The 54,127-nt window shown below is 59.0% G+C and carries 59 protein-coding genes (2 of these 59 only partly in view); 33 read left to right on the top strand and 26 right to left on the bottom strand.

Translation table 11 applies throughout. The features are described 5' to 3' along the window. From ACR0J4_RS02265 to ACR0J4_RS02240, 6 genes are all read right to left on the bottom strand, one after another. Nucleotides 1-202, bottom strand: the 5' end (the start) of a protein-coding gene (locus tag ACR0J4_RS02265; protein ID WP_170641956.1) for a MerR family transcriptional regulator. The gene continues 359 nt to the left of window position 1, outside the view; 202 of the gene's 561 nt are visible here — the first part of the coding sequence; the start codon lies at nt 200-202; its stop codon lies beyond the left edge, outside the window. An 18-nt stretch (nt 203-220) separates the two neighbouring features. Further along, a complete protein-coding gene (gene ihfA / locus ACR0J4_RS02260; protein ID WP_037316145.1) occupies nt 221-523 on the bottom strand; it encodes an integration host factor subunit alpha in 303 nt (100 codons plus the stop codon). A 96-nt stretch (nt 524-619) separates the two neighbouring features. Next, on the bottom strand, nt 620-1,591 hold the full coding sequence (locus ACR0J4_RS02255) for a beta-ketoacyl-ACP synthase III (RefSeq protein WP_170641955.1): 972 nt from the start codon (nt 1,589-1,591) through the stop codon (nt 620-622). 22 nt (nt 1,592-1,613) lie between these two features. Continuing rightward, the gene (plsX, locus tag ACR0J4_RS02250; RefSeq protein WP_170548168.1) at nt 1,614-2,702 is read right to left on the bottom strand and encodes a phosphate acyltransferase PlsX; all 1,089 of its coding nucleotides are present in this window, start codon (nt 2,700-2,702) and stop codon (nt 1,614-1,616) included. Between the two features lie 24 nt (nt 2,703-2,726). After that, nucleotides 2,727-2,933: a 50S ribosomal protein L32 gene (gene rpmF / locus ACR0J4_RS02245; protein WP_008756996.1), complete on the bottom strand. Its 207-nt coding sequence runs from the start codon at nt 2,931-2,933 to the stop codon at nt 2,727-2,729. A gap of 204 nt (nt 2,934-3,137) precedes the next feature. Further along, nucleotides 3,138-3,674 (bottom strand): DUF177 domain-containing protein, encoded by a 537-nt coding sequence (locus tag ACR0J4_RS02240; RefSeq protein WP_170548171.1) that lies wholly within the window; start codon nt 3,672-3,674, stop codon nt 3,138-3,140. 84 nt (nt 3,675-3,758) lie between these two features. Here ACR0J4_RS02240 and ACR0J4_RS02235 point away from each other — a divergent pair, with 84 nt between their 5' ends. The 3 genes from ACR0J4_RS02235 to ACR0J4_RS02225 all read left to right on the top strand — a co-directional run bounded on the left by ACR0J4_RS02235 (nt 3,759) and on the right by ACR0J4_RS02225 (nt 6,947). Beyond that, complete coding sequence (locus ACR0J4_RS02235) at nt 3,759-4,235, top strand: outer membrane protein assembly factor BamE domain-containing protein (protein ID WP_170641953.1); 477 nt, start codon at nt 3,759-3,761, stop codon at nt 4,233-4,235. A 100-nt stretch (nt 4,236-4,335) separates the two neighbouring features. Beyond that, nucleotides 4,336-5,070 (top strand): GNAT family N-acyltransferase, encoded by a 735-nt coding sequence (locus ACR0J4_RS02230; RefSeq protein WP_170641951.1) that lies wholly within the window; start codon nt 4,336-4,338, stop codon nt 5,068-5,070. 68 nt (nt 5,071-5,138) lie between these two features. Beyond that, nucleotides 5,139-6,947, top strand: a complete 1,809-nt coding sequence (locus ACR0J4_RS02225; RefSeq protein ID WP_480668280.1) for an ABC-F family ATP-binding cassette domain-containing protein — start codon at nt 5,139-5,141, stop codon at nt 6,945-6,947. 43 nt (nt 6,948-6,990) lie between these two features. Here ACR0J4_RS02225 and ACR0J4_RS02220 read toward each other — a convergent pair whose 3' ends face one another. Beyond that, nucleotides 6,991-7,545 carry a sugar O-acetyltransferase gene (locus ACR0J4_RS02220; RefSeq protein WP_170373938.1) on the bottom strand — a complete coding sequence of 185 codons (555 nt, stop codon included), beginning with the start codon at nt 7,543-7,545 and terminating at the stop codon, nt 6,991-6,993. A 10-nt stretch (nt 7,546-7,555) separates the two neighbouring features. Continuing rightward, nucleotides 7,556-8,311 (bottom strand): 3-hydroxyacyl-CoA dehydrogenase, encoded by a 756-nt coding sequence (locus ACR0J4_RS02215; protein ID WP_170747413.1) that lies wholly within the window; start codon nt 8,309-8,311, stop codon nt 7,556-7,558. Nucleotides 8,312-8,510: 199 nt separating this feature from the next. On the opposite strand from ACR0J4_RS02215, the gene ACR0J4_RS02210 reads away from it, so the two are divergent. Beyond that, nucleotides 8,511-9,269, top strand: a complete 759-nt coding sequence (locus ACR0J4_RS02210) for a hypothetical protein (protein WP_170747412.1) — start codon at nt 8,511-8,513, stop codon at nt 9,267-9,269. A gap of 100 nt (nt 9,270-9,369) precedes the next feature. Here the strand turns inward: ACR0J4_RS02210 and ACR0J4_RS02205 are convergent, their stop codons facing one another. Beyond that, nucleotides 9,370-10,131 carry a DNA/RNA non-specific endonuclease gene (locus ACR0J4_RS02205; RefSeq protein ID WP_170641946.1) on the bottom strand — a complete coding sequence of 254 codons (762 nt, stop codon included), beginning with the start codon at nt 10,129-10,131 and terminating at the stop codon, nt 9,370-9,372. Nucleotides 10,132-10,240: 109 nt separating this feature from the next. Continuing rightward, a complete protein-coding gene (gene tyrS / locus ACR0J4_RS02200) occupies nt 10,241-11,491 on the bottom strand; it encodes a tyrosine--tRNA ligase (protein ID WP_170641944.1) in 1,251 nt (416 codons plus the stop codon). Between the two features lie 263 nt (nt 11,492-11,754). Here tyrS and ACR0J4_RS02195 point away from each other — a divergent pair, with 263 nt between their 5' ends. The 10 genes from ACR0J4_RS02195 to ACR0J4_RS02150 all read left to right on the top strand — a co-directional run bounded on the left by ACR0J4_RS02195 (nt 11,755) and on the right by ACR0J4_RS02150 (nt 23,532). Beyond that, nucleotides 11,755-12,858, top strand: a complete 1,104-nt coding sequence (locus ACR0J4_RS02195) for an anhydro-N-acetylmuramic acid kinase (protein ID WP_170641997.1) — start codon at nt 11,755-11,757, stop codon at nt 12,856-12,858. 84 nt (nt 12,859-12,942) lie between these two features. Beyond that, nucleotides 12,943-13,224 (top strand): hypothetical protein, encoded by a 282-nt coding sequence (locus ACR0J4_RS02190; RefSeq protein ID WP_170641942.1) that lies wholly within the window; start codon nt 12,943-12,945, stop codon nt 13,222-13,224. A gap of 10 nt (nt 13,225-13,234) precedes the next feature. Next, nucleotides 13,235-13,696, top strand: coding sequence for a hypothetical protein (locus ACR0J4_RS02185; protein ID WP_170641940.1), 462 nt, complete (start codon nt 13,235-13,237; stop codon nt 13,694-13,696). Between the two features lie 341 nt (nt 13,697-14,037). After that, the gene (locus ACR0J4_RS02180) at nt 14,038-15,330 is read left to right on the top strand and encodes an amidohydrolase family protein (protein WP_170641938.1); all 1,293 of its coding nucleotides are present in this window, start codon (nt 14,038-14,040) and stop codon (nt 15,328-15,330) included. 48 nt (nt 15,331-15,378) lie between these two features. Next, nucleotides 15,379-16,362: a BMP family protein gene (locus ACR0J4_RS02175; protein WP_170641936.1), complete on the top strand. Its 984-nt coding sequence runs from the start codon at nt 15,379-15,381 to the stop codon at nt 16,360-16,362. Continuing rightward, on the top strand, nt 16,343-17,737 hold the full coding sequence (locus ACR0J4_RS02170) for an amidase (RefSeq protein WP_170747411.1): 1,395 nt from the start codon (nt 16,343-16,345) through the stop codon (nt 17,735-17,737). The genes ACR0J4_RS02175 and ACR0J4_RS02170 overlap by 20 nt, the downstream gene beginning before the upstream one ends. Next, complete coding sequence (locus tag ACR0J4_RS02165; RefSeq protein WP_170641932.1) at nt 17,734-19,254, top strand: ABC transporter ATP-binding protein; 1,521 nt, start codon at nt 17,734-17,736, stop codon at nt 19,252-19,254. Before ACR0J4_RS02170 ends, ACR0J4_RS02165 begins: the two co-directional genes overlap by 4 nt. Next, nucleotides 19,244-20,287 (top strand): ABC transporter permease, encoded by a 1,044-nt coding sequence (locus ACR0J4_RS02160; RefSeq protein ID WP_170548209.1) that lies wholly within the window; start codon nt 19,244-19,246, stop codon nt 20,285-20,287. The genes ACR0J4_RS02165 and ACR0J4_RS02160 overlap by 11 nt, the downstream gene beginning before the upstream one ends. After that, nucleotides 20,284-21,225 (top strand): ABC transporter permease, encoded by a 942-nt coding sequence (locus ACR0J4_RS02155; RefSeq protein WP_170548212.1) that lies wholly within the window; start codon nt 20,284-20,286, stop codon nt 21,223-21,225. Before ACR0J4_RS02160 ends, ACR0J4_RS02155 begins: the two co-directional genes overlap by 4 nt. Before the next feature lie 765 nt (nt 21,226-21,990). Then, on the top strand, nt 21,991-23,532 hold the full coding sequence (locus tag ACR0J4_RS02150; protein ID WP_170641930.1) for a phospholipase D family protein: 1,542 nt from the start codon (nt 21,991-21,993) through the stop codon (nt 23,530-23,532). A 59-nt stretch (nt 23,533-23,591) separates the two neighbouring features. Here the strand turns inward: ACR0J4_RS02150 and ACR0J4_RS02145 are convergent, their stop codons facing one another. The 3 genes from ACR0J4_RS02145 to ACR0J4_RS02135 form a co-directional block, all read right to left on the bottom strand. Continuing rightward, the gene (locus tag ACR0J4_RS02145; RefSeq protein WP_170664979.1) at nt 23,592-23,945 is read right to left on the bottom strand and encodes a hypothetical protein; all 354 of its coding nucleotides are present in this window, start codon (nt 23,943-23,945) and stop codon (nt 23,592-23,594) included. A 42-nt stretch (nt 23,946-23,987) separates the two neighbouring features. Then, nucleotides 23,988-24,260 carry a hypothetical protein gene (locus ACR0J4_RS02140; RefSeq protein WP_170548221.1) on the bottom strand — a complete coding sequence of 91 codons (273 nt, stop codon included), beginning with the start codon at nt 24,258-24,260 and terminating at the stop codon, nt 23,988-23,990. Nucleotides 24,261-24,376: 116 nt separating this feature from the next. Next, the gene (locus tag ACR0J4_RS02135; RefSeq protein ID WP_170641926.1) at nt 24,377-24,799 is read right to left on the bottom strand and encodes a cupin domain-containing protein; all 423 of its coding nucleotides are present in this window, start codon (nt 24,797-24,799) and stop codon (nt 24,377-24,379) included. Nucleotides 24,800-24,887: 88 nt separating this feature from the next. Between ACR0J4_RS02135 and ACR0J4_RS02130 the strand changes: the two genes are divergently transcribed. Further along, nucleotides 24,888-26,306 (top strand): protein adenylyltransferase SelO, encoded by a 1,419-nt coding sequence (locus ACR0J4_RS02130; RefSeq protein WP_170641924.1) that lies wholly within the window; start codon nt 24,888-24,890, stop codon nt 26,304-26,306. On the opposite strand, the gene ACR0J4_RS02125 is transcribed toward ACR0J4_RS02130, so the two are convergent. Further along, the gene (locus tag ACR0J4_RS02125) at nt 26,282-27,199 is read right to left on the bottom strand and encodes an adenylate/guanylate cyclase domain-containing protein (protein WP_170548229.1); all 918 of its coding nucleotides are present in this window, start codon (nt 27,197-27,199) and stop codon (nt 26,282-26,284) included. The genes ACR0J4_RS02130 and ACR0J4_RS02125 overlap by 25 nt on opposite strands. 157 nt (nt 27,200-27,356) lie before the next feature. Between ACR0J4_RS02125 and ACR0J4_RS02120 the strand changes: the two genes are divergently transcribed. The 5 genes from ACR0J4_RS02120 to ACR0J4_RS02100 all read left to right on the top strand — a co-directional run bounded on the left by ACR0J4_RS02120 (nt 27,357) and on the right by ACR0J4_RS02100 (nt 31,388). After that, on the top strand, nt 27,357-28,061 hold the full coding sequence (locus ACR0J4_RS02120; RefSeq protein WP_170548232.1) for an endonuclease/exonuclease/phosphatase family protein: 705 nt from the start codon (nt 27,357-27,359) through the stop codon (nt 28,059-28,061). 83 nt (nt 28,062-28,144) lie between these two features. After that, nucleotides 28,145-28,558 (top strand): Fur family transcriptional regulator, encoded by a 414-nt coding sequence (locus ACR0J4_RS02115; RefSeq protein ID WP_170373928.1) that lies wholly within the window; start codon nt 28,145-28,147, stop codon nt 28,556-28,558. A 140-nt stretch (nt 28,559-28,698) separates the two neighbouring features. After that, nucleotides 28,699-29,583, top strand: a complete 885-nt coding sequence (locus ACR0J4_RS02110; RefSeq protein ID WP_170641922.1) for a DMT family transporter — start codon at nt 28,699-28,701, stop codon at nt 29,581-29,583. 136 nt (nt 29,584-29,719) lie between these two features. After that, the gene (gene eno / locus ACR0J4_RS02105) at nt 29,720-30,997 is read left to right on the top strand and encodes a phosphopyruvate hydratase (protein WP_170548237.1); all 1,278 of its coding nucleotides are present in this window, start codon (nt 29,720-29,722) and stop codon (nt 30,995-30,997) included. Between the two features lie 220 nt (nt 30,998-31,217). Then, on the top strand, nt 31,218-31,388 hold the full coding sequence (locus ACR0J4_RS02100; RefSeq protein WP_170373925.1) for a hypothetical protein: 171 nt from the start codon (nt 31,218-31,220) through the stop codon (nt 31,386-31,388). Here the strand turns inward: ACR0J4_RS02100 and ACR0J4_RS02095 are convergent. The 3 genes from ACR0J4_RS02095 to mazG form a co-directional block, all read right to left on the bottom strand. Continuing rightward, nucleotides 31,385-31,834 carry a GNAT family N-acetyltransferase gene (locus tag ACR0J4_RS02095; RefSeq protein ID WP_170548240.1) on the bottom strand — a complete coding sequence of 150 codons (450 nt, stop codon included), beginning with the start codon at nt 31,832-31,834 and terminating at the stop codon, nt 31,385-31,387. The genes ACR0J4_RS02100 and ACR0J4_RS02095 overlap by 4 nt on opposite strands. Beyond that, entirely contained in the window at nt 31,831-32,769 is a 939-nt protein-coding gene (locus ACR0J4_RS02090; RefSeq protein WP_170641920.1) for a nucleoside hydrolase, read from the bottom strand. Before ACR0J4_RS02090 ends, ACR0J4_RS02095 begins: the two co-directional genes overlap by 4 nt. Before the next feature lie 63 nt (nt 32,770-32,832). Beyond that, the gene (mazG, locus tag ACR0J4_RS02085) at nt 32,833-33,678 is read right to left on the bottom strand and encodes a nucleoside triphosphate pyrophosphohydrolase (protein WP_170641918.1); all 846 of its coding nucleotides are present in this window, start codon (nt 33,676-33,678) and stop codon (nt 32,833-32,835) included. A gap of 66 nt (nt 33,679-33,744) precedes the next feature. Here mazG and ACR0J4_RS02080 point away from each other — a divergent pair, with 66 nt between their 5' ends. The 4 genes from ACR0J4_RS02080 to ACR0J4_RS02065 all read left to right on the top strand — a co-directional run bounded on the left by ACR0J4_RS02080 (nt 33,745) and on the right by ACR0J4_RS02065 (nt 37,398). After that, nucleotides 33,745-34,908, top strand: a complete 1,164-nt coding sequence (locus tag ACR0J4_RS02080) for a M20 aminoacylase family protein (RefSeq protein ID WP_170641916.1) — start codon at nt 33,745-33,747, stop codon at nt 34,906-34,908. An 11-nt stretch (nt 34,909-34,919) separates the two neighbouring features. Further along, nucleotides 34,920-35,894 carry an agmatinase gene (speB, locus tag ACR0J4_RS02075; RefSeq protein WP_170641914.1) on the top strand — a complete coding sequence of 325 codons (975 nt, stop codon included), beginning with the start codon at nt 34,920-34,922 and terminating at the stop codon, nt 35,892-35,894. An 89-nt stretch (nt 35,895-35,983) separates the two neighbouring features. Then, entirely contained in the window at nt 35,984-36,931 is a 948-nt protein-coding gene (gene speB / locus ACR0J4_RS02070) for an agmatinase (RefSeq protein WP_170641912.1), read from the top strand. A 65-nt stretch (nt 36,932-36,996) separates the two neighbouring features. Further along, entirely contained in the window at nt 36,997-37,398 is a 402-nt protein-coding gene (locus ACR0J4_RS02065) for a DUF1499 domain-containing protein (RefSeq protein ID WP_170641910.1), read from the top strand. Nucleotides 37,399-37,402: 4 nt separating this feature from the next. Here the strand turns inward: ACR0J4_RS02065 and ACR0J4_RS02060 are convergent, their stop codons facing one another. After that, a complete protein-coding gene (locus tag ACR0J4_RS02060) occupies nt 37,403-37,684 on the bottom strand; it encodes a hypothetical protein (RefSeq protein WP_170373917.1) in 282 nt (93 codons plus the stop codon). Nucleotides 37,685-37,747: 63 nt separating this feature from the next. Here ACR0J4_RS02060 and prfA point away from each other — a divergent pair, with 63 nt between their 5' ends. The 3 genes from prfA (at nt 37,748) to ACR0J4_RS02045 (ending at nt 40,468) form a co-directional block, all read left to right on the top strand. After that, on the top strand, nt 37,748-38,803 hold the full coding sequence (gene prfA, locus ACR0J4_RS02055; protein ID WP_170373916.1) for a peptide chain release factor 1: 1,056 nt from the start codon (nt 37,748-37,750) through the stop codon (nt 38,801-38,803). Beyond that, a complete protein-coding gene (gene prmC / locus ACR0J4_RS02050; protein WP_170641908.1) occupies nt 38,800-39,645 on the top strand; it encodes a peptide chain release factor N(5)-glutamine methyltransferase in 846 nt (281 codons plus the stop codon). The genes prfA and prmC overlap by 4 nt, the downstream gene beginning before the upstream one ends. Nucleotides 39,646-39,886: 241 nt before the next feature. Then, a complete protein-coding gene (locus ACR0J4_RS02045) occupies nt 39,887-40,468 on the top strand; it encodes a DUF4167 domain-containing protein (RefSeq protein ID WP_170548268.1) in 582 nt (193 codons plus the stop codon). Nucleotides 40,469-40,523: 55 nt separating this feature from the next. On the opposite strand, the gene rsmA is transcribed toward ACR0J4_RS02045, so the two are convergent. From rsmA to lptG, 5 genes are all read right to left on the bottom strand, one after another. Next, nucleotides 40,524-41,366, bottom strand: a complete 843-nt coding sequence (gene rsmA, locus ACR0J4_RS02040) for a 16S rRNA (adenine(1518)-N(6)/adenine(1519)-N(6))-dimethyltransferase RsmA (RefSeq protein WP_170548271.1) — start codon at nt 41,364-41,366, stop codon at nt 40,524-40,526. 84 nt (nt 41,367-41,450) lie between these two features. Continuing rightward, a complete protein-coding gene (gene pdxA / locus ACR0J4_RS02035; RefSeq protein WP_170641906.1) occupies nt 41,451-42,416 on the bottom strand; it encodes a 4-hydroxythreonine-4-phosphate dehydrogenase PdxA in 966 nt (321 codons plus the stop codon). Continuing rightward, nucleotides 42,413-43,666 carry a peptidylprolyl isomerase gene (locus ACR0J4_RS02030; RefSeq protein ID WP_170466536.1) on the bottom strand — a complete coding sequence of 418 codons (1,254 nt, stop codon included), beginning with the start codon at nt 43,664-43,666 and terminating at the stop codon, nt 42,413-42,415. The genes pdxA and ACR0J4_RS02030 overlap by 4 nt, the downstream gene beginning before the upstream one ends. After that, on the bottom strand, nt 43,657-45,819 hold the full coding sequence (locus ACR0J4_RS02025) for an LPS assembly protein LptD (RefSeq protein ID WP_170548277.1): 2,163 nt from the start codon (nt 45,817-45,819) through the stop codon (nt 43,657-43,659). Before ACR0J4_RS02025 ends, ACR0J4_RS02030 begins: the two co-directional genes overlap by 10 nt. Continuing rightward, nucleotides 45,819-46,919 carry an LPS export ABC transporter permease LptG gene (lptG, locus tag ACR0J4_RS02020; RefSeq protein ID WP_170641904.1) on the bottom strand — a complete coding sequence of 367 codons (1,101 nt, stop codon included), beginning with the start codon at nt 46,917-46,919 and terminating at the stop codon, nt 45,819-45,821. The genes ACR0J4_RS02025 and lptG overlap by 1 nt, the downstream gene beginning before the upstream one ends. A gap of 229 nt (nt 46,920-47,148) precedes the next feature. Between lptG and ACR0J4_RS02015 the strand changes: the two genes are divergently transcribed. From ACR0J4_RS02015 to ACR0J4_RS02005, 3 genes are read left to right on the top strand one after another with little or no spacing between them, the layout of a single operon-like run. Continuing rightward, on the top strand, nt 47,149-48,615 hold the full coding sequence (locus tag ACR0J4_RS02015) for a leucyl aminopeptidase (RefSeq protein ID WP_170548280.1): 1,467 nt from the start codon (nt 47,149-47,151) through the stop codon (nt 48,613-48,615). 4 nt (nt 48,616-48,619) lie between these two features. Beyond that, nucleotides 48,620-49,078, top strand: a complete 459-nt coding sequence (locus tag ACR0J4_RS02010; protein WP_170548283.1) for a DNA polymerase III subunit chi — start codon at nt 48,620-48,622, stop codon at nt 49,076-49,078. Nucleotides 49,079-49,112: 34 nt separating this feature from the next. After that, nucleotides 49,113-50,159 (top strand): aldo/keto reductase, encoded by a 1,047-nt coding sequence (locus ACR0J4_RS02005; RefSeq protein ID WP_170641902.1) that lies wholly within the window; start codon nt 49,113-49,115, stop codon nt 50,157-50,159. Between the two features lie 175 nt (nt 50,160-50,334). On the opposite strand, the gene ACR0J4_RS02000 is transcribed toward ACR0J4_RS02005, so the two are convergent. The 3 genes from ACR0J4_RS02000 to ACR0J4_RS01990 all read right to left on the bottom strand — a co-directional run bounded on the left by ACR0J4_RS02000 (nt 50,335) and on the right by ACR0J4_RS01990 (nt 52,735). Continuing rightward, nucleotides 50,335-51,315, bottom strand: a complete 981-nt coding sequence (locus tag ACR0J4_RS02000; RefSeq protein WP_170548287.1) for a GlxA family transcriptional regulator — start codon at nt 51,313-51,315, stop codon at nt 50,335-50,337. A gap of 290 nt (nt 51,316-51,605) precedes the next feature. Then, nucleotides 51,606-51,788 carry a hypothetical protein gene (locus tag ACR0J4_RS01995; RefSeq protein ID WP_170373905.1) on the bottom strand — a complete coding sequence of 61 codons (183 nt, stop codon included), beginning with the start codon at nt 51,786-51,788 and terminating at the stop codon, nt 51,606-51,608. A gap of 80 nt (nt 51,789-51,868) precedes the next feature. After that, the gene (locus ACR0J4_RS01990) at nt 51,869-52,735 is read right to left on the bottom strand and encodes a helix-turn-helix domain-containing protein (RefSeq protein ID WP_170641900.1); all 867 of its coding nucleotides are present in this window, start codon (nt 52,733-52,735) and stop codon (nt 51,869-51,871) included. Between the two features lie 109 nt (nt 52,736-52,844). Here ACR0J4_RS01990 and ACR0J4_RS01985 point away from each other — a divergent pair, with 109 nt between their 5' ends. The 3 genes in view from ACR0J4_RS01985 to ACR0J4_RS01975 are tightly spaced (at most 21 nt apart) and all read left to right on the top strand, a layout consistent with a single transcriptional unit that may run on beyond the window. Further along, nucleotides 52,845-53,054: a DUF2061 domain-containing protein gene (locus ACR0J4_RS01985; RefSeq protein ID WP_170373903.1), complete on the top strand. Its 210-nt coding sequence runs from the start codon at nt 52,845-52,847 to the stop codon at nt 53,052-53,054. Beyond that, complete coding sequence (locus ACR0J4_RS01980) at nt 53,041-53,934, top strand: fatty acid desaturase (RefSeq protein ID WP_170641898.1); 894 nt, start codon at nt 53,041-53,043, stop codon at nt 53,932-53,934. Before ACR0J4_RS01985 ends, ACR0J4_RS01980 begins: the two co-directional genes overlap by 14 nt. 21 nt (nt 53,935-53,955) lie before the next feature. Then, nucleotides 53,956-54,127, top strand: partial view of an EamA family transporter gene (locus ACR0J4_RS01975; protein WP_170747410.1) — the beginning only. The gene runs 731 nt beyond the window's last position; the window shows 172 of its 903 coding nt (coding positions 1-172); the start codon lies at nt 53,956-53,958; the stop codon falls past the right edge of the window.

Genomic DNA, 54,127 nt, shown 5'->3' with positions numbered 1-54,127 from the left:
TGATCCCATCCTCATGCAGCAGCTTTTTGATACCACCCAGAAGACGCATATCGTTGGGGCGATAGTACCGGCGCCCTCCGGCCCGTTTCACGGGCTTGACCTGAGTAAACCGGCTTTCCCAAAATCGCAGGACATGGGCCTGTACTCCGAGCCAATCCGCAACTTCACTTATGGTGCGAAATGCGTCGGGAGATTTACTCATGTCCGCGAGGTCCTAGGATTACTTGCGATTCCCGGCGGCGACGCGATCCTTCATCAGGTGCGACGGACGGAAAGTCAGCACGCGGCGGGGTTGAATGGGAACCTCCTCGCCAGTTTTGGGGTTGCGACCGATACGAGCGGTTTTGTCCCGAACGCTGAACGTGCCGAATGAGGAAATCTTAACCTGTTCACCGCGCACCAGCGCGTCGGACATGTGGTTCAGAACGCTTTCCACCAGCTGCGCGCTTTCGTTGCGTGATAGGCCAACTTCACGAAAGACGGCTTCGCTTAGATCCATTCGGGTCAGTGTTTTGTCGCTCATACCTTTTCCCCTGTTGATGTCAAAGCATAGGGCGGGGGCAAATTCACTGTCAATATCAATGAATTGCAGGTGGGGGCGTAAGCTGAATTGCGCCGGTTACCAGCGCAGAACAACCGCGCCCCAAGCTAGCCCGCCGCCAATGGCTTCGGTTACGATCAGATCGCCTTGCTTGATTTGCCCACGCTGTTTGCCAACCGACAGGGCCAGAGGGATCGACGCGGCCGAGGTATTGCCGTGATCCTGCACGGTGACCACAACATTCTCCATCGGCAGGCCCATCTTCTTGGCTGTGCCTTGAATGATGCGGATATTGGCCTGATGCGGCACGATCCAATCCACGTCCGAGGCCGTCAGCCCGGCGCGATCGAGTGCTGTGTTGGCGGTTTTGGCAAGCTTTTCAACGGCATGACGGAAGACCTGGTTGCCTTGCATCCGCAAATGACCGGTCGATTGCGTTGACACGCCACCATCCACATAAAGCAGGTCCTGATACCGCCCGTCCGAGTTTAGATCGGTTGCCAGAACGCCCCGGTCGTCCGACGTGCCGGTGCTTTCCTGTTCCTCAAGGATCAGGGCACCTGCGCCGTCGCCGAACAACACGCAGGTCGAGCGGTCGGTCCAATCCATGATTCGGGAAAACGTCTCGGCCCCGATGACCAGAACGCGTTTGGCCTGACCCGAGAGGATCAGCGCGTTTGCATTGCTCAGCGCGAAAACGAATCCGGCGCAGACGGCCTGCACATCGAAGGCAAAACCGCGCGTCATGCCAAGGCGGGCCTGAACCATGGTCGCCGCTGACGGAAAGGTCAGATCAGCGGTTGAGGTCGCAAGGACGATGGCGTCAATGTTGTCGGCTTCCAGCCCCGCATCTGCAAGGGCGGCTTGTGCGGCATTGGTCGCCAGATCTGAGGTGGTTTCACCTTCGGCAGCAAAGTGGCGGCGTTCGATCCCCGACCGGGTTCGGATCCATTCATCCGTCGTATCCAAAGTCTGTTCAAACTCGGAATTCGGGACAACACGTTCGGGCAAATAATGTCCGACACCTACAACGACTGAACGGCCTGCCATGTTTGAGGTACTGCCTTCTTTGTTATTTTTCCGCCTGCGGCGCGGCATGCGCGGCATCTTGTGCAAGCTGGGCCGTTGATGCAACCCGTGCTGCCAATTTTTCGGCAAAACCTGATTGGGCCAGCGTGAAGGCCAGCTTGACTGCGGCTGACACTCCGGTCGCGTCCGCGCCGCCGTGGGATTTCACCACAGTTCCGTTCAGCCCCAGGAAAACGCCTCCGTTCACCCGACGCGGATCGATGCGTTTTTTCAGGCGATTCAGCGAGGTGATCGCCAACACCGACGCAAGTCGAGAGAGGGGTGTGTATTTGAATGCTTCGCGCAGAAGATCGCCGATCAGGCTGGCCGTGCCTTCGCCGGTTTTGATCGCGACATTGCCGGTAAACCCATCGGTCACAATGACATCTGCCTTGTCGCCGGGAATATCGCTGCCTTCGACAAAGCCCACGAAATCAAAATTCGCGGATTCGGCGAAGTCGGTGATCATGGCATGCGCTTCTTTCAGCTCTGCCCGACCTTTGTGTTCCTCGGTACCGACATTCAAAAGCCCGATCCGAGGGCGTTGCAGCGCCATGCCGTTGCGCGCGTAGGAGGCGCCCATCAGCGCGTATTGCAGCAGATCCTTGGCGTCGGCGCGCACATCGGCGCCTACATCCAACATCACGTTGAACCCCTGAGGGTTGCGCGAGGGCCACAGAATCGCAATCGCCGGGCGGCTAACTCCAGGCAGTTTGCGCAGACGCATCATCGACAATGCCATCAGCGCGCCTGTGTTGCCACAGGATACCGCGCCATGGGCATCACCCTGACGCACGGCCTCAAGCGTGGACCACATCGAGGTCTGTTTGCCGTTGCGCACAACCTGGCTGGGCTTGTCCTCCATCGTGACGACGTCGGGACAATCACGAAAATCGACGCGCCCATCTAGGACGCGCCGTTTCGCTACGAGCTTGCGCAGCTTGTCTTCCGGACCGTGCAGCAGAAACCCGATATCGGGGTTCTTCTTCGCCGATTGCGCCAAACCTGCAACAACAGCTACGGGACCATCGTCCCCCCCCATAGCATCAACGGAAATGATGATCCGTCCGGCGTGCGTGGGTTGTTCCGTCATGCGAAGGCTTGCGCTCGATCAGGCTTAGGCTGCGTCTTCGTCCAGGTCGATTTCGTCGGCCTGAGCGACGACTTCACGGTCGTCATAGTGGCCGCAGGATGCGCAAACGTGGTGCGGGCGCTTCAGCTCGCCGCAGTTCGGGCATTCGTTCGGGTTTGCAGCAACCAGAGCGTCGTGTGCGCGGCGGTTGTTGCGACGCGACTTGGAAACTTTGTTCTGTTGGACGGCCATGGTCTCAACCTTTGTCTACTGAGGGTCAGCAGAATCGCCGCCGACCGGGTTTCATATTTCGTTTATCGTGGTTTGACGCGCGTTTAGGGTACATGCCCCACGTTGTCCAACCCTAAGTCCGATGAGCGCGCGAAAATACTGCGATTCTCGACATGTTCAAGCGATTTTTCTGACCGCTTGCTATGACAGGAAATCTCTGCCCTGTCACTCGTCTTTTTTCAGCGCATCGCGCAAACCTGCCAGTCCGGCGAAGGGTTTTGCATCTTCGTCCGTCATCGCCTGTTTACCCGGCTCTGTATAGTCGGCCTGCTCCAGTTCCGCACCCTCTTTGCGAGGATAAAGGGGGAGGGCCAGTGACAGCGCCTCGATCATCACCTGAGTGGGGTCAATTTCGGCGCCCAGAGCCTCGGTTTCGTCGCCTTCGGGGATTTCGAACTCTTCATCCTCGGGGTCTGCCCAGTCGGCCAGAAAGGTACGAGTGACGGGGACGTCGATACGTGTGGTCACCGGTTCCAGCGTCACGACGCAGGGTTGCACGACAGTTGCGCCCAGTTTGGCGGTGAGGACCCAGTCCTTCTTTCCTTCGGCCTCAACTTGGCCGACAAAGCTGAGCTTGCGAAGGCCCAGCAGGTCAAGCTCGGCTTTGATGTTGTCCAATTCTGTCGCGTTTGGGCGCAATTCGAAGGATGTTGGTGTGTTTTGGGGCAGGTCGGCCACCCGCAGAGATGTCGTGTTGCTCATTCGTGACCCTTTCCTGTGTTGAACCGGGGCATCGGTTTCTGTAAGCGGATAGGGGCCGTTACGGATCAAGGCAAGAGGGTGTATATGGTGATGGGTGTAAACAAGGTGAAACGAGCAGCGAAATCGCTCGTCTTTATTGCCTGTCTGGCTGCGATTGCGGCCTGTACGCCAACCTTCAAGAATCACGGCTATATTCCGCCTGCCGAAGATCTGGCCGAGATCAAAGTGGGTGTCGATACCCGCGACACCGTGGCCGAAGCCATCGGGGCGCCCGGCATTTCCGGCGTTGTGCAAGATTCGGGCTATTACTACGTCGCCTCTCGTGTGCGCTTCTATGGCCCCAAACGGCCCGAGGTCGTCTCGCGCGAATTGGTTGCCATCAGCTTTGACCAGCGCGGCGTCGTCCGCAATATCGAGAGGTTCGGTCTGGAGGACGGAGTCGTCGTGACCCTTGAACGGCGCGTGACCGAATCCAGCATCCAGAACAACGGCTTCCTGCGTCAGCTGCTGGGCAATATCGGCAACTTCAACCCAGCTAACATTCCGGGCGCCACCAACTAAGTCACAGGACTGTCGTGTCGTCTTCACAAGGCGGTCACATCTGCCGTGATAGCAGAGCCATAAGGTTGAAATCCGGTCGGCAAGGGCGGAGGATGCGGTCATGGCTGTGTTGTTGAGCAAAGGGCGTTTTCGGGCGCGTCTGGCGCAGAGTGACGAAGATCTAGCGGCGGCGCAGGCGCTCCGAACGCGGGCGTTTTGCACCGGCGCATTGGATGCTGACGCGTTCGATCCGGTTTGCGCCCATGTTCTGGTCGAAGACCTGCAGGACGGGGGCGCTCTGGTCTGTTGTTTCCGTATGCTGACCATGGATAGCGGGGCTGAGATCGGGCGCAGCTACTCGGCGCAGTTTTACGATCTGTCCAGCCTCGAAGGATTCTCGGGCCGTATGGTCGAGATGGGGCGGTTCTGTATCCACCCCGACCGGACAGACCCGGACATCCTACGTGTCGCGTGGGGCGCGATGACGGCCTATGTGGACCGGAACGGAATCCAGATGCTGTTTGGGTGCTCCTCATTCGCAGGCACCGAGACGGCCGAGTATCTGGACGCGTTTGCGATGCTCAAACACCGTCATCTGGCGCCGAAACGCTGGCTGCCGCGGGTGAAAGCGCCGGATGTGTTTCGGTTTGCGTCCAAGCTGCGGCGCAGGCCGGACGTCAAAAAGGCGATGCTGCGAATGCCGCCATTGCTGCGTACCTATCTGATGATGGGCGGTTGGGTCAGCGATCACGCGGTGGTGGATCGGCATATGAACACGTTGCACGTTTTCACCGGGTTAGAGATCGGGGCGATTCCCCCGGCCCGCAAACGGTTGCTGCGGGCGGTGGCCGGGTGAATTGAGTATTTTTGAAAAGGTGAAGCCGGGGCGTTGACGCATCAGGCTGGCCGGTTTAGCTGGCGGGCATGGCGAGAATTCCTTTGTTGCAGATGTCCGGCATTTCCCTGACCTTCGGGGGTGATCCGGTGTTTTCCGGTTTGGATCTGGTGGTCCAGCCGGGTGATCGCGTTGCGCTTGTGGGGCGCAACGGCTCGGGTAAGTCCACCTTGATGAAAGTGATGGCGGGGCTGGTTGAGGCGGATCAGGGCGAGATCGTTGTGCCTCCCGGAAAGTCCGTTGGGTATATGGAGCAGGACCCAGGGATGGAGGGGTTCACGACGCTGGGCGACTATGCCTCAAGCGGGTTGGAACCGGGCGAGCTCTACAAGGTCGAACGCGCGGGTGAGGGGCTGAAATTCGACCCGTCGCGCCCCGTTGAGACTGCCTCGGGCGGGGAACGGCGGCGCGCGGCCTTGGCCAAGCTGATGGCCGAAGCGCCGGACCTGATGTTGCTGGACGAGCCGACCAACCATCTGGACATCGAAGCCATCGCTTGGCTCGAGCGCGAATTGGGCGCGACGCGGGCTGCCTATGTGCTGATCTCGCACGACCGCGCGTTCCTGCGGGCGTTGACCCGCGCAACCCTGTGGATTGATCGCGGCATGGTGCGGCGGCAGGAACAGGGCTTTGAGGCGTTCGAAATTTGGCGCGACAAGGTCTGGGAAGAGGAAGATCAGCAGCGTCACAAGTTGAACCGCCTGATAAAGTCCGAGGCGAAATGGGCGGTCGAAGGGATCAGCGCACGACGTAAGCGCAACCAAGGGCGGGTGCGCGCGTTACAGGCCCTGAGGGCCGAGAAGGCGGCGCAGATCAAACGTCACGGCTCGGCCGCCATGTCGCTTGAGGCCGGGCCGAAGTCCGGTCGCAAGGTGATCGAGGCCAAAGCTCTGTCGAAAGCCTATGGCAACAAGCAGATCGTGCGCGGCTTTGATCTATTGGCGCAGCGCGGGGATCGGGTTGCCTTTGTTGGGCCGAACGGGGTGGGTAAAACCACTCTGTTGAAAATGCTGCTGGGGCAGGAGGCTCCGGATGAAGGCACCGTGACGCTGGGCACCAATCTGGAGATCGCGGTGTTTGACCAGACTCGCGCGCAGTTGGACCCCGAGATGAGCCTGTGGGACAGCCTGACCGGCGACCCCGAGATGCGCGTGTCGGGTAAGGCCGATCAGGTCATGGTCGGTGGGCAGCCCAAACATGTCGTGGGTTACCTCAAAGAGTTTCTGTTCGATGAACGTCAGGCAAGAGCGGCTGTTAAGTCCCTGTCCGGCGGAGAAAAAGCGCGTTTGCTGCTGGCGAAGTTAATGGCGAAACCGTCGAATCTACTGGTGCTGGACGAACCGACCAACGATCTGGATGTGGAAACTCTGGACCTGCTGCAAGAGCTGTTGGACGACTATGACGGCACGGTTCTGCTGGTCAGCCACGACCGGGACTTTCTGGACCGTGTGGCCACCACAACCATCGCGATGGAGGGCAATGGCCGTGCTACCGTTTATGCGGGCGGGTGGTCGGACTATATCGCTCAGCGGGGTGATCTTGCCCCTAAGAAAGAAGAGAAAACAAAAGCTTCCAAGCCAAAGGTGAAGCAAGAGGCCAAGCCGAAACTTGGCCTGTCCTTCTCGGAAAAGCACCGGTTGGAGAAGCTCCCGGCCGAGATTGCGCGGCTGGAGGCCGAGATTGCCAAACTGGAAGAGCTGATGGCGGACCCGGATTTGTTCACGCGTGAGCCGGTCAAGTTCCAAAAAGCCACCGAGGCGTTGGTCGAACGGCAGGAAAAACTGTCGGCCTCCGAGGAAGAGTGGCTGATGCTTGAGGAAAAGGCCGAAGGCGGGTAGCAAAAGACCCGAAACTCAGTTTCCTCAGGTTTTCAAGGTCGTCTTATGCGCTTCCCCGGATCGGGCGTGCTGGGTTGCCAACGACCGTTTCATCGGGTGCGACAGATTTGGTCACGACACTGCCCGCGCCTACAATGGCCCGGTCGCCGATTGAGACACCAGGCAGGATTATAGCGCCGCCGCCAATCCAAACATTCTCTCCAATCGTGACCGGATGCGCGACTTCAAGACCGTCTGCGCGCAGGGCGGGGTCCTTGGCGTGTTCTGCGCAGTAGATCTGGACGTTAGGGCCCAGCATTGTGTCGCTGCCGATCCTGACAGGCGCGGTATCCAATATGGTACAGCCCGCGTTAAAATAGACACGATCGCCCAGAGAGAGGTTGAATCCATAGGCGCAATGAAACGGGGCTTCGATGAAGCACATATGCCCGATTTCGGCGAAAAGCGCACGCAGCTCAGGCGCGATCGGGCCGCGATCATCGGGCTGGCATGAGTTGTGGGCGTAAACGGCGCGACGGGCGGTCTGGCGCAAGTCTTCCAGTTCCGGATCGAGGCAGGTGTACCACGCACCCGCCGCCATTTTCTGCCGTTCGCTCATGTCCTTAGGGTTAGCGCATCCTTAGGGCGCCGTCGATGCGGATGACCTCTCCGTTCAGATATCCCATCTCGACGATGAAGGCGGCGAGGCGTCCGTATTCCTTCGGGTCCCCCAAGCGGGGTGGGTTCGGGACGTCGGCGGCCAATTGGGCTTGCACCTCTTCCGGCAGACCGGCCAGCATCGGCGTCATGAAGATGCCGGGCGCGATGGTCATCACGCGGATACCGGTTGAGGCTAGGTCGCGGGCCATGGGTAGGGTCATGCCGACAACGCCGCCTTTTGAAGCCGCATAGGCCGCCTGACCCTTTTGTCCGTCGAATGCCGCGATCGAGGCGGTGTTGATGATGACTCCACGGGCCCCGTCTGCATCGGGCTCATTCAAGGCCATTTGGGCCGCAGCCAGACGGGCGACATTGAAACTGCCCACCAGATTGATGTCGATGGTGCGCTGGAACGCGTCCAAAGGGTGCGGGCCGTCGCGCCCGACGGTTTTGATACCGTCCGCAATACCGGCGCAATTCACGGCGGCGGTGATCTTGCCCATTTTGTCCGTGGCCAACTCGACCGCTGCTGCAACCGAGGCTTCTTGGGTCACGTCGGTCTCAGTGAAATGCCCTCCGATCTCGGCGGCGACCTTCGCGCCACGGTCAGCATCGCGATCCAGCAGCGTGACCTGAGCGCCCTGCGCGGCAAAGTGCCGGGCGGTGGCTTCGCCCAAACCGGACGCGCCGCCGGTGATGATGGCTGCGGTGTCGGACAGGTTCATGATGGGCCTCCTCGCGGGTTAATGAACATATGTTCAATAAACAGTTTAGCCGCGTCCTGTCTATAGGTTTGGCTTTGGACCCCGCGTTGGGTTCTGAAGAAATCCTCAGAAACCCTTCAGACCGGCTTCACGGAAGATCGCCAACTCGTGAATGAACAACCTGACGCGGTCGGGTGTTTTTTCGTCAGGAGGTGCTGAAATGTTAAAGAGTACAAAGCAAAAACTTGGCGCGCTTGCGATTGCGCCGTTTGTCGGGGTGTTCATGGTCGGAAGCGCAGCAGCCGCGCCGGAAACCTGCAACTGGAAAACAGCGCGTGATCTCGCCAATGCCGGAGACTACGCAGGTTTGTGCGATTGTGCGCAGGTTACGCCCAGCTTTCTGGAGCGTCTGCAGAGGCGGGCCGATTTCGAAACCACTCTAAGCGTAACAGGTGCGCAATGCCCGGGATTGGCAACTTTGCTGACCGATTTGCCCACGGCGAGTGTGCAGGCCGCTTCGAACCAAGGCGAAGACAGGTCTTCCAACGGTCCGGGCAACATCGGCGGAGGCGGTCCGGCGGGTGATGGTGGCACAGGCGGCAATGACGGCCCAGGTGATGGGGGCGATGGTCCGGGTAACGGTGGCGATGGCCCCGGCAATGGTGGCGGCGGTGACGGCCCTGGAAACGGTGGCAATGGCGGCAACAACGGCGGTCCCGGCAACGGCAATGGAAATGGCGGAAACCCCGGAAACGGTGGCGGCAACAACGGAGGTTCAGGGCCGGGCACCGGTAACGGTGGCGGCAACAATGGACAGGGCGGCGGCTCCGGAAACGGCGGCGGCGGTAACGGAAATGGTGGAAACAGCGGAGGCGGCAAAGGCGGCGACGGCAAAGGCGATGGCGGCAAGGGCGGCGACGGTAAAGGCGGAGGCGGCAAAGGCGGCGGCAAGAACGGCGGAGGAAAGGGCAAGAAGTAGCCCATCGCGACGTAGTGCCTGAACTTTTTGTAGGTTGCCAAATTCGGCGACCTACACCAGCGTGTTTGACCCCGGATACAGCCAGCGCCAACTTGGCTTTCTACAGCGCCAGCGCGTAGGTCACCGGTTGAGCGCCACTCGCTTTAGGCATCTTCTTTGCTGCCGATGCCGGTAATTTAGACTTTGCGATCCTCTCGCCTGGTTTGCCGTTTTTGAAAAAGCTGTCGACCCGCCAGCTTGCTTTCAGGGTTCTCGGCAGCTTGCTCAACATGCGCGAGGTTTCCTTTGACGCGCTGCTCCACCAGGGTTTCATGCCGCCGCTGCACTTTGCATGAAACCGGACGCGGACCCGATAGCCCGAGGCTTTCTCTTCTTTTCTGAAGTCCTGCAAGCTCTTGATCAGCTTGGATTCAAAGGCACCGTAGTAGGTCGAGTTCGAGCTGGCCGACATGGGCGTCAGATTGACATTGGTGCCGGGCCCGCCAAGTTTTTCGCTTAGGATGTGGCCTTTGATGTATGTCTGAGCCTGCAGTTCCGAGTAGTCGGACAGCATCTGAATTTCTGTCAGCGCCAGAAGCTCCAAAATCTTGTCGACCGAATTTGCCTTGGCAAGCTTTTGGAGCGTCGACTTGCTGGACAGGGCCTTTTGCACCGCAGCCAGATCAATCAGGTCCTTTACATCCCAGCGCGAGTTGAACCGTTCGACAATCGCGCAATGGCCGGTAGCCGGAGAGCTTCCCTTTTGCTTCAAGCTGTCGGTTGTCAGGATGCAGGTGACCTCATCCGCGCCAGTTGAGAATTTTTCGCCTTCAAAGACAACGTCGGCGCGGCGGGAAGATGTGAATTTGTTCGCAACTACCATGTTCAAATCATACTAAAACGCTTCAATAGTCAGCAGTTTAGCATAGATTTGGGCTTCGACGAAATAAGGCGCTCCGGGCGCAGGTGTTTGCGCCCGGAAACGAGAGAGATCAGCCCAGTTGAACCAGTGCATGGCGTTTCTTGCCTGCGCTCAGTTTGATCGGAGAGGACAACGCGCCTGCGTCAATCATCAGCCCTGCATCCGTCAACGGCGCATCGTCCAGCTTAGCGCCGTTTTCCGAGATCAGGCGTTTGGCTTCTTTGCCAGACTTGGCCAGACCGGATTTCACGATCAACTGCACGATGGACATGCCAGCGCCCAGTTCATCCGCGCTGAGCGTGAGGGTCGGAAGGTCTCCGCCAATACCACCTTTTTCGAACACTTCGCGGGCCGTGGCCTCGGCTGTGGCAGCGGCTTCGGCACCATGCAGAAGGGTCGTGACTTCATTGGCGAGACGGATTTTGGCCTCGTTGATCTCAGACCCTTGCAGCGCGCCCATGCGGTCGCATTCATCGACCGGAAGCTCGGTGAAGATCTTCAGGAAGCGGCCTACATCGGCGTCAGTCGTGTTGCGCCAGAACTGCCAGAACTCATAGGGCGACAGCATATCGCCGTTCAGCCAGATCGCACCGCCCTGCGATTTGCCCATCTTGCGGCCGTCGCTGGTGGTCAGCAGAGGCGTCGTCAGGCCGTAGATTTCCTGATCCAAGACGCGGCGGGTCAGGTCGATACCGTTGACGATATTGCCCCACTGATCCGAGCCACCCATTTGCAGAACGCAGCCATAGCGGCGGTTCAGCTCAAGGAAGTCGTAGGCCTGCAGGATCATGTAGTTGAATTCCAGGAAGCTCAGCGATTGTTCGCGGTCCAGCCGGGATTTCACCGACTCGAAGGACAGCATCCGGTTGACCGAGAAATGCCGCCCGATATCGCGCAGGAAATCGAGGTAGTTCAGGCTGTCGAGCCACTCGGCATTGTTCAGCATCAGCGCGCCGGTGTCGCTGTCATCGTAAGACAGGTATTTCGAGAATACCTGCTTCATGCCCGCGATATTGGCGTCGATCTGTTCGGGCCCCAGCAGGGGACGTTCATCCGAGCGGAACGAGGGGTCGCCCACCTTAGTGGTGCCGCCGCCCATCAGGGTGATCGGCTTGTGGCCGGTCTTTTGCAGCCAACGCAGCACCATGATGTTCATCAGGTGACCCACATGCAGCGACTGCGCGGTGGCGTCATAGCCGATATAAGCTGTCTGCACCCCGTCGATCAGCGCGTCGTCAAGGCCTTGATAATCGGTGCAGTCGGCCAGAAAGCCGCGCTCGATCATCGTGGCGATGAAATCCGATTTGGGGTGGTAGGTCATATCGTGCCCTCGGGGTTACTGTTGCGGGGCACTGTATAGGCGGCGGCGTAGGGAAGGGGAAGGTGCCTTTTGCGCTGAAAAAGACCTCGGGCCAGCGTCGCATACAGGGCGCTCGGGGCAGAATTCTTTGCAGCTTGGGCGCAAGGCGCTTGCCTTGTCTGCCATAGGCGGGGCAGGTTGGCGCCGTTGCACGCTCTGATTGTTCAGAAGGCAGGTGCAACGTCTGATACAGGCAGGAGGCAGCCGTGCGGCAGTCCAACAAGATGCAAGGTCCGATCCGGGCGCTTGGGGCGATGTCCGGAACGTCGATGGATGGCGTGGATGCCGCCGTGGTCGAAACCGATGGTCACCGTATTTTCAGCTTTGGTGAAACCGGCTATCGCGCCTATTCCGAGGCTGAACGTGCGGTGATCCGGGCCGCCTTGGGGCAATGGCAAGGCCCCGATGTCGAGGTTGCTGGCGAGTTGGTGACCGTGGCCCATGCCGAGGCCCTGTCGGAATTTGAAGAGGTGGACCTGATCGGCTTTCACGGCCAGACCCTTGCGCATGAGCCGCGTGGGCGCGGTACCTTACAGGTGGGCGACGGCGTTGGGCTGGCACAGGCGCTGGGTTTGCCGGTTGTCTGGGATTTCCGCAGTGACGATGTGGCTTTGGGGGGCGAGGGCGCGCCTCTGGCCCCGTTCTTCCATTTCGCTTGTGCCAAATGGATCGATGCGCGGGAGCCGCTGTGTTTCCTGAACCTCGGCGGTGTCGGCAACCTGACCTATGTGGACCCGTCCTTTGATGGCCCCGAAGCGCCCGGGGCTTTGTTGGCGTTTGATACTGGCCCGGCAAATGCGCCTGTGGATGATCTTATGCAGGCCCGTCTGGGCCAGCCGATGGATCGCGACGGTGCAGTGGCCCGCGGCGGCACCGTGGAAACCGGTGCGCTTGAGCTGTTTTTAGCCGAGCCGTTCTTTGCGCGCATGCCGCCCAAATCTCTGGATCGAAACGACTTTGCCGAGATGGTGCGTCTGGTGCAGGAGTTGAGCGATGCAGACGCGGTCGCGACCCTGACCGCAATGTGTGCGGCGGGTGTGGCGCAGGGGATGCAGCATTGCCCGAACCCCCCCACGCGCGTGCTGGTGACCGGCGGAGGCCGGCATAACCCCGTTCTGATGGAGATGCTGCGCGTCTCGTTGGATTGCCCGGTTGAGCCGGTCGAGGCCGTGGGGTTGGACGGCGATATGCTGGAAGCTCAGGCCTTCGCCTATTTGGCGGTCCGCGTGGCGCGGGGCTTGCCGACTTCGTGCCCCGGAACGACAGGGGTGCAGGCCCTGGTGGGCGGTGGCATAGTCAGCCGTGTCTCGGTGGATCAGGCCAGCTAAGCTGGAAACTCGGACCAAGTGGTTCAAAAGCGGGCATAAATGTGCGACGCTTGTGTAAACTTGTTTCAACAAAGGTCTTGTTTCATGGCGACAAAAGCGGAACTGGAAGCCGAACTTGAGGCGTTGCGCGCGCGCAGCGCGAAGTTGGAGGAGAGCGCTGAGGCGGGCGCCGAAGAAAAGGCCTCGACCAAAACGAGCGATGAGATTCGGCGGTTGCTGAAGGAGCATGGCGTTGATCTATCCGGGGCCGAGGCCATGGGTGAGGACGTCGTTGCCGAGTTTGGACGTTTGCAGAAGGACTATCCGATTACAGTTCTGCTGATTGCATTCTCGCTTGGGTATGTGGTCGGTCGGGCCAGCAGATAGAGAGGGTGAGATGAGCAGGTTTAGCAGAAATCTTGTAACGATCTATCGCACGGAACGCCTGATCGCGCGTCGTCGTTTTGCGGTCATGCAGCAACAGACGATCCTGATGGTGCTGGCAGGTATCGCGGCACTGGCCGGTCTGGTTGCCCTGAATGTTGCCATCTTTTTTGCGTTGGACGCGTTGATGTCTTCCGCCGGTGCAGCAGCGGTGCTGGCGGCCGGGAACCTAGTTTTGGCGGCGCTACTGGTTCTGTTTGCGCGGCGGACCAGTGTCGAGGATGAAATCGCCCCGGCGGTGGAAGTGCGCGACATGGCGATCGCGGACGTAGAAGAAGAGATGGAGGAAATGGCCGCCGAGGCGCGTGAGGTGGTTCAGGCGGTCAAGAGTATCGGGGCAAATCCGCTGGGATCTTTGCCGGCGTTGCTGGTGCCCTTGTTGACCGCGCTTTTGAAGAACCGGGCCGAGAAATAGGGGCATGCGGGGTTGGGGGCGCTTCCAAGCCGTCGATTGCATTTTTGTTGCTACTCGCTCGCACTTGTCAATTGTGGCGAGATGCCTTGGCGCTCCTGCGCCTAGCTGAGTGTTAAGGCTATAACCGCGCTATCAAGCCAATGTGTTCAGGATAATTGGATAGCGCGGATGGCTCCAAAGCCGCCATCCATCGATACGACGAATTGCTGCGTTCGCATTCCGCCTTGCAGGCATTCGAATTGCGTCAGACTATCCGAAGCGCTGGTTCCTGAAACACAGCAAAAAAATGTAGCATTTTATCAGAATACTTTTACCTTGTGGTCAAATTTGGGGGAAGATGAATGCTCGACATCATCATTAGACAAGCCCAACTGCCGGATGGCCGAGGGCCGTTGGATATTGCGATCAAGGGTGACCGCGTCGCAGAAATTGCCCCCAAGATCGAGGCTGAGGCGGGCGAAGTCATTGACGCGGCTGGGCGCTTGGTTTCGCCCCCGTTTACCGACCCACACTTCCATATGGATGCGACCCTGAGCCTTGGAACGCCTCGCATGAATGTCTCGGGTACACTATTGGAAGGCATTGCGCTTTGGGGCGAATTGAAGCCCCTGCTGACACCCGAGGCAGTAATTGAACGCGCCATGCGATATTGCGACCTTGCCGTATCGCAGGGATTGCTGGCAATCCGTTCGCATGTGGATGTTTCATCCACACCTTTGGTTGGCGTCGAAGCGCTGTTGGAGGTCCGCAAGCAGGTCGCTCCCTATATTGATCTGCAATTGGTAGCATTCCCGCAAGATGGCCTTTACCGCGCGGAGAATGCAGAAACATACTTGATCCAAGCCCTTGATATGGGTGTCGATGTAGTGGGCGGCATCCCGCATTTTGAGCGTACAATGTCGGAAGGCGCCCGGTCGGTCAGAAGACTGGCCGAGATAGCGGCAGACAGAGGTCTGAAGCTGGATTTGCATTGCGATGAAAGCGACGATCCAATGTCGCGCCACGTGGAAACCTTAGCCTATGAGACCACGCGCCTTGGGCTTGGCGGGCGGGCAACGGCAAGTCATGTCACCGCAATGCACTCGTATGACAACTACTATGCATCGAAGCTCATACCGCTAATCGCAGAAAGTGGCATGAATGTAGTGCCCAATCCTCTCATCAATATCACGCTGCAAGGCCGTTCGGATACCTATCCGCGTCGTAGGGGGCTGACCCGGGTGCCAGAGCTGCGCGCAGCAGGTGTGAATGTCGCCTTCGGACAGGATTGCACGATGGACCCATGGTACTCGCTTGGCTCCGCCGACATGTTGGAAGTGGCTCACATGGGCGTGCATGCCGTGCCGATGACATCCCGCGAGGCGATGGAGTGGGCGTTTAGGTCCGTTACTCAGAATGGTGCCAAAGCAATGGGCTTGCCCGACCCGACGATCCGCGAAGGCGGCCCTGCCAATATGATTGTGCTGCAAGCGCAGGACCCGATTGAAGCAGTTCGCATGAAAGCCACCCGGCTTGCCGTTATCAAAAACGGAAAGGTGCTAGCCCGCACAGAACCACGTATGGCCGCGCTTTCTTTGCCTGACCGTCCCACGACCCTGGATCCCGCAGATTATGCGCCCAGGCCAAATACTTAGGAAGCTCAATAACAAGAAGAATTGTAACCAACAGAAGAGGATCTACCAATGAAACTCACCACAACCCGCCGGCAACTGATGGTCGGCGCTGCGGCCACGCTGGCCCTGCCGGCTTATATCCGTCGCGTGAATGCGCAATCTGCGATCCGCGTCGCCGGCGTGCACATGTCTCCGGTCGAAAATGCGTGGAACAGCCGCATTCACCTGGCGATGCAGGAAGCCGCCGGCGCTGGCCTTATAGAGTATGAGTTTTCAGAAGGAGTAGCTCCGACCGACTATCCCCGCGCGATGCGCGAATATGCCGAAGGAGGTGCGCAAATCATCTGGGGTGAATCTTACGCTGTGGAGCGTGAAGCACGCGAAGTGGCGGGTGACTACCCCGACACTGCGTTTCTGATGGGGTCTTCCGGTGGGCCAGAAGGTGACAATTTCGGTGTCTTTGGCACACGCAACCACGAGGCAGCCTATCTGGCCGGTATGCTCGCGGGTCAAATGTCCGAAAGCAATGTCTATGGCTCGGTCGGTGGTTATCCGATCCCCGAGGTGAACCTGTTGATCAATGCTTTCCGCATGGGCGTAAGCGAAGTGAACCCAGACGCCACCTTCGTTAACGGCTTTATCGGTGCATGGTTCGATCCGGCCCGCGCGCAGGAAGCTGCGATTGCCCAGATCGATGCGGGCGCGGACATACTGTTTGGTGAGCGCATTGGCACTGCGGATGCGGCCCAAGCGCGAGGTGTAAAGGCCATCGGTTCGCTCATCGACTATACTCCACGCTACCCGGGCACGGTCTTTGCCAATGCAATCTGGAATTACGGTCCGACCATCCAGGCCATCGTGGCGGATGTTCAGGCCGGTAATCCAACAGGTCGTAACTACACCGAATATTCCTTTATGGCGCATGGCGGCAATGAGTTGATCTATGTCGCCGATGAAGTGCCCGCCGACGCCATCCCGGGGATGGAGGCCAAACAGGCCGCGATTCAATCCGGTGAATGGGACGTTCCGATTGATGAAAGCGAGCCCTCCTGATCCAGAGGGTCTCGACGTGACCGATGCCACGGCTCTTGCAGCTGCCATCACGGCAGGGCAGATTTCTGCCTGCGAACTGATTGAATCCAGCCTTGCCGCCTGCCACGCACGGGCGGGTTTGGGGGCCGTGGTATATCTGGACGAAGAAATGGCCCGCGATGGGGCAAAGGTGGCAGACGCATTGCCACCAGACCAGCGCGGGCCATTTCATGGGGTTCCCTTTTTGGTGAAAGACCTAGGTGGTTCCGCAAAAGGGTTGCCGGCGGCGGCAGGATCTGCGGCAATCCGTGCGCGATGTCGTAGACCCGAAAGCGACAGCCACCTGCTACACCGTCTTCGCCGAACCGGCCTGATCCCTTTTGGCTTGACCGCAACACCGCCGTTTGGCCTTTCACTGACATGCGAACCCGATGGCGCGGCTGTGACCCGTAATCCATGGAACCCTGCACTGTCACCCGGTGGTTCATCCGGCGGCGCCGCAGCCGCAGTTGCGGCTGGTATTGTTGCAATTGCTCATGCCACGGATGCAGCCGGGTCCATCAGGGTTCCGGCTGCGTGCTGTGGCTTGACCGGACTCAAGCCTTCTCGCGGCGCAGTGCCCGGAGGCCCTGATTTTGCCAATCACCTGATGGGCATAGCGTCTGAGTTGGTCCTTGCGCGGTCGGTCCGCGATGTGAAGACAGCCTTTGACGCGGTAGTCCAGCCCATGGCCCCGTTATATCTGCCAGAACGCCCCCGTGTCGCATTGGCATTGCCGGAGCGTTGCGGTGTCGACCAGTGCAAGGCCGCGAAAAGTGCTGCCGACGCGCTACGCGATGCGGGTTGTGAGGTGCGCGATATTCGTGCCCCTGACCAATTGGGGGATGAGGCTCACGCAATCGCCCGAACCATACTAGGTATTTCCTTGGCCGAGTGGCTGACTGCGCTCAAGATCACTGATGATGAGATTCCACCACTTGCCGCAGCCATGGCTGCCGAGGGCCGTGCGACGTCCGCCACGGCGCTTTTTGCTGCCTCGCGACAACTCGCACGTCTGACAAATCGATCTCGTAAGCTTTTTAAGTCTGCCGATGCTGTCCTGATGCCGATCCTCTCGTCTGCGCCGCCCGTTGTTGGCGCTTTGGATCTGTTCGGCTCCTCCCCAGACGATCACATGGCGCGGCTCGAGGCTTTTGCCCCGAACGCAGCACTTGCAAATGTAGCGGGCTTGTCAGCTTTGGCGCTGCCTTTTGGCATGGCAAATGGCCTTCCAACCGGCGTTCAACTGATTGGTCCCCCCGGCTCGGATTTAGCGCTGCTGAAACTTGGCGCACTTATCGAAGCCCGCGCGCCCGCAATCCCTTTTCCACACGCAATCGCAGGCCTGACCACATGAACAAGGTTCTGGAACTAAACGGCATAACCAAGCATTTCGGAACACTCACCGCCAATGATGATGTGACCCTCACACTAGAAAAAGGGGAAATACTTGCTTTGTTGGGCGAAAATGGTGCTGGTAAGACGACGCTGATGAATATCCTGTTCGGCCATTACGCAGCCGATAAAGGCTCGGTCAGGGTGTTTGGCAAAGAGCTGCCCCCGGGTCAACCACGCGCAGCGATCGAGGTGGGCGTGGGAATGGTACACCAACACTTCACGCTTGCGGGCAACCTCACGGTTCTTGAAAACGTAATGCTTGGCTCCGAACCGCTGACGCGTAGCCGTTCTGCTCGTGGCGAGGCGCGCAAGAAACTGTTGCAGATCTCAGAGCAGTTCGGCCTGCCCGTGAACCCCGAAGCCAAGGTCAGGTCACTGTCCGTGGGTGAGCGCCAGCGCGTCGAAATTCTCAAAGCGCTCTATCGCGACGCGCGCATACTGATCTTGGATGAACCGACTGCGGTTCTGGCCCGGCCCGAGGCGATGCGCCTGTTCGAGACGCTGCGAGATATGACGAAAGAAGGCCTCTCGCTTATTTTCATCAGCCACAAGCTGCACGAGGTCATGGCAGCTTCTGACCGCGTGGCGGTGCTTCGTGGCGGCAGGATGGTCGCGGAACGCAATACATCCGAAACCACACCAGAAGAGTTGGCGGAACTGATGGTTGGCCGCAAGGTTGAACGCCCCGTACGTCTAGACCATGAGATTGGAGCGCCAGTCCTGATCGCAAAGGATGTGAGCGTAGTGGAAGACGGTGAGTTGCGGCTGGATGATGTGTCGTTCGCCGTCAATGCCGGTGAAATCCTTGGTATCGTTGGCGTTTCAGGCAATGGTCAGTCCTCCCTCGGAGCGCTGCTGTCAGGATTGGCACACCCGAGTGCGGGTCAGTTAACACTTTTGGACGAAGATATCGGCCATCTGGGTCCGCGCGGCATGATCCGCGCGGGGGCAGGCAGGGTGCCTGAAGATCGGCATGCAGAAGGCGTTGTGGGCGAATTGAGTTTGTGGGAAAATGCGGTGCTTGAGCGCTTGCGCACACCTGAATTTTCGCACCGCGGCTTTGTTCGACAACGCGCCGCCCGGGATTACACTGCGGCGCTGATCGAACGCTTTGATATCCGCGGCGCCAGCCCCGACACGCGAACAAGGCTGCTGTCCGGCGGCAATATGCAAAAACTGATCCTTGGCCGGGTTCTGACCAATGGCCCGCGTTTTGTGCTCGCAAACCAGCCAACGCGTGGTCTTGATGAAGGGGCAATTGCTTCGGTTCATGCCGAGCTTTTGACAGCACGGGCGGAAGGTGCCGCAATCCTGCTCATCTCAGAAGAATTGGAAGAAGCTGTGGCCCTGTCAGACCGAATACAGGCCATCGTAAAGGGTCGCTTGTCAGAACCGATATCGGCCGATGAAGCCGACCCACAACGCCTTGGCCTGATGATGGCAGGTGTTTGGAAGGAAAATGATGATGCGGCTTGAACGACGCTCACATGTGCCGCTGCACCTCGCGATCATTGCACCACTGGCCGCGATCTTTGCTGCATTGCTTTTGGCCGCAGGTCTCATCGCTGCTGCTGATGTAAATCCGCTATCGGCTTATGGCGAAATGGTGAATGGCGCATTCGGCTCGCGCCTTTCCATCGCCGAGATGCTGACCCGCGCCACTCCGCTTATCTTTACGGGGCTTGCCGCAGCTGTCGCCTTCCGAGCGCGGCTTTGGAACATCGGGGGCGAGGGACAGTTCTTTGTTGGGGCGCTAATCACCGCTTGGATCGGTCATTCACTCGGGATTCCAGGGTGGATAGGTATTCCGATCTTGATGTTGTCAGGCATGGCGGCAGGCGCGGCCCTGTTGGCAGGGCCTGCCTTTCTACGCTTGCGTTTCGGCGTAGATGAGGTGGTGACAACCCTGCTACTCAATTTCATCGTGATCCTTTTCGTTGGTCTCATGATTGAGGGTCCTATGCGCGATCCGCTGGCCTTTGGGTGGCCCTCTTCGGTGCCCGTAGACGGTGAATACCGCCTTCCGGATCTGATCCCCCGTACACGTCTCCATATCGGATTGCTTTTTGCTATCGTTGCAGCAGGTGCTGTTTGGCTGATCCTTGCGCGCACTGTTTTTGGTGCTGAAACACGCGCCGCAGGTTTAAATGCCAGCGCTGCTGCTTTTGCCGGAATTTCCCTGCCCCGAACGATCATGGGTGTGGCCCTGCTTTCGGGCGCGCTGGCTGGGCTTGCCGGGTCTGTCGAAGTCATGGGGGTCACTGCGGGTGTCACCACCACTATGAGCCCCGGATTTGGCTATGCAGGCATTGTCGTCGCCATGCTCGCCGCTTTACATCCGGCCGGAGTGGTCGCTGCCGCTGTTTTCGTCGCCACAGTTTTTGTCGGGGCCGACGCCATGAGCCGTGCGACGGGTGTTCCCAGCTTCATTGCCGATGTAATTGTGGCGCTGTGCCTGCTCACCATGATCGTGGCCCTTCTTTTCACTACCTACCGGGTGCGCGGATGATTGATGCAATTGACCTGCTGCTGAATACCAGTCTTTGGGCTTCCGTGCTGCGTATTGCGACACCGCTCATATTTGGTGTTCTTGGTGCGCTGCTTTGCGAACGTTCGGGCGTGCTCAATCTGGGAATCGAGGGGATCATGACCATGGGGGCGATGGGCGGTTGGCTTGTCGTCTACATGGGAGCACCATTGCTTGCAGGCCTCATTTTTGCAGCGTTTTGCGGCGCGGTGATGGGATTGCTTCATGCCATGCTGACAGTTCCACTAGGGCTTTCGCAACACGTCTCAGGGCTGGGCATAACGCTTTTTGCATCCGCTTTAGCCTATTACCTGTACAGGTTGCTTGTTGAGGTGGGAGATTTGCCCCCTACGATCGAGGCTTTTAAGCCGCTCGATATTCCGATCCTGTCAGATCTTCCCGTTTTGGGACCGATCCTTTTTAATCAAGCTTTGCCAACCTATCTGGCGCTCGCTGCGGTGGCTGTGATGGCCTATGTTCTTGCCCGCACGCCCTTGGGGTTGGCTATTCGTATGACCGGAGAGAACCCTCATGCGGTTGAGGCGCAGGGGCTGAACCCGATCCGTATCCGTATCGGCGCAGTTGTTGTTGGGTCGGCTTTGATGGCGGTGGGCGGGGCCTTCCTGACCACAACGGCGTTCAACAGCTTTTTCCCGGGCATGGTGCAGGGGCGCGGTTGGATCTGCATTGCATTGGTAGTCTTCGCTGGCTGGCGACCCGGTAAGGCTTTGATTGGCGCGATGTTGTTCGCTTTCTTCGATGCCTATCAACTACGATTGCAGACAACGGTTGAAGGTGTGCCATATCAGTTGTTCCTTATGGCGCCGTATGTACTTTCGATCGTCGCGCTCGTCCTTGTTGCCCGCAGAGCCGAAGTCCCCGCGGCTTTGATGGCACCCTACCGACGCGGCGAACGTTAGTGGCATATGTTCGAACGTTTTGGCCAGGAAACGATAGACTCATCAAATAACCAGCTACTCGACCAGACAACGAAGTGCTAGGTACAAGACCTAGATCACAATCCAGAATTCTCTGCAGAATACCTGTTTTTTCACTCTCCGGCATCATTCAGTCGCGCAGATTGAAAACCGGTCTTAGGGTCATTTGAATGCCTGCCTCCGACTGTCCGACCTGACAAGCTCGCGCACGCGGCGAATGGCCGGTTTCCGCCCTTTTCGATGAACGCTGCGCTGATCGCATTGGTCGTTTTAGGGTTCGAACCAAACCTTCTATGCAGCTGACGCAAATGGCTGCCTTGGGCCGATTTTTACGTTCGCGCTTGGCCCATGCCCGAGAGATCACAATCAGGAGTGATAACTTCTCGAGTAAAACTGAAAGTAAAGCTATAGAAGGCGCCAAAGGGTGCTGCCAAGTCGTCGATTGCACATTTGGTTGGCACCATATTGCACTTGTCAATTGTGGCCAAATACCTTGGCGCGGCCGCACAAAGCTGAGTGCCTAGGCGGTAACCACGCTATCAAGCAAATGTGTTTAGAATATTTGGACGGCGCGGACTGCTCCTAGAGCTGATTGGCTATTGCCGTGGCGAACGTCAGCCTAGAGCCCAAAGTGGACAAACTTCTGTGCTGAATTTGTTGCTCCAACCTAGGCTCTTGAAAAACTATCAGTCGATAGGCCAATCTCAACTGTAAGGCTAATCCCGCGCGCCAACTACGGAACCCTGAATGCGGCTGATCAGAATATGTTTGATTTCGGTGGCGCTGATGGCAGTGGCCATAGTCGGGTTAAGGTGGACCTTTCCACTTCCTGAAGAAAATTTTTCTCAGCCAACGTTTAAGCAAGATGCCGATTGGGACGGACCATTAGGCGCAACTATTAGAAATGCACTTGAGCGTAACCCCGGGCTTGACGGTGTAAGGCCTTTGGGCAATGGACGCGCAGCTTTTGCGGCCCGGGCGATCCTTGCGAGAGAAGCAACATCCTCAATCGATGCTCAGTACTACATCTGGCAAGATGACGTTACCGGCCTGATGCTTCTTGAAGAACTTAAGGCAGCAGCACAGCGCGGCGTGCGCGTCAGATTGCTGGTCGACGATAACGGTATCTCCGGATTGGATGATTTGCTTGCCGAACTGGACGCCTTGCAACATGCAAATGTACGCATCTTCAATCCGTTCACTTTGAGGAACCCAAAACTTCTGTCCTATGCATTTGACTTTGGTCGCCTGAACCGGCGGATGCACAACAAGTCAATGACTGTGGACGGGGTCGCCACGATAGTTGGGGGACGTAACATTGGTGACATCTATTTCGACTACGGTGCCGGAACGCACTACCTGGATGTAGACGCGATAGCTATCGGCCCGATTGTGGATGAGGTGTCGCAATCCTTCGACGCATACTGGAATAGTGCCTCCGCTTACGACGCTGGGCTCTTTTTGGATCCTCCGTCGGAAAAAAGTCTGAAAGCAAAGGCAGACGCCGCGCGCCAGACTGCGGTTGGCGCAGGCTATCAAAGGGCAATTCAGGATAACGAACTGGCCGACCGGATAGCAGCACATGATCTGAAGTTCGAGTGGAGCGAAGTCACTCTTTTTGTCGACGACCCGTCAAAAGGTTTGGGCGAAGTCGAAAGTGAAGACCTGATTGTTGAACAACTTATCGAGTTCGCCAGAACTTCTCAATCCTCATTGGACTTGGTCTCTGCGTATTTCATTCCGGGGGAACGAGGGGCGGAGGTTCTGGAAGGGTTGGCAAAGTCCGGAGTGAAGGTCCGCGTCTTGACCAACTCACTGGATGCCACGGATGTGATGCCCGTTCACGCGGCCTATATGCGATACAGGGAAGACTTGCTGAACAGCGGGGTAGAGTTGCTAGAGCTTCGAGCTTTGCGGCGTGAGCATCGCGAGCGCAGCCTGCCAGAGATGCTGGCTGGATCGGCATCTGGTCTACACGCAAAAGTCTTTGGATCGGATGGAGAACGGATCTTTATAGGCTCTTACAACCTCGACCCCAGGTCCGCGCGACTGAATACGGAAATGGGCCTTATGATCGAAAGCCCAACGATTGCTGCGTCGCTTGCGGAGCAATTGAACAGGCCTGAGTTTTCTTACCGCGTCGAACTCAACGAAAGCGGCGAGATGATCTGGCTGCAAGAAGAGCAGGATGGGACAGTCATTATCCATACCGCAGACCCGGAAACCACCGGTTTACAGCGTGCCCTGATGGCCGTTGTCAGGTGGCTGCCGGTCGAATGGATGCTCTAGTCACCAAACGACCGACAATCCGTTGACCCGCAGCCAGAGACGCCAGTGCGTGATCTGACCTACAGTGAAGTCACAATGGCTCTGGCGTAAGCTTCCATGTCGATATTGGCACCTCCGGTTGCGTACCAAACCACGACGGCGTCTTTTCCTGGTGAGACATAGATTCCTTGGCCATTCATCCCGCTTTTGTAGAAATCGCCATCGGCAAAAACGGCATCCCATTGGTATGCGTTTGCCATCGGCTGTTCACGGAATGCTTCGGAAAGGTGCGGCCCAAGCGTTCCCTTCATATAGTTTTCAGCGACCCCCGCGGTTTGGATCGTGCCGATCATCTTTTCAGATACAATGCGGTCTGACGCTGTTTTGTCCCAGCTCGGCGTGTAGAGAAGACCAATCTTTGCCATGTCGATCAATCGGCTGCTGATCAGACCGTGTATGATGCCGTTTGCCAAAAACTATTGGTTTACGCGAATGAAGAAGGCGGCTCCGTTGTCATTTTCAATGACATCGCCGCCTTGGCCGAGTTGCACTACGGTTCCTCCGCCGAACCTCATCACGGTTTGAACAAACGGCTTACCGCAACATTTCGCACGGCAATTCAGTAGCCGCTGCTTGGAAAAAGCAATACAAACCGGATAGCAATTGGCCATCTTTTCGTCGTCCGCTTTGGGCAGATTTTGAAGTTCGCGCTTGGGCAATACCCCAGAGAAAACAATCAGGGGTGACAACTTCTCGACCACAACTGAAAGTGCAACTATCGAACGGGCTAAGATCTCTGCCCCCGCCGCGCTTTGCGCGGCTCCCCCTGGATATTTTTAGCCAGATGAAGTTTGGATCCCTTGTGCTATCGGCTGCGAGGGATGTCAAAACCGGGGGCGGCGAGGTCGAAGCCGTCGAATTCGAAGCCGGGAGAGACTGTGCAACTGACTAGAGTATAGTCTCCGGTCGTTCGGGCCGCTTGCCAGTGGTTTTCAGGAACAATCAGTTGCGGCGCACCTTTGGACAGGTCTGGGCTGAGAAGGTGGTCGGTGGCGGGGCCTTGGTCGGTTTCGCTGATCGACAAGATCAAAGGGGCGCCTGCGTGGTAAAGCCAGATCTCGGTGGCATCGACGCGGTGCCAGTGGCTGGTTGCCTCGGCCTCTAGCAGGAAATAGATGCAGGTGCCCGCGGCGCGGCCATTGTTTTGCGCGCGCCAAGTCTCGCGGTACCAGCCGCCTTCGGGGTGTTTTTGCAGGTTCAGGTGGTCGATGATCTCTTGCGCGGTCATGTTTGGCCTTTTTGGGTTTTTGCGCGATTATGCATGGGTTCGCACGATCCGCTATGGCAATCATCGTCTAAGGTCATATGTTTGCGCCATGACCCTTACGATCCCCTTTGATAACTCCTACGCCCGTTTGCCAGATTCCTTCTACACGCGGCAGTCTCCGGTCCCTGTAAAAGAGCCTCAGTTGATTGCGTTCAACGAGGGGCTAGCGCGGATTTTGCGCATCTCACCCGGAGATGTCACGGAGATGGCGCAGGCTTTTGCAGGGAATACGGTACCCGACGGAGCAGAGCCTTTGGCGCAGCTGTATTCGGGTCATCAGTTCGGGACGTATAATCCTCAGCTTGGCGACGGCCGTGCGGTTTTGCTGGGTGAGACTGTGGGCGAAGACGGAATACGCCGAGACATTCAGCTAAAAGGTTCGGGCCGGACACCTTATTCGCGGCAAGGCGATGGGCGGGCATGGCTGGGGCCGGTTTTGCGGGAATATGTGGTCTCAGAAGCGATGCATGCGCTGGGCATTCCGACCACACGGGCTCTGGCGGCCGTTGAAACGGGGGAAGCCGTTTACCGCGAAGGGCCGATGCCCGGGGCGGTTCTGACCCGTGTGGCGCAGAGCCATTTGCGCGTAGGCACGTTTCAGGTCTTTGCCGGGCGCAGGCAGGTCGAGAGCCTGAAGCAACTGACTGGCTATGCCATTCAGCGCCACTACCCAGAGGTCGAGGGGCCTATGGGGCTATTGCGGGCCGTTCGCGATGCGCAGGCGAAGCTGATCGCGGCGTGGATGAGCGTTGGGTTCATTCACGGGGTGATGAATACGGACAATTCCTCGATCGCGGGGGAGACCATTGATTATGGTCCTTGCGCCTTCATGGACAGCTATCATCCGAATACGGTCTACAGCTCGATCGACCAGATGGGGCGTTATGCCTATTCCAACCAGCCCGAAATCGCGGTGTGGAACCTCGCGCAACTGGCAACGGCCTTGATCCAGCAATACGATGACCCTCAGAACGGTGTCGAAGAGGCGACCGAGATCGTACACGCCATGCCCGATTTGCTCCAGCAGGAGTGGTTGAGCCGCTTCCGTGCCAAACTGGGTTTGACGCGCGCGGAGGACGGGGATCTTGAGCTGATCACCGACCTGTTGAAGCGCATGGCGGAAGAGCAGGCGGATTTCACCAACACGTTTCGGGCGCTGGGCGATGAGACTGCGCGGGATCAGTTCACGAACCCTGAGGCCTTTGAAAGTTGGGCTGAGGGTTGGCAGGCCCGCATGTCGCGCGAGGCGGACCCGCACGGGGTGATGTCAGCGACAAACCCGGCCGTCATCCCGCGCAACCACCGTGTTGAGCAGATGATCGAAGCTGCGGTGAAGGGGGACTATGCCCCGTTCCATCGTTTGAACGATGTGTTGTCACGCCCTTTCGAGGATCAGCCTGAGAATGCTGATCTGACACGGCCCCCCAGTGCAAATGAGGTGGTTCACGCCACGTTCTGCGGAACCTGATTGCGTCCCAGCAGCTCGAATTGCAGGCAGGTTTCGGACATGTCGATGGGCAGAGTTGGAGAGATCAGGCCGCTATCGGCCAGCATGACCGATTCCCGTTTCAGTTGGATTTCGCGCCCGGATTCGGATTTGACGTAAGTGCCCGATGTGCTGCGGTCCGTCAGGATCAGCTTGCCTGCTTTCATGGCAAGGACCGCATGCAGGCGCGAGATCCAGGGCTGAGGCAGGACCACATCGCAATCGGGCGCGCGGCCAATCTTGAACTCTCCGTTGCCGAGACAGCGCCAGACGCGGTCCTCATGGCGCAGGATCAGGGTCAGACCTTCGCGGGGCTGCCAGTTCTCCTCGGTGCGGCCAAAACTCTGCGGGAGGCGCGTCTGCGAGATAGAGTCGGATTCGGGGTGGATCAGGGAATAGGCCGTTTGCGGCTCGGTCAGACCTTTCAGGCTGAGCTGGCCCAGAGGTGTCAGCGTGCGCCGAAGATCAGCGGGCAGCAAGACGGCGATCCCCTGGCTGAAACAGGCCTCGCCCGGATTAGCGGCTGTGGCAAAGCGCGCTGTCACGTTGACGGCCTCGCCATAGATGCCGCGCTTGCCTATCACGATGGGGCCGCAATGCACGCCGACATGAACCGACAGCGGCGTATGTGTCGAAGGCTCAATCAGTTTCAGGGCTGCATTGTAGGCCGAGCTGGGGTTCTCGAAATAGCTGAGAACATCGTCGCCCTTTTGCCCGACCGGAATGCCGCCGAACTCCTGCAGGACGGAACGCAACCGGTCAATCTCAAGTTGGATCAGGCGCTGGGCTTCGTCATCGCCCACCGCCTTGTAGAGCGGCGTACTGCCCACGATATCGGCAATGATCATCGTGGCGAATGTGGATTCAACGTCCAAGGGCGAGTTTCCTTTTTGCGGCAGTTTAACCCCGCTTGATTTCGTGTAAACTTATTTAATGTAATGCTCATAAACCTTTGAGGGAACGCGCTGAGAATTGCAACACCGCGCCCATTCCAAAGGTTCCAAATCGGTGCCGTTGACCCTGAAAAGCGATATGAAAATACCCTCGGTTCTGCGGCTTGCCAGCTACAATATCCAGAAATGTGTCGGCCTTGATCTCCGGCGTCAGCCACAGCGCATCCTTCAGGTTCTCGAGGGAATGCGGGCCGATATCGTGGTGTTGCAGGAGGCTGACAAACGCTTGCCGCCACGGCCTGCCGCGCTCCCTCAGTTCATGTTGGATGAGGCCGGATGGCAGATCGTCGATCTGGGTGGAGCGGGCAGTTTGGGATGGCATGGAAATGCGGTGATCTGGCGCGGCGATGCGATCTCGGTCCGTCAAACCGGCCATCACGAATTGCCCGGGTTTGAGCCGCGCGGCGCGGTGCGGGTTGAGTTCGATACTCCCATTGGGCCGCTCAGGGTGATGGGCATGCATCTGGGTCTGCTGTCCGCCTCGCGTCGACGGCAGATCACCCATATACGCCAATTCGGCGCGGATCTGGAGGATATGCCGACCGTCTGGGCCGGAGATTTCAACGAATGGTCGCGCTCACCTGTGCTCGATAACCTCGTGCCCGAGATGCGGTTTCTGCCTCCGATCCCGAGCTTTCCCGCCGCCCAGCCCTTGGGAGCATTGGACCGGATTGCCCTTGGGCAGGGGGTCGAGGTGCATGCGCATGGCGTGCACGAGGATCGCCCGGCCCATATCGCCTCGGACCATCTGCCGATCTGGGCCGATCTGCACCTTGAAGGATGATCTGCGCAGACATGTCGAATTCTTGTGGCGCGGCGCGTACGGACATACTAAGACAGACACCCGAGTAGTTTCTGAGGGGCATCATGCCGGATACGATCATTTCGCGCTGTGAGGCCAAAGGCCTTCGCATGACCGGCCAGCGGCGCACCATTGCGCAGGTTCTCGAGGAGAGCGCGGACCACCCGGATGTCGAAGAACTCTATGCCCGTGCCTCGGCTTTGGATTCGGGCATCTCGATCGCAACGGTCTACCGCACGGTGAAACTGTTCGAAGAGGCCGGGATTTTGGAGCGTCTGGAATTCGGCGATGGCCGCGCCCGTTATGAAGATGCCGAGAGAGATCACCATGATCACCTGATCGACATGCAATCGGGGGAAGTGATCGAATTCGTCGACCCCGAGATCGAAGCTCTGCAAGAAAAGATCGCGGAAAAGTTGGGCTATCGCCTCAAGGGCCACCGGCTGGAGCTGTATGGCGTTCCCATCAAGCCTGAGTGATCCATCACCAAACGCGATGGGTGGCAACAAGACAATTCATCGCTCGCGATGTGATAGGTCTTGATTTAACGCAATGCATACGGTTTTGCTGAAGTGAGAAGGCGGCAATTGGTGCCGCCCATTTCTTTACGGACAGACCCATGAACAACGTCAACGGCATTTTGCTGGTCATTGCGTCTATGGCGGCTTTCACGCTTGAGGATGTGTTCATCAAGCAGCTGACGTCATCAATAATGCCGGGCCAGATTCTGGTCATGCTGGGGCTGGTCTGTTCTGTCGTATTTCTGGTCATGGCCATCGCGACCCGCAAACGGATATTTGTGCCCGAAGCGTGGCAGCTTTTGCCGATGATCCGCGCTATGTCCGAGGCCATCGCTGCGGTAGCCTTTGTGACGGCGCTGTCCCTTGTAGACCTTTCGACCGTCGCGGCCGTGTTCCAGGCGATGCCTCTAGCGGTCACCATGGGGGCAGCGTTGTTTCTGGGTGAACAGGTCGGTTGGCGACGCTGGAGCGCGATTGGCGTTGGCTTTGTCGGGGTACTAATGATCATCCGTCCCGGGCTTGAAGGTTTCCGCCCGGAATCCCTCTACGTAGTGGCTGCAGTTATTGGCGTGGCGGCGCGTGATCTGATTACTCGGCGGCTGGACAGCAAGGTCTCATCTGCGGTGGTGTCCTTACAGGCCTATCTGGCCTTGGCTGTGGGCGGCGCGACCTTGATGATCATGAGCGGCCATCCACTGGAAGCAATGCAAAGCGCTGAGGTCTGGCCTTTTGCCGGAGCGGCCTTGTTCGGAGTTCTGGGCTACTATGCGATCGTGATCGCGATGCGCGTCGGCGAAGCCTCAGCCGTTACGCCGTTTCGCTACACGCGGCTTCTGTTTTCGATCCTTGCGGGTGTCTTGGTCTTTGGCGAACGTCCGGACCTGATGACACTGGCCGGGGCGTCCCTGATCATCGGCTCGGGCCTGTATACCTTTCTACGCGAACGCAAATTGGCGCGAGCAATGGCCTTGGCCGCCGCGTAACCCTGTTGGCGCAAACATGGCGCTGTTAGCCCTAAAGGGCCGGGAATATACGTGTTAGCGATAACGGAAATGGTTTACTTTTAGTTCCGTGCTGCTATGACGCGTGCAACGGAATGCAGCCACAGGGACCGCCCTCATGAGTACCATCATCGACATTCACGCACGCGAAATCCTGGACAGCCGGGGCAACCCGACGGTCGAGGTCGACGTGATTCTGGAAGACGGCACAATGGGCCGCGCGGCTGTGCCCTCGGGTGCCTCCACCGGCGCCTATGAGGCGGTTGAAAAACGCGACGGTGACAAGGCGCGTTACATGGGCAAAGGCGTGCTCGAGGCCGTTGCCGCCGTCAACGGTGAGATCGCCGAAGAGCTGGTAGGCTTTGACGCGACTGAACAGGTCGCCATAGACCAGGCTATGATCGAACTGGACGGCACCGAGAACAAGGGTCGTCTGGGCGCAAACGCCATTCTGGGTGTTTCGCTGGCGACGGCCAAGGCGGCGGCGGATTTCACCACGCAACCCTTGTATCGCTATGTCGGTGGTACCTCGGCCCGCGTCCTGCCGGTTCCGATGATGAACATCATCAACGGGGGCGAGCACGCCGACAACCCGATCGACATTCAGGAATTCATGATCATGCCGACCTCGGCCGCGAATATTCGCGAGGCGGTTCGCATGGGCTCCGAGGTGTTCCACACACTCAAGCGTGAGCTGTCGGCTGCCGGTCTGGCCACCGGAGTGGGCGACGAAGGCGGCTTTGCCCCCAACATCGCATCGACCCGTGAGGCATTGGATTTCATCCTGCAGGCGGTCGAAAAAGCGGGCTACAAGCCGGGCGAGGAAATTCACCTCGCCCTGGATTGCGCCGCGACCGAATACTTCAAGGACGGCAAATATGTGCTGGCGGGTGAGAATATCTCGCTGACCTCAGAGGAAAACGCCGAGTATCTGGCGACCCTGGTCAAAGACTATCCGATCATATCGATCGAAGACGGGATGTCCGAAGACGACTGGGATGGTTGGAAAGCTCTGACTGATGCCATCGGTGATAAGGTGCAACTGGTTGGCGACGACCTTTTCGTGACCAACCCGGAACGTCTGGCCGAAGGGATCGAGCGTGGCTGCGCCAACTCGATGTTGGTCAAGGTGAACCAAATCGGATCGCTGACCGAGACACTACGCGCCGTCGATATGGCCCACCGCGCGCGTTATACCAACGTGATGTCGCATCGCTCAGGCGAGACCGAGGACTCCACCATTGCCGATCTGGCCGTGGCGACCAATTGCGGTCAGATCAAGACCGGCTCGCTGGCGCGCTCGGACCGGTTGGCCAAGTATAACCAGCTGATCCGTATCGAAGAATCGCTGGGTGAAGTTGCGGAATATGCCGGAGCGTCGATCCTGAAACGGTGATCTGAAACCCGGTGCAGAACTCTGTTAGAGACCCTCTTTCCCCGGAAAGAGGGCCTTTTTGATAGCAAAAGGACGGCTGCGACTGTTTATTCCTCTGGCTAGGAGAATTCGCCTTATTTGCAGGCGTTTAGCGGGTTAACAGATGTTATGTGTGAACTTAATCACACAGCGCTCACGGTTTCGTGTTCTATACTGTCGCCATTACAGAAAGGAGCACACCATGACTGGTTCGAAATTCCTTCTCGTAGCGACAGTTCTCAGCACTGTATTTCTGGCGGCCTGTGCAGGGCCCGGGACCTATCCGATCACAGGGCAAAAGGTCTCCTCCGACGATCCGGTGCAGGAGATGTACTATAACCCGAGTGTGGTTTTCCGGGGCGAGTCGCGCTAGAGCGTTTTGCTCATCAGCATATAGCGCTCGCGTGGTTTGAAGCCCGTGCGCAGATATAGTTTCTGCGTCGCCTCATGCGTGCGGTCGACTTCAAGGTGCAGGGCGGTCAGCCCTGCCTCGGCCAGGGCCTTGGGCAGTTCCAGCAGAACCTCGGTCGCGATGCCCCGTCCACGAACGGCGGGGCGGATGTAGATTTCGTCCACGAACCCATCCATGCCGCCGAATTCAACCGACCAGCCGAAGGTCAGGATGATATAGCCCAAAGGCGCGCGACCCGGGCCAATCAGGTAGATGCAGCCATGGGGGATGCCCTCAAGCAGAGGCATCAGCGCCTCGCGCCGTTGATCGGCGTCCTGTGCGATCCCCTGTTCGGCATGGAACGCAGAGACAAGCCCCATCAGGCGGTCCAGATCTTCGGGGCGAGCCAGTCTTAAAGCGGCGGTCATAGGCGGGCCAGCCTTTCCGTGAGAAGGGTGAAGAAACCTTGGGCGTCCACGTCGCCCATGAACATAGCATTCGGTTTTCGGTCTGTTACACGCCACCAGTCAGCGACTGTCATTCCCAGCGTCAATTCTGACTTGGTTTCGATCTCAACATTAATGTGGCGACCCGAGAACAGTTCTGGCTGAATCAAATAGGCGGTAACGCAGGGATCGTGCAATGGTGCGCCTTCCGAGCCATACTTTTCCTTATCAAAACGTTCGAAGAAATCGGTCATTTCGGCAACTGCATGACCGACCTTACTATCCAGCGATCTGAATGCGTCATTGCGATGCGGTGTAACCAAAGCGTCATGGGTCACATCAAGAGGCATGACGACAATATGAACTCCAGATTTAAACACGATATCAGCAGCTTCAGGATCGACATAGATGTTAAACTCTGCGGCTGGCGTGATGTTGCCGACCTCGAAATAAGCACCGCCCATCAGCACGATTTCCTGCACCCGGTCGACGATATCCGGGGCCTTCTGGAAGGCGGTCGCGATGTTCGTCAGCGGCCCCAGCGGGCAGAGCGTGACTGTCCCGGGTTCCTGCGTGCGCAGGGTTTCGATGATGAAATCAACCGCGTGGCCCTCGGTCAAAGGCATCTGTGGATCCGGCAGAACGGGACCGTCCAGCCCGGTTTTGCCGTGCACATGTTCAGCCGTGATAAGAGGGCGTTTAAGCGGCCGGTCGCATCCGGCATAGACCGGCACCTCGGTATGGCCCGCCAACTCACAGACAATACGCGCGTTCTTGGCGGTCAGTTCAAGCGGCACATTCCCGGCGACGGCAGTGATACCCAGAACCTCGATCTCTTCGGGGCTGGCGAGCGCTAAAAGAATGGCGACGGCGTCGTCCTGACCGGGGTCGGTGTCGATGATGATCTTGCGGGGCATTGGAGTCTCCGGGGGGCGTGAAGGTCGGACAGTCGCAAGTGTCACGTGACTTGTCCACCTGATTCAGGCTCCAACTGGCGGGAGTTTGCCATTGGCGCGATGTTCCTCGGTCTTCACCTCATCCCACAGCGCATCCATCTCGGCCAGATCGCTTTGTGAGGGGGTTTTGCCGCGCGCGGCCAGGCGAGCCTCAACCTGCTCAAATCGGCGGGTAAACTTGGCGTTGGTGCGGCGCAGGGCGGCCTCGGGTTCGATCCCCAGATGCCGCCCGAGATTGACCATCACGAACAGCAGATCGCCGAATTCATCTTCGAGCGCGTCGGCGTCCTTGGCGTTGCGCGCTTCTTCCAACTCGGCAGCTTCTTCGGTGATCTTGGCGAGGACATGGCTGGCATCGGGCCAGTCGAATCCCACACGCGCAGCCCGCTTTTGCAGCTTGTGCGCGCGCAGCAGGGCAGGCAGGTTGGCGGCCACACCATCCAGCGCGCCTTTCTGTTCCTTGCCTGCGCGTTCAGCGGCTTTGATGGTTTCCCAATCAACGGTCTGTTGATCGGCGGACTTGTCACGGGATTCGTCGCCGAACACATGCGGGTGCCGGCTGACCATCTTGTCAGACATGGTGCGGACCACGTCCTGAAAGGTGAAATGCCCCGCTTCCTCAGCCATTTGCGCGTGGAATACGGATTGGAAGAGAAGGTCGCCAAGTTCTCCCTTTAGCTCATCATAGGCCTGCCGTTCGATGGCGTCGGCGACCTCATAGGCTTCCTCGATCGTGTAGGGGGCGATGGTGGCGAAATCCTGTTCGATGTCCCACGGACAACCGCTTTGCGGGTCGCGCAAGCGGCGCATGATTTCCAGCAGGCGCTCGATACCCGCATCGCTGTCATGGATCAGAGGATTTTCAGCCATTGCGAACCCTTTCGTTCCGGTGTCAGATGCATCCATTCCGCAGTCCCGATCAGGAGTCCACCCCAGATGCCCGTCGTCAACCGAATTGCCGATTTTGCCGCCGATATGGCCAAGTGGCGCCAGCACTTGCACACGATCCCTGAACTGGAGTTCGAATGCTACGAGACAGCGGCTTTCGTGGCTGAGCGTCTTCGGGAGTTCGGGGTGGATGAGCTGCACGAAGGCATCGCCAAGACCGGGATGGTGGCGATCATCAATGGGCAGGGCGACGGCCCGACCATCGGTTTGCGGGCCGATATGGACGCGCTGCCGATCCCCGAGGAGACGGGCGTTGAATACGCCTCGAAGAACCCCGGCAAGATGCATGCCTGCGGGCATGACGGGCATACCACGATGCTGTTGGGGGCTGCGCGCTATCTGGCCGAGACGCGGAATTTCGCGGGCCGTGTGGCACTGATCTTTCAACCGGCCGAAGAAGAAGGCGGCGGCGCGGATGTGATGGTGCAGGAAGGCATCATGGACCGGTTCGACATCTCTCAGGTCTATGGCATTCACAATGATCCGGGAAACCCCGAGGGCGCCTTCTACACGACCGCCGGACCTCTGATGGCCGCTGTGGATACGTTCGAGATCCACGTGCAAGGGCAGGGCGGCCACGGAGCTTTGCCACACCAGACAAAGGACCCGGTCATGGCGGCCTGCGGGATTGCGCAGGCGATCCAGACGATTGTCAGCCGGAACCACTATGCAGTGCAGGATCTGGTGATTTCCGTCACGCAGATTCACGCCGGAACGGTGAACAATGTGATCCCGGATACCGCCTATCTGAACGGCACCGTTCGCACGTTTGATCCAACGGTTCAGAAGATGGTGATGGAGAGGATGGAGCAGATCGTGGCAGGGCAGGCGGCCTCATACGGGGTTGAGGCGACGCTGGACTATCAGATCGGCTATCCGGCGACGATCAATGACGCTGAGAAAACGGCCTTTGCCGCGGATGTTGCGCGCGAGGTTTCGGGTGACGATCGCGTTGTCGACAATATGGGTCGCGACATGGGGGCCGAGGATTTCTCATACATGCTGCAGGCGCGTCCCGGGGCGTATCTGTTTCTGGGTCAGGGCGAGGGCGCCGGGCTGCACCACCCGAAATACAACTTCAACGATGATATCGCACCGGTCGGGGCCTCGTTCTTTGCCCGGATCGTGGAAATGGCGCAGCCGCTGGGCTGAGGGGACAAGACATGGCACTGGAAGACGCAAAGCATCAGGTCGATGAGGCCTTTACCAACCCCGACCTCAAGGGCCTATCCTATGAGAACACCTTCGGCGGCGCGACCTCGTTCCTACGGCGGCTATACACCAAGGACCTGAAAGGCGTGGATATCGCCGTCACCGGCGTGCCTTTCGATCAGGCGGTGACGAACCGCCCCGGCACAAGGCTCGGCCCCCGTGCGATCCGCGAGGCGAGCGCCCTGCAATCCCCCGATGCACCATACGGTTGGCCCTTTGACGCGCTGAGCGAGCTGGCGATCGTTGACTATGGCGATATGGCCTATGACTACGCTAATATCCCTGCCTTTCCCGACACGCTGACCGATCATGTCCGCACGATTCTGGCGGCTGACGTGGCCTCGGTCACCTTGGGCGGAGATCACTATATCAGCTTTCCGATCCTGAAAGCTTATGCCGAGAAATACGGCCCGATATCCTTGCTGCAGTTCGATGCGCATACGGATACCTGGGCGGACGATGACATGTCCCGCGTCGATCACGGGACCATGTTTTACAAGGCCGTGAAATCGGGGATCGTGGACCCGAAACGCTCGGTTCAGGTTGGTATCCGCACCAGCAACGAGGACACGCTGGGCGTCAACATCATCGACGCGCGCGAGGTCTACGAATCCGGCCCCGCTGCTGTGGCGCAGAAGATCAAATCCATTCTCGGCGACCGCCCCGTCTATCTGAGTTTCGATATCGACGGCCTGGACCCGGCCTTTGCGCCGGGGACCGGCACGCCGGTTTGGGGCGGGTTGTCCTCGATTCAGGCGCAGATCATTCTGCGCGACATCGCCGGGATCAACATCAAGGGCGGAGATGTGGTCGAGGTTTCTCCGCCCTATGACACCTCCGGGGCGACTGCCATTGCGGGCGCTCATGTGGCCACGCAAATCATCTGCCTGCTGGGGTGGAACCGGCTTATGGCCGAGAAAAAGTAAACGGGGATCGAAGCGCGTTAACCAATGGTTAGCCAAGTTTCCGCTATGTGCTGAGAAACGTGATCTGATGGGATGGGAACCAACTGCACATGACTGAAAAAAATCAACCGATCAGCGGCAATGATCTGGCGCGGTTCTCTGGGCCGAACACGTTCATGCGGCTGCCGCAGGCGACCTCGTTGTCGGGGCTGGATGTGGCGCTGTTGGGGATACCGATGGATATCGGCACCTCGTGGCGGTCGGGCACGCGGTTCGGACCCAAGCAAATCCGCAGCGAAAGCGCGATGATCCGGCCCTACAACATGGCCACTTCCGCTGCCCCGTTCGATACGTTGCAGATTGCCGATATCGGCGATCTGGCGATCAATACGTTTTCGCTGTCGGAAAGCCTCAAGATCATCAAGGACAGCTATGACGGTATCCTCGCGCAGAACGTGATCCCTGTGGCGATGGGCGGAGATCACTCCATCACCCTGCCGATCTTGCGTGCGATTGCGGCGAAACACGGGCCGGTCGCTCTGGTGCATGTGGATGCCCATGCGGATGTAAACGATGAGATGTTTGGCGAGCGTGAGACCCATGGCACCGTCTTCCGCCGTGCTTATGAAGAAAAGCTGATCGTCCCCGAAAAGACTTTTCAGATCGGCATTCGCGGTTCGGGCTATGCCTCAACCGACTTTACCGAGGCGCAGGGCTGGGGTTTCCAGCAATTCCCCGCGTGGGAGTTGTGGCAGCAGAACCTCACGCAGATCGGCTCGCAAATCCGCAAGACGGTCGGCGATCACCCGGTCTATATCACCTATGACATTGACAGTCTGGATCCGGCCTACGCCCCCGGCACCGGCACGCCCGAGATCGGAGGGCTGACAACCCCGCAAGCCCTGCAGCTGATCCACGCGCTGCAAGGGGTGAACGTGGTGGGCTGCGATCTGGTGGAGGTGTCTCCGCCCTACGACCCGTCGGGGAATACGGCGCTGACGGCGGCCAACCTTCTGTTCGAGCTTCTGTGCATCCTGCCCGGTGTGACGTCACGGTAGCTGGCCGGGTTCGCCTTGAAACTGCATCTGTTCCGCATAGGGTTCAGCAAAAGGACAGGGACGGAATGAAACGCATGCTGATTTTGGGTGTTGTTGGTCTGGTGGTCGCCCTAGGGGCCTATATCCGACTTGCGCCCTCCGATCCGGCGGACTGGCACACTGACCCTCAGGCTAGGACCAACCAGGATCTGCAAGGTGGCGTACTGCGCGTGGTCGAAACCGGGCCAGAGGGGCTTGCGAGGCTGGATGCCATTGCCCGCAACGCGCCCCGCACAACTGTTCTGGCCGGGTCGGTGGGTGAGGGGCGGATCACCTATATCACCCACACCAAGATCATCGGCTTCCCTGACTACACCACAGCCCAGCAGGACGGAGACGTGTTGCGCATTCATGGCCGCTTGCGCTTTGGTCGCAAAGATTTCGGAGTGAACAAGGCCCGCGTTAATGGGTGGCTGGCGCAGATGTAGGCGTTTAGGACGCGGATGTCTTGAGGGTCTGATCCAGATCGGGCCAATCCAAATCCGAGGACAGGCATCCTTCCTGCACTTCGCGCCACATCGGCACATTCAACGACATCTGGCATTGCGCGGTGAAAATCCGGCCATCAACCTGCAAGCAGATCATTTGGCCCAACTCGATCCGCGAGCCTGACTTGTCAGTGCAATAGCAATCGCGAACCTTGCCATCCGGCCCGACATAATCGGCCATGGCGGGTAGTGCGAACAGCGATAAAATGAAAACCAACCCCTTCATAGCGGTGACCTTAGCACAAGGCTGGCCCTTGACCAAAGCCCCAGATTAAGAGACACCCGCCGGATGATCCCCGAAGAACGCCTCGAGCAGATAACCCAGCGATTCCAATACCTCGAAGCCGCCATGGCTGATGGCGCATCGGGCGGGGATATTGCGACCCTGGCAAAAGAGTATTCCGACCTCAAACCGGTGGTCGATCAGATCCTGTCCTGGCGTCAGCTGGTCTCGGATTTGGCTGAGGCAGAGGCGATGCTGGCCGACCCGGATATGAAGGAACTGGCCGAGGAGGAAATCCCCCAGCTTCAGTCCCGTATCCCCGAGGCCGAACATGCGCTGCAACTGGCGCTGCTGCCCAAGGACGCAGCGGATGCGCGACCGGCCATGCTGGAAATCCGTCCCGGCACCGGCGGGGATGAAGCGGCGTTGTTCGCTGGGGACCTGCTGCGCATGTACCAACGCTATGCCGAGGCGCGGGGATGGCGGTTCGAGATCATCGAAGAACAGGCCTCGGACCTTGGCGGCATCAAAGAGGTCGTCGCCCATATCAAAGGCGACAATGTCTTTGCGCGGATGAAATACGAATCCGGCGTGCATCGGGTGCAACGTGTGCCCGAAACCGAAAGCGGCGGGCGGATTCACACCTCGGCAGCGACGGTCGCGGTTCTGCCCGAGGCCGAGGATGTCGACATCCAGATCGACGCGAATGACATCCGCATTGATACGATGCGGTCGTCCGGCGCCGGGGGGCAGCACGTGAACACCACCGACTCCGCCGTGCGGATTACCCACTTGCCGACCGGTCTCGTGGTGACCAGCTCCGAGAAATCGCAGCACCGCAACCGCGAGATCGCGATGCAGGTGCTGAAAACACGCCTCTATGATCTGGAGCGTCAGCGGATCGATAGTGAACGCTCAGCGGATCGGGCCAGTCAGGTCGGCTCGGGCGATCGGTCCGAGCGGATCCGGACCTATAATTTCCCACAAGGTCGAATGACGGACCATCGCATCAACCTGACGCTCTACAAGCTGGATCAGGTCATGCAAGGCGATTTGGATGAGGTGATCGATGCCTTGACCGCAGATGATCAGGCCCGGCTGCTGGCCGAGATGGCACAATGATCGCGGCCCTGACCGCCGCCAAGGCGATGGCTGCCGCAACAGCCCGCCTGCGTGCTGCCGGTGTCAATGACCCGGCACGCGACGCGCGGGTTCTATTGGCGCATGCGGCGCGAATCGAGGCCAGCCGCGTCACTCTGATCGCGCCCGAGGAGCTGTCGCCCGACATCGCCGAACGCTATGAGCAATTGGTGTCGCTGCGCGCGATCCGGGTGCCTGTGTCGCATCTTTTGGGGGAGCGGGAATTCTACGGTCGCAGTTTCCGCGTCAGCCGCGATGTGCTGGACCCGCGCCCCGAGACAGAAACGCTGATCGAAGCCGCTTTGAGCGAGCCGTTTGACCATGTTCTGGACCTTGGGGTTGGCTCGGGCTGCATCCTGGTGACGCTGCTGGCCGAACGCGCCAGTGCCACGGGCCTGGGGGCAGATCTGAGCGAAGCGGCTTGTCTGCAGGCCAGCGCCAACGCGGTTGAGCATAATGTACAGGACCGGGCCGAGATTGTGCGCTCGGATTGGTTCGAGCGGATTGAAGGGCAGTTTGACCTCATCGTCTCGAACCCGCCCTATATCGCGCTGTCTGAAATGCAAAATCTGTCGCCCGAAGTGCGCGAGCATGAACCGCGCATGGCTTTGACCGATGAAGGGGACGGGCTGGACGCCTATCGCAGGATCGCGGCGGGTGCACCTGATTTCCTGATGGCGGGCGGGCGCTTGCTGGTTGAAATCGGGTCGACACAGGCCAAGGACGTGTCGGCCTTGTTCGATGCCGCTGGCTTGTTGGATATCCGGGTCATCTCTGATCTGGATGGGCGAGACCGTGTTGTTTTGGGCAGAATCCCGGGTTGAACGCAACGTTAGAGGCCGAAAAGCGCCGGTCTTTGTAAAAAAGCTGCAAAATATCCCAGAAACCTCTTGTCTGAGGCGGCAGGACATGTTTACTCAGGAATGGTCGGAGAGGTTGACGCTGGTTCAGCGCGCCCCTGACGCCAAGCCCAAAAAAGCCGATGACACGTTACGGGACAGGCCTCTGAGCAGCGTAAGGTACGGGTTGATCGGCAGCGAATTGATAAGGCTGACGTAAAGTAAGATGAGATCTTCCAAATCCCGCTCGCGGGCCAAAAATAACCGCAATCGTCCTTCTGGCGGCAACGTCGTCAACCGTGTGTTCGACAGCTCGGGCCCCGAGGGCAAGGTGCGTGGCACACCGCAGCAGATCATTGACAAATACAACCAGCTTGCGCGCGATGCACAGCTGTCCAACGACCGTGTCGCGGCTGAGAACTTTCAGCAACACGCCGAACACTATCTGCGGATGCTGAGCGAGGCGCAGCGCGAGATTGAAGCGCGCCGCGAAGAGCAGGAGCGCCAGAACCGCGAACGTCAGGCCGAGCGCGACCGTGAACGCGCCGAGCGTCAGGAGCGTGAAGCCGCTCGTCAGGCCGACCCCGCCGAGGCGCCGCAGCCAGATGTGATGGATTTCAGCGCGCCTGAACCTGCACCGGAAAGCGGGTTGGTTGAGACCCCTGAGAGCAAAGACAAAGGCGCTCAGGCCCCTGAGAAGAAGGAAAAGCCGCCGCGTAAACCGCGTGCGCCGCGCAAGCCCAAAGCTGCACCTGCGGCTGAAGAAGCGCCAAAACCCGATGGGGACGCGCCCGAAGCGGCCGAGTAAACCCTGCACGGATACGAAGAAAGCCCCGGTTTGACCCGGGGCTTTTTTGTTGCGCCTAGGTTTTTTTGACTTCGCGTGCGAGGGCGCAGAAGGCCTCAAGCGGGATCTGTTCGGCCCGCTCGGTAGGCTTGATGCCGGCTGCGATCAGGCGGTCCTCGATATCAGGCGCCACACCTTTCAATGAGGCACGCAGCATTTTGCGGCGTTGATTGAATGCTGCGGCCACGACGCGGGACAGGGTACTGGCGTCGGCTGGATAGCGCGGCTCGGGCAAGGCGGTTAGGTGAACCACCGCGCTGGAGACTTTCGGTGGTGGGGTGAACGCACCGGGAGGCAGGGACATGGCGATACGCGCCTCGGCTCTCCATTGGGCCAGAATCGCAAGGCGACCATAGGCTTTGCTTCCGGGTTGGGCGACGATGCGTTCGGCCACTTCGCGCTGGAACATCAAGGTCAGGCTCTGCCAGAAGGGTGGCCATTCCGGCGGAGTCAGCCAGCGCACCAGCAGCTCGGTGCCGACGTTGTAGGGTAGGTTGGCCGCGACGCGGATGGGCGGGGTCAGGTGTTCCAGCGGGTTGATTTCCAGCGCGTCGCCGTTGATCACCTCCAACTGGCCCGGATAGGCGGTGGCGATGTCATTTAGGGCAGCGATACAGCGGGTGTCTTTTTCCACCGCCACGACCTTGCGCGCGCCCTCAGATAGCAACCCACGGGTCAGCCCTCCGGGGCCGGGGCCGATTTCCAGAACGTCACAAGTGCTGAGGTCTCCGGCCTGGCGCGCGATCTTGGCGGTCAGGTTCAGGTCAAGCAGAAAGTTCTGGCCCAGCGATTTGCGGGCGGACAGCTGGTGGGTCGCGATGACTTCACGTAGGGGGGGGAGGGTGTCGATAGCGCTCATGATCCGGTTACCGTGACGCGATTGGAGGGGGCAACGCCAGTGATTTTTTGCCTCCGGCTGGGATATTTCCAGCCAGGTGAAGGATCAAGCGCTTTGTGCCATCTTCTGCGCGAGTTTCAGCGCTTCGATCAGGCTGGTTGGGTTGGCGATGCCTTGCCCTGCGATGTCCAGAGCAGTGCCGTGATCGGGCGAAGTGCGGATGAAAGGCAAGCCCAGGGTGACATTCACGCCCCGGTCAAAATCCAGCGTTTTAATCGGGATCAGGGCCTGATCGTGATACATCGCGATTGCTGCATCATAGCGGCTGCGCGCGGCAGCGTGGAACATCGTGTCGGCGGGATGTGGGCCGGTCACGCTGTAGCCCTCGGGCTGCAGGTTCGCTAGCATCGGGGCGATCCAGTCCAGTTCCTCGGTTCCCATCTTGCCGCCTTCGCCCGCATGGGGGTTCAGGCCAGCCACTGCGATGCGCGGGGCCTCAATGCCGAATTGGGAGCGTAGGCCGGTGGCGGTGATCTCGATCGTGTCGTGCAGCAGGGCCGGGGTCAGCTCTTGCGGGACACAGGAGAGGGGGATGTGAATGGTCGCGGGCACGACGCGCAACTGATCGCTGGCCAGCATCATCACCACCCGTTCACGGCCCGCCAGCGCCGCAAGAAATTCGGTATGGCCGGGGTAAGAGAAACCCGCCCCGTCGATGAGCGCCTTTTTGTGGATCGGAGCCGTACACAGGGCCGAGGCCGCGCCGGATTGCACAAGGGAAACGCCCTGTTCGATGGCGTCAATAACCGACGGCGCATTTTCCGGGTCGGGTTGGCCGGGCTTGTTGGGGGCTGGGAAGTTCAGTTGCAAAACCGGCAGCGCCGTTTGGGAAACCGAGTTGGCCTCGGCCGGGTCGCTGATCTGTTGGGCCGGTTTGTCTGCGGGGAGGTGCGCGGCGTCGCCGATATAGAAAAAGGGACAGGTGTCGCGCAATTCCGCCCACGCTTTTGCGGCGATCTCGGGACCTATGCCGGCCGGATCGCCGCAGCTGAGCGCAATCGGCGCGCTCATTGTTCGATGATGCTGGCGTCGGCGCGCAATTGTTCCAACAGGCTGTCAGCAAAGGCTTGCAGGCGCTGTTGCGTCAGCGCATTCGCGACGTCCGCGCGCGAGGTATTTTCGCCCAGATTGCGGGTGCGATTGCACAGCATCAGGAACATCAGTGTTTGGCCGTTGTTGCGTGTCAGCGTGGTCGAGACGTCGTTCGGGTCCAGCTTTGCCAGCTCGACCGCGATGTCGCGCGGGATCTCAGAAGGGGCAGCGTCGACACGCTCCAGCACCTCGGTCGGTTGCTCCTGCGCGATACCGTAAAGGTCATCACAGGTGTCGATTTCTTCGCGCAGTTTCGCGGCGGCGGCCAGTGTTTCGGCGCTACGGCCGCCGGCCATGTAGTAGATGGCGTAGTCGATTTTGGAATAGGAGGGCGTGCCGGTTGAAACTTCGCGCAGGCCACGCATCTGGAACAGAGCGATGGCGTTGGGCAGAGCGATCGGGCTGGTGATCTCACCATTCTTCAAGCCCAGAACCACGGGCTGCAGCGCTGGGGGCAGGCCGGACAGGTTCAGCCAGTCGAGGCGGCCGCCATTGCTGCGGGTTTCTGCAGCCGAGTATTGCGCCGCCGCTGCCGAAAACGCGTCAAACCCTTCGAGATTGGCGATTTCTTCAGCGAGAAGCTCGGTCTGGGCGAGGGTCTGTTGGTTTACAGGAATGATGATTTCGGACAGCAGAACCTGAAGCCCACCACCGCCGCCCTGACCCAGAGCGCGATTGATCTCTTCCTCGGAAGGGTTGGCCTGAGACAGAAAACGCGCGCTGATATAGTTGCGCCATGTTAGCTGATCGGCGACAAAGTCGCGGACCGTTTCGGGGTCTACGCCCTCATTGGCCAGCAATTGCAGGAACTGCTCGGTGCTGAGGCGCCCTCGGGCCGCAAATTCATCGACGCCGGCCTGAATCGCCTCTGGCGGGACCTCGATCCCGGCTTCTCGCACCGCTTGTTTGCGCAAGCGGTCATCAATCAGTGCTTGCCGGACTTCGGCCTCGGACCCGCCAGAGATACCGAGTGCGTTTATGAATTGCTGACGTTGCTCCAACTCATACCAAGTGACCACGTCCTGATTGACCCGGATCGCTGGCGAAAACAGGCTTTGCGCAAACGTATGGGGCGCGGTGAAGGTCAGAATCGTAGCGGCCAGGGCCGGAAGCACCAGCCGGATCGAAGCGAAACGAAGAAACCGTGAGAAAGTTGATATCAACTGCATGTTCTCTTGTAAGTGTTACCAGCGCCTTCGAGGGCGTATCCTGTCAACGATACGGTAAAGCCGAATTCGGTCGAAGGCTCAATAGTTGATGTTGAAGTAAAGCGCCGCCTTACGGACATGTTAACCCGAACGCATTCATTCTGGTAGGTCACGCCGAGGCCCAGGCGAATGGGTTCGGATTCGTTGAGATCATAGCGGGCCTCGGCCCTGGTCAGCCAGTTCTGGTCGACCTGATAGCGCCCGCGCAGCCAGATCTCAGAGACCTCCTCTTCGATGTTTTCAGCCGGGTCGGGTTCCAGCCAAATATAGCTGCCAGTGAAGGCTGAACCTTCTTTCGCCCACTCTCCACGCAGCTCGGCCTTGGCAAAGCTCAGGTCACCGTTGATGATTCCGCGACCGGCCAAAGACCAGCCATTGGCAGTTTTGAGCTGACCGGCCAGCAGGATATCGGACGATGTGCCCTGCAGTCCCGAAGTCAGAGTGAAATCCGGATCGGCATCCGTACGAAAGACTTGGCCCACCGTGGCAAGCGCCTGCCAGCCTCCGCGACCATAGCGCGCCCAGTTGACGCCGACAGCGGCGGTTGCGCCATCCTCGCGGCGATCCTCTGCCGGAAAGCGCGACAGAGACAGTAGGTTGCCCTCGTCGAATTCCTGAAACGTGCTTTCGTCGATCGGCACGTCATTGTCGGAAACATTGGTCCAGCCGAACTGAACGATGGGTTCCAGAAACTGCGTCGCCCCGGATTTTTCGCGGCGTGTCATCGGATAGCGCAAGGTCAGAGCGGCGCGAGGGGTTGTCCGGGTGGCCTGCGTGGGGAAATTGCTGTCGTGGCGGATGTTGAACGCGTCAATGGAGGCACCGAACAACGCATCAGCCCGCAATCCGGTGGCAAAGGTCCAACTTCGAAGCCATTCGGCATCAAATGTTGTGCGCGCCACGTCGCGTCCGACCACGTCCTCATCGCTGGTGCGCTCATGCGCGTGGGCGATGACGTTTATCCGAACCTCTCCGCCGACGGAGGTTGGGAAATAGCGCTTTTGGAAGTTCAGATCGAAAATGCGCGAGGGGATTTCATCCTGATCTTCGCTGTCACGCAGGGTCTTGTAGTGGATGAAGCTGGTCCGGAACGCCGTGTCGCGCTTGATCCGTTCCAGCGCGACTTCGCTGCGGAGGCGGTCCAAATCGGGCAGACCGTAATCGGCCAGATAGGAATCATCCGAGGTCGTCTGCAGATCGAAAGTAAAGCGATAGTCGTTTTTAAAGTCGAACCAGCCTTCGGCGAACAGATAACCGCGATCCTGATCCGGTTGTATGTCGTCCCGGGTCTGCGCGCCGTTGATCTCGATCCGACCATTCACGAAAGCCTGTCGATAGCGATAGCCAAGCGTCGTGGTTTTGGACGAGAGATAGGGCGTCAGGGTCAGGTCCTTATGGTCGCCAATTTTAAAGAAATACGGCACCTGCACCCCGGTTCCAAGCTGCGAAGTGGTGCGAATGGACGGTACCAGAAAACCGGTTGCACGCTCCAGCGTCGGGTCGGGCAGGCGCAGATAGGGGAAGTAGAAAACGGGAACGTCCAACACCCGCAATTGTGCCCCCTCAAAGTAAAGCTGCCGCTCTAACGAGTCATGCGTGACCTTGCGCGCCCTGATCTGCCAAATCGGCGGGCTCCCATCGGTGCAAACGTGGCACGAAGTTGCAGCGATCTTGCTGAATTGCGTATAGCGCCCTCCGGCGCGGCGGGCCTGAACGGATGCGATTTGCACCTGCTGCTCGAACACCATCCGCGCGCCCACCAGCAGGCCATTCTGAAGCCCGTTGTCCAGCTGCGCCGACTCCGCCAGTACAGTCGTTTGCCCACCCTGATCAATGCGGACGGGGCCATCCAACGTCAGCTCTCCGGTTTCGCGATCATAGACGATGCGATTGGCGCTGAGTTTGACGTTGCCCTGAAACGCCTCGACATTGCCTTCGGCCACAAGTTTGCGTTCAGGCGTGATAAAGATCTTATCGGCCACAAGCAACGCCGGTTCTTCCTCTTGGGCCGGGCTTTGGGTGACAGTCGGGTCGAACAGATTCTGCGCGGCCAGGCCAAGGGGCAGGGTCAGGGCCAGCAGGCTGGTCGCTGCAAACGGCAGAAAACGTCGCATCAGCCGTCCTCCGCATGCAGCAACAGGCCAAGCGAGAGTAGGATCGCCGCAAAGGGCGGTGCCCAGGCGGCGACGTAGATCGGAAGCTGGCCGTTTTCGCCCAGAATCTGCGCGAAGTTGCGCACGAAATAGATCGCAAAGCCCAGCAGAACAGCCGTCAGCACCGCCACACCGGTTCCACCAAAGCGCACATGGCGCATGGTGAAGGCGGCTCCGATCAGGACCATGGCGACCAGAAACAGCGGCCGGGCAAGTTGGACATGCAACCAGACCTCATATTGCTTGGTCGAAAACCCCGCCTCACCCAAATCACGGATCAGCTTGGGCAGATCATAGACCGAGACCGAGTCCTGCTTACCCAGCGTGTCCAGAATGCGTTCCCGCGTTAGTGTGGTCGGCAGCTCAAGACGTTCATGCGAAACAGCGTTTGTTTCAGGGTTGAGGTCGTCCCGCAGCGGCCAGAGTTTGGCGTCGGTCAAAACCCAGGTTCCGTTGGTTAGCTCCGCGCGTTCGGCCACGATCTGCTGGTTTGGCTTTCCGCCGCCCGAAAAGGTGATGATGGTCACATCGTCAAGACCCAGAGTATCCCCGTTCGATGTACCCCTGGCGTGGATCACGGATTGGCCATTGTCCGAGCTTTGACGCAACCACAGCCCCTCGCGGCTGATCGACAGGGCAGAGCTGCCATCGTCGCGATAGGCATCCGATAGACGCTCGAACTCTTCCGAGGTGGCAGCGGAGATCGGGTTCAGCAAAGCAACGGCCAGAATGCCAATCATCAGGGCCAGTGTGACGGGGGCCACCAGTGCCCGCAGGCCCGAGCGTCCGGTGGCGCGGGTCACCACCAGTTCCGAGGTGCGCGCCAGCCCAACGAACAGCGCGATGGTGGACAGAATAATTAGCAGGGGCAGCATCTCGCTGATCGCGGCAGGGGTGTTCAGCAGTGTCAGACCCAGCAGTTGGCCGACAGACAGGTCATAGTCGTCAAAGCGGCGCAGCTGTTCGATCAGGTCGATCAGAATCATCAGGGTCAGAAAGATGCCGCCGATGACCACAAAGCTTTGAAGAAAGCGGCGCGCGAAATAGCGGTCGAGGATCACGGAAAGACCCTCTCAGGGCTTGAAACGCAGGGGTTCACGCCCGGATCGCCATTGCATGTCATCATGCGCGACAGCGAATGCCTGCCGTTTGGTGCCACTTAGATCTCCCCCGAGCCTGCCGTTTATTTTTGCAGGACCTTAATGCAAATGGCGGGCGGGGAAAACTGCTATCTGGTCAAGCCGCGCAGCGCGGGCTAGGTCTTGGGGAACAGATTTTGAGGAGTTTGCTATGAGCAGTCTGGTACCAATCCGTTTTGAGGCTTTTGACGTGGATGCCATGGCGCAGGCGGAAGGGCGCGTGGCAATCATCATTCCCGCCGATGGCAAGATGAGCCCCGCCGTGAGACGTGCCAACAAACTGACCCGTGGAGCGGTTGCTCGGTTGGTGGAAAGCGATCGGTTCGAAAAGGTGAAAACCGGGGATGTGATCTCGCTGGCCTGGCCGGCTGGTATGGCCGCGCAAGCGTTGGATATCTTGGTCCTGCCGCGCCGCCCCGAAGCGGATGAGGCGCGCAAAGCGGGCGCGGCATTGGCAAAACTGGCCGGTGGCAAAGACCTGTTGGTGATGGCGGGCAATCAGGTGCGCGTGGAAGATCTGGCGATGGGTATCGCTTTGCGCAGCTACGATTTCGACGTCCACAAGACCAAGGATAGCGATGCGACAGGTTCGGTCACGATCAGCCACAGCAAGCATGGCGAGGCCGAGGCGGTCTTTGCCCCAATGTATGCGGTTGCCGATGGTGTTCGGATGACCCGCGACTTGACGAATGAGCCTGCAAACATCCTGACCACCACCGAATTCGCCGATCGTCTGGACGAGATGAAATCGCTCGGCCTCCAGGTCGAGGTGCTGGAGGAAGACAAGCTGGCCGAAATGGGCATGCGCACATTGTTGAGCGTGGGGCAGGGCTCAGCCAGCCCGTCGAAAGTTGTGGTGATGCAGTGGAACGGGGGCGACAAGGATGATGCGCCGCTTGCTCTGGTCGGCAAAGGCGTTGTGTTCGACACCGGAGGGATCTCGCTGAAACCGGCGGGTGGCATGGAAGACATGACCATGGACATGGGCGGCGCAGGCGTTGTGGCCGGCACCATGCGCGCGCTGGCCAAGCGCAAGGCCAAGGCCAATGTGGTCGGTCTTGTGGGGTTGGTCGAGAACATGCCCTCGGGCAATGCAACCCGTCCGGGCGACGTGGTGAAATCAATGAAGGGCGACACGGTCGAGATCATCAACACAGACGCTGAGGGTCGTTTGGTTCTGTGCGACGTGATGTGGTACGCGCAGGAGAGGTTCTCTCCGGTCGGTATGATCGATCTGGCGACCCTGACCGGGGCGGTCATCATCGGACTTGGTCATGAGAATGCGGGTGTGTTTTCGAACAATGACACCTTCTGCGATGCCTTCCTGAAATCGGCCAAGGCTGAGGACGAAGGCGCATGGCGGCTGCCCTTGGGCGCGGCTTATGACAAGCAGCTGAAATCGCGAATCGCCGATATGAAAAACGTGGGCGGACGGCCTGCAGGCTCGATCACCGCGGCGCAGTTCCTGCAACGCTTCGTCAAGGAAGAGACGCCTTGGATTCACCTCGATATCGCTGGTGTCGCCTCGGTCGCGGCTGAGACGTCTTATGCCCCCAAAGGCGCTACGGGCTGGGGCGTGCGCGCGCTGAGCCGCTTTGTGCAGGACAATTTCGAGTAAACCCATGGGGGCCGTCTATTTCTATCACCTGACCCGTCAGCCGCTGGAGCATACTTTGCCGGTCCTGCTGGATAAGGCGCGTCAGGCCGGATGGAAGATTGCCGTGCGGGGGACTGATCCTGCGCGGCTGGACTGGTTGGATGAAAAACTGTGGTTGGGACCCGAGGATGGGTTCCTGCCGCATGGACGGGCCGGTGGGCCGCATGATGCGATACAACCGATCCTGCTGACCTCGGACATGCAGGCCGCAAATGATGCCAGCTGCGTGATGGCGGTGGACGGGGCCGCGGTTGACCCGGATGAGGTCGCCGCATTGGACCGGGTCTGCATTCTGTTCGACGGCAATGACATGGAGGCCGTTCAACATGCGCGCGGCCAATGGAAAGCGCTGACTGGCGCGGGATGTTCAGCGCAATACTGGTCCGAGGAATCGGGCCGTTGGGAAAAGAAAGCCGAAGCCTAGCGCGCGGCTGTTGCGGAAATCAGGAGAGCGACAAATGGAAATGAAGCCTTTGGGCCGCACCGGGATTATGGTGTCTGATCTGTGTCTTGGGACGATGACATTCGGATCGCAAACCTCGGAAGCAGAGGCGCATACGCAGATGGACGTGGCGCTGGCAGCCGGGATCAATTTTGTCGATGCCGCCGAGATGTACCCGGTCAATCCGGTCGCCAAAGAGACGATTGGCCGGACCGAGGAAATCCTTGGCAACTGGAATGCGGCCAACGCCGCGCGCCGGGGCGACTATGTTCTGGCCACCAAGCATTCCGGTGAGGGGCTTCGCTTTGTCCGTGATGGCGCGCCGATCACCGCTCAGACGATCCCCGAGGCCATCGAGGGCTCGCTGAAGCGTTTGAAGACCGACTATATCGACCTTTATCAGTTTCACTGGCCCAATCGCGGCAGCTATATGTTCCGGCAGAACTGGACGTTCTCCCCGAAGGGGCACAACACCGATGAAGTGCTGGAGAATATGCAGGAGTGTCTGGAGGCGCTTCAGGTTCAGGTCGACAAGGGCAATATCCGGGCTTTTGGTCTGTCCAACGAAAGTGCCTGGGGTACGGCGCAATGGCTGCGCTTGTCCGAGCAGATGGGCGCCCCACGGGTGGCGTCGGTTCAGAATGAATACTCGCTGCTGTGCCGACTGTTTGACACGGACATGGCCGAGTTGAGCGTTCATGAAGATGTGGGGCTGATGGCGTTCTCGCCTTTGGGAACTGGGTTGCTGACCGGTAAATATCAGGGCGGAGCCATTCCCGAAGCCTCACGCATGTCACTGACGCCTGAACTGGGGGGGCGCAAGTCCGAGCGGGTTTTCGATGCCGTTGACGTCTATTTGCAGATCGCTGCGCGGCATGGGCTGGACCCGACGCTCATGGCGCTGGCTTGGTGCCGGACCCGCCCGTTCATGATGTCCGCCATCTTTGGCGCAACGACAGTGGCGCAGTTGGAGCATATCCTGTCTGGTATCGACCTGCGCTTGTCCGATGAGGTTCTGTCCGAGATCGAGGCGGCGCACAAAGCGCATCCGATGCCGTATTAAAGCGTTTCGGGTTTCACCTGAATCAATAAGTGACACGAATGTCCTGAGAATGCTGAAAGCGTGGCAGGGTATTCGTGTCGCAGGTTTAACCCGAAGCGATCTAGGGGGCGCTGCCCCCGCCGCGCGTGCCGCGCGCCTCCCCCGAGGTATTTCTGGCCAGATGAAGCGGATCCGGTCAGTGATGGGTGGGGTGTGCGCTGTCTTGTCTGAGGTCACGGGCCGACAACCCGTGAGCTGTGCGGAAGGCGCGGGCGAAGCTGGATTGCGAGGTGAAGCCGGTGGCTTGGGCCACGTCCATCAGCGACATGTCGGTATCTGTCACCAGTCGGCGGGCCTCGGCCATGCGGAGCTGCAGGTAGTGGTCCTGCGGCGTGGTGTTCAGGCGCAGGCGGAACTGCTGCTGCAGGGTGCGGGGGCTGGTGCCCAGCCGGTCGGCGATATGGGCTAGCGGCAGCGGATCGTCTAGCGCGGCCTCCATCAGGCTATTGGCTTTGGAGGTCAGAGCAGAGTGGTGGTTCGCCTTGGGGGCGTGTGTTTTGGTTTGGGCCGGAGCGCCTTCGTACAGGAACTGGTTTGAGACACGTGCGGCAAAACCCGCACCATGGCGCGCGGCGACGATGTGCAGCATCATCTCGATCGCGGGAACAGCTCCGCCCGAGGTCAGACGGTTTTCGGAGATTGCGAAGCGGTTTGCCTGAACATCGACCTTGAAAAAGCGGCTCGCGAAACTGTCAAGATCGTCCCAATGGGTGGTCGCGGTGTGACCATCGAGCAGACCAGCCTCGGCCAGTAGCCAGGGCCCTCCGTCTATGCCGGCCATTGCGGCACCCGTGGCCGCGATGCGCCGCAATCCCGCGAGCAGGCTGGGGGTCGCTTGGCGGGCCATTTGAAATCCGGCAACCACAATCATCAGGTCGCAGCTTTGCAGACGGGCCAGCGGAATGCCGGGAACGGTGAGCGCGCTGGTCAGCATAACCGGCTCGTCTGTCGGAGTCACATAGTCCCAATCAAAGGCCGGGCGATCGGCCAGACGATTGGCGGCGCGCATCGGGTCCACGGCCGAGGCGAAGCTGAGCGTGCTGCATTCATCCAGAACCAACAGAGCCGTTTTCAGGGCGCGATGTTCCGGTTGCAGTATGTTTTTTGCGGATTTCATCAAGTTCGATTCGCATTCTGACAAGTGTTTCCACAAGGCTGCGTCAGAGGCGGTGGTTGCGCAAATCGGAATCCGGGGAGAAGCCTGGGGAAAACTTTGGTCAAAACTGGGTATAACTTGGGGAAAACGTTTTTGCCGTGAAAATGGCAGGTATTCCGCTGTCCAGAGCCCGTCCATCAGAGAGGGCCGGGCACCGTGTTTTGACCTGCTGGCCAGCGTAAACAGCCCGCTGACCGGATGGGCGGAGCGTGTTGTTTTTGATGGTGCGACAAGCGCGTGGAGCTAGGGCGTCAGCCTTGATTCGGGCCTCGGATCTGGCGGATTGTGCGGCGGACGGCCTGCCAGTCTTTGGCCTCTTGCGTGTTTCCGGCGGCCTCACATTCGCGCATCTTCTGAGCGGCTTCTGCCTCTGCCCGGTCGCCGTGCGCGGAATAGAGGGCGCGTGCATATTGAGCGGTTTGTAGTGCGTCCATTCTGATCATCCTCCGTAGAGTGTCTGCGCGTTCGCGGTGTCACTATACTACAGGAAGCGGAAAACCGCACGTTTGAGGCGTCAGCCCTTTGCAATCTCGGCCCGCAACCCGCGCAGGTATTCCGGGAATCGGCGGGCGGTCATTTCAGCCTCGCGAATCAGTGTGTCGAAATGCCGGCTGAACACCTCGATCCGGTCGCGGTCGCGGAAAGCCATATAGTGGCTGCCCGCATAGAAGACGCAAAGAAGCGGGCCGAAGATCGTGACAGGTGCAGAATACAGGCGTTTGGCATCGAACAGATAGATGCGCAGGCGGGGATAGTGCTGCTCGCTGAGGTCCAAAAGGTGGTCGATCTGTTCTAAACGGACTGGCAAAGGCAGCCCCTCGTAGTAGCCGGTGCCGAGTGCGAAGCTTCGGATCTCAAATAGGGGCATGGCGATCTCATAGTCCGACTGGGCGCTGCGCATCCAGGACAGGCGATCCTCGGACGCGCCAATTGCTTGATCTGCTGTGCGGCCCAAATGCGGGGCGTATTCCCATTCGAGGATCGCCCGGGTCTTGAGCATATCGGGCAGGGTGGCGGGGACATAGCGGATTTTGTAGCCTGCAGCCTCTTGATGCCATTGGAAAATACGCTCATCGACAAGGGCGCGGGGGGCCTCGGTCATGGTCAGGGAACTCGCCAGCAGTTCAGCGGCACTTTCGGGACGGTCCGAGAGGCTCAGCAGCCAATCTGCCGAGACGCCCAGAGCAGAGGCGCAACTGCCGACCACATGGGCGTTGGGCAGGCGGGCGCCCTCATCGGTCAGCAGCTGTGATACGGTCGAGCGGTCGACACCGATATGTCGAGCGAGGGCGCTTTGGCTGACACCGGTGTCCTCCATCGCGCGGGAAAGTCGCTGGCGAAATTGCACAGCGCGAAGTCGTTTGTCGATTTTATCTATCATGAGAAGATAAATATCACTTCTGATGATTTTTGTTAATCATATTCAGAATTCCCAACACACCACCCGTTGAGTAACGCTTTTGTGATAACAACAAGAAACGGGGTCCGGAATGGAAACGCGACGAAGATCTGTCGTGAAAGCACTCATTTGGAATGTGATGGGGTTGGTGATGATGACTCTGGTGGGCCTGATCGCCACCGGGTCGGTTGCCTTGGGCGGCGTGGTGGCGCTGGTCAACACCGCTATCGGTCTGACGCTTTATATTGTCTATGAGCGGGTCTGGGCGGGAATCTCATGGGGGCGTCATGGGGAAAGCTGAAACGCCCGAATGGGGCACATTGGCCCTGATCGCCGCATGTTACGCCGCCTGGTTGATTGCCACTTTCTACGTGGCAGGTTGGAGCCTGTGGCTCGCGATCCCGATGATGGGTGCGATTGCCGCCCTTCATTCCTCGTTGACGCATGAGGCGTTGCACGGACATCCGTTTCGCACGAAATGGTTGAACGAGGCGTTGATGGCCCTGCCATTGACCCTGTTCATTCCGTTTAACCGATTTCGTGACCTACACCTTGCGCATCATCAGGATTCGAACCTGACAGATCCCTATGATGACCCCGAAAGCAACTACCATGACCCAAAGGTCTGGGCGCAGCTGTCTGAATGGCAAAAGAGGCTGCTTGCCGCCAACAACACCCTGCTCGGGCGCATGGTGTTGGGGCCTGCGATTGGGCAGGTTATGTTTCTGCGGGATGAATGGAACACCCTGATCCGTGGAGACCGTTCGGTCGCACTTGCATGGGCGCTGCATATCCCCGGAGTTGCGGTGGTTCTGTGGGTCGTCGCGCACTCCACCATGCCGATTTGGGCCTATGTCATGTCGGCTTATATCGGTTTGGGTCTTGTGAAAATCCGCACCTTCCTTGAACACCGCGCGCATGAGAAATCGCGCGCCCGCACAGTGATCGTCGAAGATCGCGGTTTTCTGGCTTTCTTGTTTCTGAACAACAACCTGCACGTGGTTCATCACATGAACCCATCGGCCCCCTGGTATGAACTACCCGCGCTCTATCAATCGGGGAAAGAGCGGTATCAGGATTGCAACGAAGCCTATGTCTACGCATCTTATGCCGAGATCTTCAGGGCGTATTTCTGGCGGGCGAAGGACCCGGTGCCGCATCCGCTCTGGCCAAAACCTTGATTTAAAGACAGAACGGAGTTCATGAGTTTATGGATTCCAATCACCATCGCCGCCGCCGGTTTTCAGACGGTCAGGTTTATGCTGCAAAAATCGCTGAGCAGCGTGAAACTGTCTGCGGCTGGGGCGACCTTTGCGCGCTTTGCCTATTCTTTGCCTCTGGCCTTGGTGGGGCTGGTCGTCGCGATTCAGGTCA

The organism is Ruegeria sp. B10 (genome assembly GCF_056539825.1).
Note: the sequence above shows the minus strand (reverse complement) of the source record. Positions and strands in the feature narration are given on the sequence as shown.

What these genes read in the sequence shown, in the direction of transcription:
- ACR0J4_RS01990 (WP_170641900.1), bottom strand. Translation starts at nt 52,735, where the DNA reads ATGATAGATAAAATCGACAAACGACTTCGCGCTGTGCAATTTCGCCAG.
- ACR0J4_RS02205 (WP_170641946.1), bottom strand. Translation starts at nt 10,131, where the DNA reads ATGGTAGTTGCGAACAAATTCACATCTTCCCGCCGCGCCGACGTTGTC.
- prmC (WP_170641908.1), top strand. Translation starts at nt 38,800, where the DNA reads ATGATCGCGGCCCTGACCGCCGCCAAGGCGATGGCTGCCGCAACAGCC.
- ACR0J4_RS02025 (WP_170548277.1), bottom strand. Translation starts at nt 45,819, where the DNA reads ATGCGACGTTTTCTGCCGTTTGCAGCGACCAGCCTGCTGGCCCTGACC.
- speB (WP_170641914.1), top strand. Translation starts at nt 34,920, where the DNA reads ATGGCACTGGAAGACGCAAAGCATCAGGTCGATGAGGCCTTTACCAAC.
- ACR0J4_RS02225 (WP_480668280.1), top strand. Translation starts at nt 5,139, where the DNA reads ATGGCGAGAATTCCTTTGTTGCAGATGTCCGGCATTTCCCTGACCTTC.
- ACR0J4_RS02160 (WP_170548209.1), top strand. Translation starts at nt 19,244, where the DNA reads ATGCGGCTTGAACGACGCTCACATGTGCCGCTGCACCTCGCGATCATT.
- ACR0J4_RS02090 (WP_170641920.1), bottom strand. Translation starts at nt 32,769, where the DNA reads ATGCCCCGCAAGATCATCATCGACACCGACCCCGGTCAGGACGACGCC.
- ACR0J4_RS02065 (WP_170641910.1), top strand. Translation starts at nt 36,997, where the DNA reads ATGAAACGCATGCTGATTTTGGGTGTTGTTGGTCTGGTGGTCGCCCTA.
- ACR0J4_RS02115 (WP_170373928.1), top strand. Translation starts at nt 28,145, where the DNA reads ATGCCGGATACGATCATTTCGCGCTGTGAGGCCAAAGGCCTTCGCATG.
- ACR0J4_RS02045 (WP_170548268.1), top strand. Translation starts at nt 39,887, where the DNA reads ATGAGATCTTCCAAATCCCGCTCGCGGGCCAAAAATAACCGCAATCGT.
- ACR0J4_RS02080 (WP_170641916.1), top strand. Translation starts at nt 33,745, where the DNA reads ATGCCCGTCGTCAACCGAATTGCCGATTTTGCCGCCGATATGGCCAAG.
- ACR0J4_RS02230 (WP_170641951.1), top strand. Translation starts at nt 4,336, where the DNA reads ATGGCTGTGTTGTTGAGCAAAGGGCGTTTTCGGGCGCGTCTGGCGCAG.
- ACR0J4_RS02150 (WP_170641930.1), top strand. Translation starts at nt 21,991, where the DNA reads ATGCGGCTGATCAGAATATGTTTGATTTCGGTGGCGCTGATGGCAGTG.
- ACR0J4_RS02060 (WP_170373917.1), bottom strand. Translation starts at nt 37,684, where the DNA reads ATGAAGGGGTTGGTTTTCATTTTATCGCTGTTCGCACTACCCGCCATG.
- ACR0J4_RS02235 (WP_170641953.1), top strand. Translation starts at nt 3,759, where the DNA reads ATGGTGATGGGTGTAAACAAGGTGAAACGAGCAGCGAAATCGCTCGTC.
- ACR0J4_RS02010 (WP_170548283.1), top strand. Translation starts at nt 48,620, where the DNA reads ATGGGGGCCGTCTATTTCTATCACCTGACCCGTCAGCCGCTGGAGCAT.
- ACR0J4_RS02100 (WP_170373925.1), top strand. Translation starts at nt 31,218, where the DNA reads ATGACTGGTTCGAAATTCCTTCTCGTAGCGACAGTTCTCAGCACTGTA.
- ACR0J4_RS02240 (WP_170548171.1), bottom strand. Translation starts at nt 3,674, where the DNA reads ATGAGCAACACGACATCTCTGCGGGTGGCCGACCTGCCCCAAAACACA.
- ACR0J4_RS02155 (WP_170548212.1), top strand. Translation starts at nt 20,284, where the DNA reads ATGATTGATGCAATTGACCTGCTGCTGAATACCAGTCTTTGGGCTTCC.
- mazG (WP_170641918.1), bottom strand. Translation starts at nt 33,678, where the DNA reads ATGGCTGAAAATCCTCTGATCCATGACAGCGATGCGGGTATCGAGCGC.
- tyrS (WP_170641944.1), bottom strand. Translation starts at nt 11,491, where the DNA reads ATGACCTACCACCCCAAATCGGATTTCATCGCCACGATGATCGAGCGC.
- ACR0J4_RS02215 (WP_170747413.1), bottom strand. Translation starts at nt 8,311, where the DNA reads ATGAACCTGTCCGACACCGCAGCCATCATCACCGGCGGCGCGTCCGGT.
- ACR0J4_RS02110 (WP_170641922.1), top strand. Translation starts at nt 28,699, where the DNA reads ATGAACAACGTCAACGGCATTTTGCTGGTCATTGCGTCTATGGCGGCT.
- ACR0J4_RS02120 (WP_170548232.1), top strand. Translation starts at nt 27,357, where the DNA reads ATGAAAATACCCTCGGTTCTGCGGCTTGCCAGCTACAATATCCAGAAA.
- ACR0J4_RS02210 (WP_170747412.1), top strand. Translation starts at nt 8,511, where the DNA reads ATGTTAAAGAGTACAAAGCAAAAACTTGGCGCGCTTGCGATTGCGCCG.
- ACR0J4_RS02170 (WP_170747411.1), top strand. Translation starts at nt 16,343, where the DNA reads ATGAAAGCGAGCCCTCCTGATCCAGAGGGTCTCGACGTGACCGATGCC.
- ACR0J4_RS02005 (WP_170641902.1), top strand. Translation starts at nt 49,113, where the DNA reads ATGGAAATGAAGCCTTTGGGCCGCACCGGGATTATGGTGTCTGATCTG.
- ACR0J4_RS02185 (WP_170641940.1), top strand. Translation starts at nt 13,235, where the DNA reads ATGAGCAGGTTTAGCAGAAATCTTGTAACGATCTATCGCACGGAACGC.
- ACR0J4_RS02190 (WP_170641942.1), top strand. Translation starts at nt 12,943, where the DNA reads ATGGCGACAAAAGCGGAACTGGAAGCCGAACTTGAGGCGTTGCGCGCG.
- ACR0J4_RS01995 (WP_170373905.1), bottom strand. Translation starts at nt 51,788, where the DNA reads ATGGACGCACTACAAACCGCTCAATATGCACGCGCCCTCTATTCCGCG.
- ACR0J4_RS02015 (WP_170548280.1), top strand. Translation starts at nt 47,149, where the DNA reads ATGAGCAGTCTGGTACCAATCCGTTTTGAGGCTTTTGACGTGGATGCC.
- ACR0J4_RS02165 (WP_170641932.1), top strand. Translation starts at nt 17,734, where the DNA reads ATGAACAAGGTTCTGGAACTAAACGGCATAACCAAGCATTTCGGAACA.
- ACR0J4_RS02135 (WP_170641926.1), bottom strand. Translation starts at nt 24,799, where the DNA reads ATGACCGCGCAAGAGATCATCGACCACCTGAACCTGCAAAAACACCCC.
- rsmA (WP_170548271.1), bottom strand. Translation starts at nt 41,366, where the DNA reads ATGAGCGCTATCGACACCCTCCCCCCCCTACGTGAAGTCATCGCGACC.
- ACR0J4_RS02195 (WP_170641997.1), top strand. Translation starts at nt 11,755, where the DNA reads ATGCAAGGTCCGATCCGGGCGCTTGGGGCGATGTCCGGAACGTCGATG.
- speB (WP_170641912.1), top strand. Translation starts at nt 35,984, where the DNA reads ATGACTGAAAAAAATCAACCGATCAGCGGCAATGATCTGGCGCGGTTC.
- ACR0J4_RS02095 (WP_170548240.1), bottom strand. Translation starts at nt 31,834, where the DNA reads ATGACCGCCGCTTTAAGACTGGCTCGCCCCGAAGATCTGGACCGCCTG.
- eno (WP_170548237.1), top strand. Translation starts at nt 29,720, where the DNA reads ATGAGTACCATCATCGACATTCACGCACGCGAAATCCTGGACAGCCGG.
- rpmF (WP_008756996.1), bottom strand. Translation starts at nt 2,933, where the DNA reads ATGGCCGTCCAACAGAACAAAGTTTCCAAGTCGCGTCGCAACAACCGC.
- pdxA (WP_170641906.1), bottom strand. Translation starts at nt 42,416, where the DNA reads ATGAGCGCGCCGATTGCGCTCAGCTGCGGCGATCCGGCCGGCATAGGT.
- prfA (WP_170373916.1), top strand. Translation starts at nt 37,748, where the DNA reads ATGATCCCCGAAGAACGCCTCGAGCAGATAACCCAGCGATTCCAATAC.
- ACR0J4_RS02175 (WP_170641936.1), top strand. Translation starts at nt 15,379, where the DNA reads ATGAAACTCACCACAACCCGCCGGCAACTGATGGTCGGCGCTGCGGCC.
- ACR0J4_RS01980 (WP_170641898.1), top strand. Translation starts at nt 53,041, where the DNA reads ATGGGGAAAGCTGAAACGCCCGAATGGGGCACATTGGCCCTGATCGCC.
- ACR0J4_RS02000 (WP_170548287.1), bottom strand. Translation starts at nt 51,315, where the DNA reads ATGAAATCCGCAAAAAACATACTGCAACCGGAACATCGCGCCCTGAAA.
- plsX (WP_170548168.1), bottom strand. Translation starts at nt 2,702, where the DNA reads ATGACGGAACAACCCACGCACGCCGGACGGATCATCATTTCCGTTGAT.
- ACR0J4_RS01985 (WP_170373903.1), top strand. Translation starts at nt 52,845, where the DNA reads ATGGAAACGCGACGAAGATCTGTCGTGAAAGCACTCATTTGGAATGTG.
- ACR0J4_RS02180 (WP_170641938.1), top strand. Translation starts at nt 14,038, where the DNA reads ATGCTCGACATCATCATTAGACAAGCCCAACTGCCGGATGGCCGAGGG.
- ACR0J4_RS02255 (WP_170641955.1), bottom strand. Translation starts at nt 1,591, where the DNA reads ATGGCAGGCCGTTCAGTCGTTGTAGGTGTCGGACATTATTTGCCCGAA.
- ACR0J4_RS02130 (WP_170641924.1), top strand. Translation starts at nt 24,888, where the DNA reads ATGACCCTTACGATCCCCTTTGATAACTCCTACGCCCGTTTGCCAGAT.
- ACR0J4_RS02220 (WP_170373938.1), bottom strand. Translation starts at nt 7,545, where the DNA reads ATGAGCGAACGGCAGAAAATGGCGGCGGGTGCGTGGTACACCTGCCTC.
- ihfA (WP_037316145.1), bottom strand. Translation starts at nt 523, where the DNA reads ATGAGCGACAAAACACTGACCCGAATGGATCTAAGCGAAGCCGTCTTT.
- ACR0J4_RS02030 (WP_170466536.1), bottom strand. Translation starts at nt 43,666, where the DNA reads ATGCAGTTGATATCAACTTTCTCACGGTTTCTTCGTTTCGCTTCGATC.